Source organism: Pseudomonas leptonychotis (assembly GCF_004920405.1).
In the GTDB taxonomy this organism is placed as follows: Bacteria; Pseudomonadota; Gammaproteobacteria; order Pseudomonadales; family Pseudomonadaceae; genus Aquipseudomonas; species Aquipseudomonas leptonychotis.
This window is the reverse complement of record NZ_RFLV01000003.1, coordinates 450,723-496,239: the sequence shown is the minus strand read 5'-3', so window position 1 is coordinate 496,239 and position 45,517 is coordinate 450,723. Positions and strand designations below refer to the sequence as shown.

Annotated in this window: 54 protein-coding genes, 4 tRNA genes and 1 rRNA gene (1 of these 59 running past the window's edge); 57 read left to right on the top strand and 2 right to left on the bottom strand. The window is 56.0% G+C overall.

Annotated features, from left to right (window positions below):
* From rrf to bfr, 50 genes are all read left to right on the top strand, one after another.
* Window positions 1-79 (top strand): 5S ribosomal RNA (gene rrf, locus D8779_RS21230); the annotation flags it as partial.
* Window positions 80-222: 143 nt separating this feature from the next.
* Window positions 223-1,188, top strand: a complete 966-nt coding sequence (gene birA / locus D8779_RS16700) for a bifunctional biotin--[acetyl-CoA-carboxylase] ligase/biotin operon repressor BirA (protein WP_136665595.1) — start codon at window positions 223-225, stop codon at window positions 1,186-1,188.
* The gene (locus D8779_RS16695) at window positions 1,178-1,924 is read left to right on the top strand and encodes a pantothenate kinase (protein WP_136665594.1); all 747 of its coding nucleotides are present in this window, start codon (window positions 1,178-1,180) and stop codon (window positions 1,922-1,924) included. The genes birA and D8779_RS16695 overlap by 11 nt, the downstream gene beginning before the upstream one ends.
* 7 nt (window positions 1,925-1,931) lie before the next feature.
* The gene (locus D8779_RS16690) at window positions 1,932-2,603 is read left to right on the top strand and encodes an SPOR domain-containing protein (protein WP_136665593.1); all 672 of its coding nucleotides are present in this window, start codon (window positions 1,932-1,934) and stop codon (window positions 2,601-2,603) included.
* Between the two features lie 141 nt (window positions 2,604-2,744).
* Window positions 2,745-2,829 (top strand) — tRNA-Tyr (locus tag D8779_RS16685).
* Between the two features lie 24 nt (window positions 2,830-2,853).
* Window positions 2,854-2,927: transfer RNA gene (locus tag D8779_RS16680), tRNA-Gly, on the top strand.
* A 26-nt stretch (window positions 2,928-2,953) separates the two neighbouring features.
* Window positions 2,954-3,029 (top strand) — tRNA-Thr (locus D8779_RS16675).
* An 83-nt stretch (window positions 3,030-3,112) separates the two neighbouring features.
* Entirely contained in the window at window positions 3,113-4,306 is a 1,194-nt protein-coding gene (gene tuf, locus D8779_RS16670; protein WP_136665592.1) for an elongation factor Tu, read from the top strand.
* 54 nt (window positions 4,307-4,360) lie between these two features.
* Window positions 4,361-4,436, top strand: a tRNA-Trp gene (locus D8779_RS16665).
* Between the two features lie 42 nt (window positions 4,437-4,478).
* Window positions 4,479-4,847 carry a preprotein translocase subunit SecE gene (gene secE / locus D8779_RS16660; RefSeq protein WP_136665591.1) on the top strand — a complete coding sequence of 123 codons (369 nt, stop codon included), beginning with the start codon at window positions 4,479-4,481 and terminating at the stop codon, window positions 4,845-4,847.
* Between the two features lie 9 nt (window positions 4,848-4,856).
* Entirely contained in the window at window positions 4,857-5,390 is a 534-nt protein-coding gene (nusG, locus tag D8779_RS16655) for a transcription termination/antitermination protein NusG (protein WP_090256278.1), read from the top strand.
* A gap of 116 nt (window positions 5,391-5,506) precedes the next feature.
* Window positions 5,507-5,938 carry a 50S ribosomal protein L11 gene (gene rplK / locus D8779_RS16650; RefSeq protein WP_136665590.1) on the top strand — a complete coding sequence of 144 codons (432 nt, stop codon included), beginning with the start codon at window positions 5,507-5,509 and terminating at the stop codon, window positions 5,936-5,938.
* Window positions 5,938-6,633: a 50S ribosomal protein L1 gene (gene rplA / locus D8779_RS16645; RefSeq protein WP_136665589.1), complete on the top strand. Its 696-nt coding sequence runs from the start codon at window positions 5,938-5,940 to the stop codon at window positions 6,631-6,633. Before rplK ends, rplA begins: the two co-directional genes overlap by 1 nt.
* Window positions 6,634-6,833: 200 nt before the next feature.
* On the top strand, window positions 6,834-7,334 hold the full coding sequence (gene rplJ / locus D8779_RS16640) for a 50S ribosomal protein L10 (protein ID WP_136665588.1): 501 nt from the start codon (window positions 6,834-6,836) through the stop codon (window positions 7,332-7,334).
* Between the two features lie 78 nt (window positions 7,335-7,412).
* Entirely contained in the window at window positions 7,413-7,778 is a 366-nt protein-coding gene (gene rplL / locus D8779_RS16635) for a 50S ribosomal protein L7/L12 (protein WP_136665587.1), read from the top strand.
* 220 nt (window positions 7,779-7,998) lie between these two features.
* Complete coding sequence (gene rpoB, locus D8779_RS16630) at window positions 7,999-12,072, top strand: DNA-directed RNA polymerase subunit beta (protein ID WP_136665586.1); 4,074 nt, start codon at window positions 7,999-8,001, stop codon at window positions 12,070-12,072.
* Between the two features lie 64 nt (window positions 12,073-12,136).
* Complete coding sequence (gene rpoC, locus D8779_RS16625; protein WP_136665585.1) at window positions 12,137-16,336, top strand: DNA-directed RNA polymerase subunit beta'; 4,200 nt, start codon at window positions 12,137-12,139, stop codon at window positions 16,334-16,336.
* Window positions 16,337-16,487: 151 nt separating this feature from the next.
* Complete coding sequence (gene rpsL / locus D8779_RS16620) at window positions 16,488-16,859, top strand: 30S ribosomal protein S12 (protein WP_003463319.1); 372 nt, start codon at window positions 16,488-16,490, stop codon at window positions 16,857-16,859.
* A gap of 110 nt (window positions 16,860-16,969) precedes the next feature.
* On the top strand, window positions 16,970-17,440 hold the full coding sequence (gene rpsG / locus D8779_RS16615) for a 30S ribosomal protein S7 (protein ID WP_136665584.1): 471 nt from the start codon (window positions 16,970-16,972) through the stop codon (window positions 17,438-17,440).
* A gap of 30 nt (window positions 17,441-17,470) precedes the next feature.
* The gene (gene fusA, locus D8779_RS16610; protein WP_136665583.1) at window positions 17,471-19,576 is read left to right on the top strand and encodes an elongation factor G; all 2,106 of its coding nucleotides are present in this window, start codon (window positions 17,471-17,473) and stop codon (window positions 19,574-19,576) included.
* A 30-nt stretch (window positions 19,577-19,606) separates the two neighbouring features.
* On the top strand, window positions 19,607-20,800 hold the full coding sequence (gene tuf, locus D8779_RS16605) for an elongation factor Tu (protein WP_136665582.1): 1,194 nt from the start codon (window positions 19,607-19,609) through the stop codon (window positions 20,798-20,800).
* Window positions 20,801-20,942: 142 nt separating this feature from the next.
* Window positions 20,943-21,254: a 30S ribosomal protein S10 gene (gene rpsJ / locus D8779_RS16600; RefSeq protein ID WP_010486970.1), complete on the top strand. Its 312-nt coding sequence runs from the start codon at window positions 20,943-20,945 to the stop codon at window positions 21,252-21,254.
* A gap of 83 nt (window positions 21,255-21,337) precedes the next feature.
* Window positions 21,338-21,973 (top strand): 50S ribosomal protein L3, encoded by a 636-nt coding sequence (gene rplC / locus D8779_RS16595; protein ID WP_136665581.1) that lies wholly within the window; start codon window positions 21,338-21,340, stop codon window positions 21,971-21,973.
* 12 nt (window positions 21,974-21,985) lie between these two features.
* Complete coding sequence (rplD, locus tag D8779_RS16590) at window positions 21,986-22,588, top strand: 50S ribosomal protein L4 (protein WP_136665580.1); 603 nt, start codon at window positions 21,986-21,988, stop codon at window positions 22,586-22,588.
* Complete coding sequence (gene rplW / locus D8779_RS16585) at window positions 22,585-22,884, top strand: 50S ribosomal protein L23 (RefSeq protein ID WP_136665579.1); 300 nt, start codon at window positions 22,585-22,587, stop codon at window positions 22,882-22,884. The genes rplD and rplW overlap by 4 nt, the downstream gene beginning before the upstream one ends.
* Window positions 22,885-22,898: 14 nt before the next feature.
* The gene (rplB, locus tag D8779_RS16580) at window positions 22,899-23,723 is read left to right on the top strand and encodes a 50S ribosomal protein L2 (RefSeq protein WP_136665578.1); all 825 of its coding nucleotides are present in this window, start codon (window positions 22,899-22,901) and stop codon (window positions 23,721-23,723) included.
* Between the two features lie 16 nt (window positions 23,724-23,739).
* Window positions 23,740-24,015 (top strand): 30S ribosomal protein S19, encoded by a 276-nt coding sequence (gene rpsS / locus D8779_RS16575; RefSeq protein ID WP_010486981.1) that lies wholly within the window; start codon window positions 23,740-23,742, stop codon window positions 24,013-24,015.
* An 11-nt stretch (window positions 24,016-24,026) separates the two neighbouring features.
* Complete coding sequence (gene rplV, locus D8779_RS16570; protein WP_003210077.1) at window positions 24,027-24,359, top strand: 50S ribosomal protein L22; 333 nt, start codon at window positions 24,027-24,029, stop codon at window positions 24,357-24,359.
* A 13-nt stretch (window positions 24,360-24,372) separates the two neighbouring features.
* Complete coding sequence (gene rpsC, locus D8779_RS16565) at window positions 24,373-25,059, top strand: 30S ribosomal protein S3 (protein WP_069519907.1); 687 nt, start codon at window positions 24,373-24,375, stop codon at window positions 25,057-25,059.
* 12 nt (window positions 25,060-25,071) lie between these two features.
* A complete protein-coding gene (rplP, locus tag D8779_RS16560) occupies window positions 25,072-25,485 on the top strand; it encodes a 50S ribosomal protein L16 (RefSeq protein ID WP_042552939.1) in 414 nt (137 codons plus the stop codon).
* Entirely contained in the window at window positions 25,485-25,676 is a 192-nt protein-coding gene (gene rpmC / locus D8779_RS16555) for a 50S ribosomal protein L29 (RefSeq protein WP_002555481.1), read from the top strand. The genes rplP and rpmC overlap by 1 nt, the downstream gene beginning before the upstream one ends.
* A gap of 2 nt (window positions 25,677-25,678) precedes the next feature.
* A complete protein-coding gene (gene rpsQ, locus D8779_RS16550) occupies window positions 25,679-25,945 on the top strand; it encodes a 30S ribosomal protein S17 (RefSeq protein ID WP_090255823.1) in 267 nt (88 codons plus the stop codon).
* 23 nt (window positions 25,946-25,968) lie between these two features.
* Entirely contained in the window at window positions 25,969-26,337 is a 369-nt protein-coding gene (gene rplN / locus D8779_RS16545) for a 50S ribosomal protein L14 (RefSeq protein ID WP_003281831.1), read from the top strand.
* A gap of 11 nt (window positions 26,338-26,348) precedes the next feature.
* A complete protein-coding gene (rplX, locus tag D8779_RS16540; RefSeq protein WP_007896770.1) occupies window positions 26,349-26,663 on the top strand; it encodes a 50S ribosomal protein L24 in 315 nt (104 codons plus the stop codon).
* Window positions 26,664-26,683: 20 nt separating this feature from the next.
* The gene (rplE, locus tag D8779_RS16535) at window positions 26,684-27,223 is read left to right on the top strand and encodes a 50S ribosomal protein L5 (RefSeq protein WP_090243100.1); all 540 of its coding nucleotides are present in this window, start codon (window positions 26,684-26,686) and stop codon (window positions 27,221-27,223) included.
* A gap of 13 nt (window positions 27,224-27,236) precedes the next feature.
* Entirely contained in the window at window positions 27,237-27,542 is a 306-nt protein-coding gene (gene rpsN / locus D8779_RS16530; RefSeq protein WP_090243102.1) for a 30S ribosomal protein S14, read from the top strand.
* Window positions 27,543-27,724: 182 nt separating this feature from the next.
* A complete protein-coding gene (gene rpsH / locus D8779_RS16525) occupies window positions 27,725-28,117 on the top strand; it encodes a 30S ribosomal protein S8 (protein ID WP_090243103.1) in 393 nt (130 codons plus the stop codon).
* Between the two features lie 13 nt (window positions 28,118-28,130).
* The gene (gene rplF / locus D8779_RS16520; RefSeq protein WP_136665577.1) at window positions 28,131-28,664 is read left to right on the top strand and encodes a 50S ribosomal protein L6; all 534 of its coding nucleotides are present in this window, start codon (window positions 28,131-28,133) and stop codon (window positions 28,662-28,664) included.
* Between the two features lie 10 nt (window positions 28,665-28,674).
* Entirely contained in the window at window positions 28,675-29,025 is a 351-nt protein-coding gene (gene rplR, locus D8779_RS16515) for a 50S ribosomal protein L18 (RefSeq protein WP_079204532.1), read from the top strand.
* Between the two features lie 3 nt (window positions 29,026-29,028).
* Window positions 29,029-29,529 carry a 30S ribosomal protein S5 gene (rpsE, locus tag D8779_RS16510; protein WP_090243105.1) on the top strand — a complete coding sequence of 167 codons (501 nt, stop codon included), beginning with the start codon at window positions 29,029-29,031 and terminating at the stop codon, window positions 29,527-29,529.
* Between the two features lie 2 nt (window positions 29,530-29,531).
* The gene (gene rpmD, locus D8779_RS16505; protein ID WP_079204534.1) at window positions 29,532-29,711 is read left to right on the top strand and encodes a 50S ribosomal protein L30; all 180 of its coding nucleotides are present in this window, start codon (window positions 29,532-29,534) and stop codon (window positions 29,709-29,711) included.
* Between the two features lie 3 nt (window positions 29,712-29,714).
* Window positions 29,715-30,149: a 50S ribosomal protein L15 gene (rplO, locus tag D8779_RS16500; RefSeq protein WP_136665576.1), complete on the top strand. Its 435-nt coding sequence runs from the start codon at window positions 29,715-29,717 to the stop codon at window positions 30,147-30,149.
* Window positions 30,150-31,478, top strand: coding sequence for a preprotein translocase subunit SecY (gene secY, locus D8779_RS16495; protein ID WP_136665575.1), 1,329 nt, complete (start codon window positions 30,150-30,152; stop codon window positions 31,476-31,478).
* Window positions 31,479-31,504: 26 nt separating this feature from the next.
* Window positions 31,505-31,621, top strand: coding sequence for a 50S ribosomal protein L36 (gene rpmJ / locus D8779_RS16490; protein WP_045215308.1), 117 nt, complete (start codon window positions 31,505-31,507; stop codon window positions 31,619-31,621).
* Between the two features lie 131 nt (window positions 31,622-31,752).
* A complete protein-coding gene (gene rpsM, locus D8779_RS16485) occupies window positions 31,753-32,109 on the top strand; it encodes a 30S ribosomal protein S13 (protein ID WP_090255786.1) in 357 nt (118 codons plus the stop codon).
* Window positions 32,110-32,139: 30 nt separating this feature from the next.
* Complete coding sequence (rpsK, locus tag D8779_RS16480) at window positions 32,140-32,529, top strand: 30S ribosomal protein S11 (RefSeq protein ID WP_013789773.1); 390 nt, start codon at window positions 32,140-32,142, stop codon at window positions 32,527-32,529.
* A gap of 17 nt (window positions 32,530-32,546) precedes the next feature.
* Window positions 32,547-33,167 (top strand): 30S ribosomal protein S4, encoded by a 621-nt coding sequence (rpsD, locus tag D8779_RS16475; RefSeq protein ID WP_136665574.1) that lies wholly within the window; start codon window positions 32,547-32,549, stop codon window positions 33,165-33,167.
* A 22-nt stretch (window positions 33,168-33,189) separates the two neighbouring features.
* A complete protein-coding gene (locus D8779_RS16470) occupies window positions 33,190-34,191 on the top strand; it encodes a DNA-directed RNA polymerase subunit alpha (RefSeq protein WP_136665573.1) in 1,002 nt (333 codons plus the stop codon).
* A 42-nt stretch (window positions 34,192-34,233) separates the two neighbouring features.
* Window positions 34,234-34,620, top strand: coding sequence for a 50S ribosomal protein L17 (rplQ, locus tag D8779_RS16465; protein ID WP_069519894.1), 387 nt, complete (start codon window positions 34,234-34,236; stop codon window positions 34,618-34,620).
* Between the two features lie 186 nt (window positions 34,621-34,806).
* The gene (bfr, locus tag D8779_RS16460) at window positions 34,807-35,271 is read left to right on the top strand and encodes a bacterioferritin (protein WP_136665572.1); all 465 of its coding nucleotides are present in this window, start codon (window positions 34,807-34,809) and stop codon (window positions 35,269-35,271) included.
* A 58-nt stretch (window positions 35,272-35,329) separates the two neighbouring features.
* Here bfr and uvrA read toward each other — a convergent pair whose 3' ends face one another.
* Window positions 35,330-38,185, bottom strand: coding sequence for an excinuclease ABC subunit UvrA (gene uvrA, locus D8779_RS16455; RefSeq protein ID WP_136665571.1), 2,856 nt, complete (start codon window positions 38,183-38,185; stop codon window positions 35,330-35,332).
* 134 nt (window positions 38,186-38,319) lie between these two features.
* Here uvrA and D8779_RS16450 point away from each other — a divergent pair, with 134 nt between their 5' ends.
* Genes D8779_RS16450 through D8779_RS16435 form a run of 4 tightly spaced genes read left to right on the top strand, consistent with a single transcriptional unit; the run spans window position 38,320 to window position 42,058 of the window.
* A complete protein-coding gene (locus D8779_RS16450) occupies window positions 38,320-39,708 on the top strand; it encodes an MFS transporter (RefSeq protein WP_136665570.1) in 1,389 nt (462 codons plus the stop codon).
* A gap of 17 nt (window positions 39,709-39,725) precedes the next feature.
* Window positions 39,726-40,223 (top strand): single-stranded DNA-binding protein, encoded by a 498-nt coding sequence (locus tag D8779_RS16445; protein ID WP_136665569.1) that lies wholly within the window; start codon window positions 39,726-39,728, stop codon window positions 40,221-40,223.
* A 22-nt stretch (window positions 40,224-40,245) separates the two neighbouring features.
* Window positions 40,246-41,130 (top strand): sugar nucleotide-binding protein, encoded by an 885-nt coding sequence (locus D8779_RS16440; RefSeq protein WP_136665568.1) that lies wholly within the window; start codon window positions 40,246-40,248, stop codon window positions 41,128-41,130.
* A complete protein-coding gene (locus D8779_RS16435; protein ID WP_205895832.1) occupies window positions 41,123-42,058 on the top strand; it encodes an NAD-dependent epimerase/dehydratase family protein in 936 nt (311 codons plus the stop codon). The genes D8779_RS16440 and D8779_RS16435 overlap by 8 nt, the downstream gene beginning before the upstream one ends.
* A 133-nt stretch (window positions 42,059-42,191) precedes the next feature.
* Here D8779_RS16435 and D8779_RS16430 read toward each other — a convergent pair whose 3' ends face one another.
* Complete coding sequence (locus tag D8779_RS16430; RefSeq protein WP_136665567.1) at window positions 42,192-42,878, bottom strand: OmpW/AlkL family protein; 687 nt, start codon at window positions 42,876-42,878, stop codon at window positions 42,192-42,194.
* Window positions 42,879-43,118: 240 nt separating this feature from the next.
* Here D8779_RS16430 and D8779_RS16425 point away from each other — a divergent pair, with 240 nt between their 5' ends.
* The 3 genes in view from D8779_RS16425 to D8779_RS16415 are tightly spaced (each overlapping or abutting the next) and all read left to right on the top strand, a layout consistent with a single transcriptional unit that may run on beyond the window.
* Entirely contained in the window at window positions 43,119-43,889 is a 771-nt protein-coding gene (locus tag D8779_RS16425) for a DUF3450 domain-containing protein (protein WP_136665566.1), read from the top strand.
* Window positions 43,886-45,232 carry a MotA/TolQ/ExbB proton channel family protein gene (locus D8779_RS16420; protein WP_136665565.1) on the top strand — a complete coding sequence of 449 codons (1,347 nt, stop codon included), beginning with the start codon at window positions 43,886-43,888 and terminating at the stop codon, window positions 45,230-45,232. The genes D8779_RS16425 and D8779_RS16420 overlap by 4 nt, the downstream gene beginning before the upstream one ends.
* Window positions 45,225-45,517 carry the 5' portion of a MotA/TolQ/ExbB proton channel family protein gene (locus D8779_RS16415; protein ID WP_136665564.1) on the top strand. Its footprint extends 256 nt past the window's final position, so only the first 293 of its 549 coding nucleotides appear in the window; the start codon lies at window positions 45,225-45,227; its stop codon lies beyond the right edge, outside the window. The genes D8779_RS16420 and D8779_RS16415 overlap by 8 nt, the downstream gene beginning before the upstream one ends.

Genomic DNA, 45,517 nt, shown 5'->3' with positions numbered 1-45,517 from the left:
TCCCGAACTCAGTAGTGAAACGATGCATCGCCGATGGTAGTGTGGGGTTTCCCCATGTGAGAGTAGGTCATCGTCAAGCACCTACACCAAAACCCCCGATCAGGAAACTGGTCGGGGGTTTTACTTTGTGCGACGAAAAACAAACCACCCACGGGCGAGCCTTTGATAGGCAACTAAACAGTGCGTCGTTATCATGCCTGCCTACTGCGTAGCGGGGATCTCATGCTTGCATTGTTAAGGCTTCTTCAAGACGGACGGTTTCACTCGGGTGAGGCGCTTGGTGCCGCTTTAGGCGTCAGTCGTTCAGCGGTATGGAAGCAGCTTCAGGCTTTGCAAGCGGAGTTGTCGCTGCCGCTGCATAAGGTTCGCGGGCGCGGCTATAGATTGGTGACGCCGTTGCAATTGTTGGATGCGGACTGGCTGAATGCTCAAATGGGTGTTCCGCATTGGCGCGCTTGCGTCATGCCAAGTGTCGACTCGACCAATGCTGAAGCATTGCGACTTTTGCCGGCGGCGCAAGCTCTGCCGTTCTACGTGCTAGCTGAGCGACAAACCAGTGGGCGTGGGCGGCGAGGGCGTACCTGGGTAAGTCCTTTCGGTGAAAATCTGTATTACAGCTTGGTGGTGCGTATCGAGGGAGGCATGCGTCAGCTTGAGGGTATGAGCCTGGCTGTTGGCTTGGCCCTGCTCCGGGTTGTCCGTGGCTTTGGTGTGGTCGATGCGGGGCTGAAATGGCCCAATGATGTGCTGGTCGGTGAGCGTAAGTTGGCGGGCATTCTGTTGGAGCTGTCAGGTGACCCGGCCGATGTTTGCCATGTGGTCATCGGTATTGGCTTGAATGTGAACATGCTTGCGGCTGAGCCCGGAGTTATTGGGCAGCCGTGGACCTCTATGCGCGCTGAGTTAGGGGTGCTTTTAAACCGCAATGAACTTGTGGGTGAGTTGAATCGGCATTTGTCGCGCTACTTGGATATACAGCTGCGTGAAGGGTTCGCCGCTTTGCAGAATGAGTGGGAAGCTGATCATCTTTGGCAGGGGCGCGTCGTTGCGCTAACGGCAGGGGGTGAGCCTGTCGAGGGGGTTGTGTTAGGTGTGGATCTTTCCGGAGCCATTCGTCTTCGTGTTGATGGGGTTGAGCGAAGCTTTAGTGGTGGCGAGCTCAGCCTGAGGTTGCGTGATGATTCTTGAGCTCGACTGCGGTAATACCTTAATAAAGTGGCGTTTGCTGTGTGGTGAAAGCGCTACTGCGCGTTCAGGTGGTGTCGTTGAGTCTGATCAGGCGCTCATAGATGCTGTGCATGAGCAAGGTGTTCGCTTGCGTGGCTGTCGCTTGGTAAGCGTACGCAGTGATGAAGAAACAATGCAGTTGATCTCGCTGCTTGAGCGAGTCTTTGCTGTCGAGTGCCAGGTTGCGCAGTCTGCTGTCTTGTTGGCGGGTGTGCGCAATGGCTATGAGGAGTATCAGCGTCTTGGGCTTGATCGGTGGCTTGCGGTAGTCGGGGCTTATCAGGTGTCGCATAAGGCAGCCTTGGTTATTGATCTCGGCACGGCTATTACTTCTGATTTTGTATCGGCGGATGGTCAGCATTTGGGTGGGTTTATATGCCCTGGCGTGCCATTGATGCGCACGCAGTTGCGTACGCATACCCGGCGAACGCGTTATGACAATGATGAAGCAGCTGAAGCGCTTGAAAACTTAGTGCCTGGACGCGCAACTGCTGAGGCTGTTGAGCGGGGATGTTGGCTGATGCTGCGTGGGTTTGTCAGTGGTCAGGCGGCTATGGCTGTCGAGCTTCTTGGTGGCGAGTTTGATGTTTTCCTTACTGGAGGGGATGCTCCTTTGGTGATGGATGTTATTCCGGGGGCGCGGGTCGTGCCTGATTTGGTATTTATCGGCTTGGCGATCGCTTGCCCTATCGATTGAGGTCGTGATGCGCTGGATGTTTTTGTGGTTAATTGTGCTGAACTTGTTTTATTACGTTTGGCATCAACAGCAGGCTCCTTTGCGGGTTACCGAAATTGCGCCGCTCAATATGGCGCAAGACAGTAAGCGGGATATTCGCTTGCTTAGTGAGTCCGGTGGTGCGCCTAGGCGAGAGGTGGTCGAGGTTCAGGCTGTGGAAGCAGTTTGCTTGTATCTCGGTAGCTTTGAGTTGGTGGCGGATGCGTCTGCTGTCGAGCAGCGGTTATTGAGCTTGGATATCCAGTCTCGGGTGCAAAGCATGGATGCGGCGGCCGGAGTCGATTATTGGGTCTATCTGCCTCCCTTGGCTTCACGGCAAGCCTCGTTGCGCCAATTGCGTGAGCTGCAGGCGCGTAAGATAGATAGTTACATTATTACCCAGGGCGATTTGGCCAACGGCATCTCCTTGGGTATCTTCCCGCGCAGCGATTCAGCGCAGAGTGTCATGCGGCGTTTGCGTGATGCGGGCTACGAGCCATCGCTGCGAGAGCTGACCCGTGCACACCGTAGTTTTTGGGTGCGCGTCTCTCCGCAAAGTCGGAGGTTGGCGGATGATTCCTTGCTTCAGCGTTTGGCTTTTGACTTCAAGGGGTTGGAGCAGCAATTAATGCCGTGCGAGGGGGTTGCAAGCCCTCAGTAGAATGCATAGAATGGCGCCCGCTTCGCAGGCTGGCGCTAACATGTGTTCTGCGAAGTTGCTGTCAATGTAGCTAACCTCAGGTTTTTTAATGAGAAATTGCTTGACAGTAGGTCGGCCTCGAATGAGAATGCCGCCCCGTTTGGAGGGATTCCCGAGTGGCCAAAGGGATCAGACTGTAAATCTGACGTCTACGACTTCGAAGGTTCGAATCCTTCTCCCTCCACCAGATTTAGCGAGAGCTGCAGGCTCCGCGGGTATAGTTTAATGGTAGAACCTCAGCCTTCCAAGCTGATGATGCGGGTTCGATTCCCGCTACCCGCTCCAGCATTGTTGTTCTTGCAATGTGTTTTGCTCATGTAGCTCAGTTGGTAGAGCACACCCTTGGTAAGGGTGAGGTCAGCGGTTCGAGTCCGCTCATGAGCTCCATATAATAAAGGCAGATATGCAAGTATCTGCCTTTGTTTTATGGCGGTGATACTGGGTCAATTCTTCCCTCGGAGGCAGTCAAAATGGCTAAAGAAAAGTTTGAGCGTAGCAAGCCCCACGTAAACGTTGGCACCATCGGTCACGTTGACCATGGTAAAACCACGCTGACCGCTGCTCTGACTCGCGTTTGCTCCGAGGTTTTCGGTAGCGCTGTAGTTGCTTTCGACAAGATCGACAGCGCTCCGGAAGAGAAGGCTCGTGGTATCACCATCAATACTGCGCACGTTGAGTACAACTCTTCGATTCGTCACTACGCACACGTTGACTGCCCAGGTCACGCTGACTATGTGAAGAACATGATCACTGGTGCTGCGCAGATGGACGGCGCTATCCTGGTTTGTTCGGCTGCTGACGGCCCGATGCCGCAGACTCGCGAGCACATCCTGTTGTCCCGTCAGGTAGGTGTTCCGTACATCGTGGTCTTCCTGAACAAGGCTGACATGGTTGATGACGCTGAGCTGTTGGAGCTGGTTGAAATGGAGGTGCGTGACCTGCTCAGCACTTACGATTTCCCGGGCGACGATACGCCGATCATCATTGGTTCCGCTCTGATGGCGCTGAACGGTCAAGACGACAACGAGATGGGCACCACTGCCGTTCGTAAGCTCGTTGAGACTCTGGATACCTACATTCCAGATCCAGTGCGCGCAATCGACAAGCCGTTCCTGATGCCAATCGAAGACGTGTTCTCTATCTCTGGTCGTGGCACCGTGGTTACCGGTCGTATCGAGCGCGGCATCATCAAGATCCAGGAAGAACTGGAAATTGTTGGTCTGCGTGATACCACCAAGACTACATGTACTGGTGTTGAGATGTTCCGCAAGCTCCTCGACGAAGGTCGTGCTGGTGAGAACTGTGGCGTTCTGCTGCGCGGCACCAAGCGTGACGACGTAGAGCGTGGTCAGGTTCTGGTTAAGCCGGGTTCGGTTAAGCCGCACACCACCTTCACTGCAGAAGTGTATGTGTTGAGCAAAGAAGAAGGGGGTCGTCACACTCCGTTCTTCAAAGGCTACCGTCCTCAGTTCTACTTCCGTACAACTGACGTAACTGGTAACTGCGAGCTGCCAGAAGGCGTTGAGATGGTAATGCCGGGTGATAACATTCAAATGACTGTTACCCTGATTAAGACCATTGCAATGGAAGAAGGCCTGCGTTTCGCTATTCGTGAAGGCGGTCGTACCGTCGGCGCTGGCGTCGTAGCTAAGATCATCGCGTAATCGATTGATCTGTTTTAATCGGGCCGGCATAATGGTCGGCCTGGTTCAGTTTTTAGGTCAGTAGCTCAATTGGCAGAGCGACGGTCTCCAAAACCGTAGGTTGGGGGTTCGATTCCCTCCTGACCTGCCATTTTCTCTAGAACTTGGCGCGTCTTTTACAGGATATTAGTAGATGAATGTTAAGGCTGAAGCCAAAGACTCTCGCTTCGATTTTCTGAAGTGGCTCATTGTGGCTGCTCTGGTAATTGCAGGTGTGGTTGGTAATCAGTATTTCTCTGCTGAGCCTATCTTGTATCGTGTTCTGGCTTTGCTGGTTGTTGCGGCGCTAGCCGGCGTAATTGCTTTGCAAACATCGAAAGGTCAGTCCTTTTGGGTGCTGGCAAAAGAAGCGCGCGTTGAGATTCGTAAGGTCGTTTGGCCAACTCGCCAGGAAACCACGCAGACAACTCTAATCGTTGTGGCTGTTGTTTTGGTTATGGCGCTGTTGTTGTGGGGGCTTGATTCCCTGCTTGGTTGGCTTGTTTCGTTGATTGTAGGTTAAAGGTGTCCCGTGGCTAAGCGTTGGTACGTTGTGCATGCTTACTCGGGTTACGAGAAGCATGTTATGCGCTCGTTAGTCGAGCGTGTGAAGCTCGCTGGTATGGAAGATGTTTTTGGCGAAATTCTGGTCCCTACCGAAGAAGTGGTAGAGATGCGTAATGGTCAAAAGCGCAAAAGTGAGCGTAAGTTCTTTCCAGGCTATGTTCTGGTGCAAATGGAAATGAGCGAGGCGACTTGGCATTTGATCAAGAATACGCCGCGCGTCATGGGCTTTATTGGTGGTACTGCAGATAAACCTGCACCTATCACTGAAAAAGAAGCTGACGCTATTTTGCGTCGAGTTGCCGATAGTGGTGACAAGCCTAAGCCTAAGACATTGTTTGAGCCAGGTGAAATGGTGCGCGTGACTGATGGTCCGTTTGCTGATTTCAGTGGTGTAGTCGAAGAAGTAAATTACGAGAAGAGCCGAATCCAGGTGGCAGTGACTATTTTTGGTCGCTCTACACCGGTCGAGCTGGAGTTCAGTCAGGTCGAAAAGGCATAACTGACATAAGCATCCCTTACCCCGCAGCCTTGGGCTGCGGGGTTTTGTCGTCACTGGGATAAACAGGTAATAACTGGGGAGCCGAAAGGCGCTAGAACCCAAAATTGGAGTAGCTCATGGCTAAGAAAATCACGGCTTATATCAAGCTGCAAGTAAAGGCTGCACAAGCCAACCCGTCGCCACCTGTCGGCCCAGCCCTGGGTCAGCACGGCGTCAATATCATGGAATTCTGTAAAGCGTTCAATGCCCGTACTCAAGGCATGGAGCCTGGTCTGCCGACTCCAGTGATCATCACTGTTTACAGCGACCGTAGCTTTACTTTTGAAACCAAAAGCACCCCGGCTTCGGTTCTGCTGAAGAAGGCTGCTGGTCTGACCAGTGGTTCGGCCCGTCCGAACACCGTAAAGGTTGGCACTGTGACTCGTGCTCAGCTGGAAGAGATCGCCAAAACTAAAGAGGCTGATCTGACTGCCGCTGATATGGATGCAGCTGTGCGTACCATCGCCGGCTCCGCTCGTAGCATGGGCCTCAACGTGGAGGGTGTGTAATGGCTAAGTTGACCAAGCGTCAAAAGGCAATCGCTGAGAAAGTTGAAGCCGGCAAGGCATACAACTTTGTTGAAGCGGCCGCTCTGCTGGCTGAAATCTCGGCAGTCAAGTTCTCTGAATCGGTAGATATCGCCGTCAACCTCGGTGTTGACCCGCGTAAATCCGACCAGGTTGTGCGTGGCGCCACTGTTCTGCCAAACGGCTCGGGCAAAAGCGTTCGCGTTGCCGTGTTCACTCAGGGCCCAGCTGCTGAAGCTGCTCTGGCTGCCGGCGCTGACCGTGTAGGCATGGACGATCTGGCTGCTGAAATGAAAGGCGGCGACCTGAACTATGACGTCGTTATTGCTTCCCCGGATGCAATGCGCGTTGTTGGTCAGTTGGGTCAAGTGCTCGGCCCGCGCGGCCTGATGCCTAACCCTAAAGTCGGTACCGTTACCCCGGACGTAGCTACTGCTGTGAAGAATGCCAAGGCTGGTCAGATACGTTTCCGTACTGACAAGAACGGCATCATCCACGGTTCTGTCGGCAAGGTTGGTTTTGACGCCGAGAAGTTGAAGCAGAACGTTGAAGCGCTGATTTCTGACCTCAAGCGTCTGAAGCCATCGACTTCGAAAGGTATTTACGTCAAGCGCGTGACCCTGAGCACCACCATGGGTCCAGGTCTGATCATTGATCAAGGCTCGCTCGACGCGTAACACATAGAAATGACGTAAGTAATTACGTCGTTTCGACATTTTGGGGTCCCTGCCTGGCGGGGGCTATCCAAGACCGTAGGTGACGCAAGTCTTAAATTAACCGCCTACGCAGATGGTGCTCCCGGTTCCTTACCGAATCAGACACCAAAACGACATCCAGCTTCGGCTAGATGAAACGGTAACAAGCAGGAGTTAAACCCGTGGCAATTAAACTCGAAGACAAGAAGGCCATCGTCGCTGAAGTCAACGAGGCTGCCAAAAGCGCTCTGTCTGCTGTTGTGGCTGATGCCCGCGGCGTGACTGTAGGCGCTATGACCGGACTCCGTAAAGAGGCTCGTGAAGCTGGTGTTTACGTACGTGTTGTACGCAATACCCTGCTCAAGCGCGCTGTTGCTGACACTGATTACAGTGTTCTCAACGACGTGTTCACTGGCCCGACCTTGATTGCATTCTCCAAGGAACATCCGGGCGCTGCCGCTCGTATCTTCAAAGAGTTCGCAAAAGGTCAGGATAAGTTCGAGATTAAGGCGGCTGCGTTTGAGGGCAAGTTCCTCGCAGCAAACGAGATCGACGTGTTGGCTTCGCTGCCGACTCGCGACGAAGCTATTGCAAAGCTGATGAGCGTGATCCAAGGCGCTACCAGCAAGCTGGCTCGTACTCTGGCGGCCATTCGCGACCAGAAAGAAGCTACCGCTGCTTAAGGCACCGTAAGCGCTTTCAAAATCATATGTTTAATTTGATGGCTGCGTAGCTGTCACCCCAATACAGGATTTAAAGTCATGTCTCTGACTAACGAGCAAATCATCGAAGCAATCGGCCAGAAAACTGTTCTGGAAGTTGTTGAGCTGATCAAAGCAATGGAAGAAACCTTCGGCGTTACCGCTGCTGTTGCCTCTTCTGGCCCAGCTGCTGCTGCCGCTGTTGTTGAAGAGCAAACTGAATTCAACGTCATGCTGCTTGAAGCTGGCGAGAAGAAAGTTAACGTGATCAAGGCAGTTCGTGAACTGACCGGTCTGGGCCTGAAAGAAGCCAAGGCTGTAGTTGACGGCGCTCCTGCCATGGTTCTGGAAGCTGTTGCGAAAGACGCAGCTGACAAAGCTAAAGCTGCTTTGGAAGAAGCTGGCGCCAAAGTCGAGCTTAAGTAAGCGACGACCTTGCGTCTACAGCCGAAGCGACTCGCGTAAGGCTGATGGCTGGTGGCTTTTGCCACCGGCCTTTTTCCGTTCTAGGTCGGCTGATCGTAGGCTGACCTGGGGCGTGAAAGTCCCGCCCGATGTGGCGGCGCAAACTTAGGGTTTGCAAGAGTTTCTGGCAACTCCCGTCGGGAGGGGCCAAATAAGCAGGTGACCAAGCTGGGGAACGCTGATGGCTTACTCATATACTGAGAAAAAACGTATCCGCAAGGACTTTAGCAAGTTGCCGGATGTCATGGATGTGCCTTATCTCCTGGCCATCCAGCTGGATTCGTATCGCGAATTCCTGCAGGCAGGGGCGACCAAGGACCAGTTCCGCGACATTGGCCTGCATGCGGCCTTCAAGTCTGTTTTCCCGATTATCAGCTATTCCGGCAATGCTGCTCTGGAGTATGTCGGTTATCGCCTGGGCGAGCCGGCTTTTGATGTCAAGGAATGTACGCTGCGTGGCGTGACTTACGCCGTGCCGTTGCGGGTAAAAGTCCGTCTGATCATTTTCGACAAAGAATCGTCGAACAAAGCGATCAAGGACATCAAAGAGCAAGAAGTGTACATGGGTGAAATTCCACTCATGACCGAGAACGGTACCTTTGTTATCAATGGTACCGAGCGCGTTATCGTCTCCCAGCTGCACCGTTCCCCTGGTGTGTTCTTCGACCACGACCGTGGCAAGACGCACAGCTCGGGCAAGTTGCTGTATTCGGCGCGGATCATTCCTTACCGTGGCTCGTGGTTGGACTTCGAGTTCGATCCGAAGGACGCCGTATTCGTTCGTATCGACCGTCGTCGTAAGCTGCCAGCTTCTGTGCTGTTGCGTGCGCTGGGTTACAGCACTGAAGAAGTGCTGGACGCGTTCTATGCGACCAACGTATTCCATGTGAAGGGTGAAACCCTCAACCTGGAACTGGTGCCGCAGCGTCTGCGTGGTGAGATTGCCGTTCTCGATATCTTGGACGACAAGGGCAAGGTCATTGTTGAGCAAGGCCGCCGGATTACCGCGCGCCATATCAATCAGCTCGACAAGGCCGGTATTAAAGAGCTGGAAGTGCCAATCGATTACCTGATCGGCCGCACCTCGGCCAAGGTTATCGTGCACCCGGCTACTGGCGAAATCATCGCTGAGTGCAACACCGAGCTGAACCCAGAGATCCTGGCCAATGTGGTCAAGGCTCAGGTTGTGCGCATCGAAACGTTGTACACCAACGACATCGATTGCGGTCCGTTCATCTCCGACACGCTGAAGATCGACAGCACCACCAATCAGTTGGAAGCGCTGGTCGAGATCTACCGCATGATGCGTCCTGGCGAGCCGCCAACCAAGGATGCTGCCGAGACGCTGTTCAACAACCTGTTCTTCAGTCCTGAGCGTTACGACCTGTCGGCCGTAGGCCGGATGAAGTTCAACCGTCGTATCGGTCGCACCGAGATCGAAGGTTCGGGCGTGCTGAGCAAAGAAGATATCGTTGCGGTCCTCAAGACCCTGGTTGATATCCGTAACGGTAAAGGCATCGTCGATGACATCGACCACCTGGGTAACCGTCGTGTTCGCTGCGTAGGCGAAATGGCCGAGAACCAGTTCCGCGTTGGCCTGGTACGTGTAGAGCGTGCGGTCAAAGAGCGTCTGTCGATGGCTGAAAGCGAAGGCCTGATGCCGCAAGACTTGATTAACGCCAAGCCGGTTGCGGCTGCCGTTAAAGAGTTCTTCGGCTCCAGCCAGCTCTCGCAGTTTATGGACCAGAACAACCCGCTCTCCGAAATCACCCACAAGCGCCGTGTTTCGGCTCTTGGCCCGGGCGGTTTGACCCGTGAGCGTGCAGGCTTCGAAGTCCGCGACGTACACCCGACCCATTACGGCCGTGTGTGCCCGATCGAAACGCCGGAAGGTCCGAACATTGGTCTGATCAACTCGTTGGCAGCCTATGCGCGTACTAACCAGTACGGCTTCCTAGAAAGCCCGTACCGTGTGGTGAAAGACACCCTGGTTACCGACGAAATCGTGTTCCTGTCCGCCATCGAAGAGGCCGATCACGTGATCGCCCAGGCTTCGGCGACCATGAACAACAAAGGTCAGCTGGTTGATGAGTTGGTGGCCGTACGTCACCTCAACGAATTCACCGTTAAAGCGCCTGAAGACGTCACCCTGATGGACGTATCGCCTAAGCAGGTAGTTTCGGTTGCCGCTTCGCTGATCCCGTTCCTCGAGCACGACGACGCCAACCGCGCGTTGATGGGTTCGAACATGCAGCGTCAGGCTGTACCCACTCTGCGTGCTGATAAGCCGCTGGTAGGTACCGGCATGGAGCGCAACGTGGCGCGCGACTCCGGCGTTTGCGTCGTGGCGCGTCGTGGCGGTGTGATTGATTCGGTTGATGCCAGCCGTGTTGTGGTTCGGGTTAATGACGATGAAGTTGAAACTGGCGAAGCCGGTGTCGACATCTACAACCTGACTAAATACACCCGCTCCAACCAGAACACCTGCATTAACCAGCGTCCGCTGGTAAGTAAAGGTGACAAGGTTGAGCGCAGCGACATCCTGGCCGACGGTCCGTCCACCGATATGGGTGAGCTGGCTCTGGGGCAGAACATGCGCGTCGCGTTCATGCCGTGGAACGGTTACAACTTCGAAGACTCCATCTGCCTCTCCGAGCGCGTGGTGCAAGAAGATCGTTTCACCACCATCCACATTCAGGAACTGACCTGTGTGGCGCGTGACACCAAGCTCGGCTCGGAAGAAATCACTTCCGACATCCCGAACGTTGGCGAGTCTGCACTGAACAAGCTGGACGAGGCGGGCATCGTGTATGTCGGCGCTGAAGTCGGCCCTGGCGACATTCTGGTAGGTAAAGTGACGCCAAAAGGCGAAACCCAACTGACTCCAGAAGAGAAGCTGCTGCGTGCGATCTTCGGTGAGAAGGCGTCTGACGTTAAAGACACCTCCCTGCGTGTGCCAACTGGCACCAAAGGTACCGTTATCGACGTGCAGGTCTTCACTCGTGATGGCGTTGAGCGTGATGCTCGTGCGCTGTCGATCGAGAAGAGCCAGCTCGACGAGATCCGCAAGGATCTCAACGAAGAGTTCCGTATCGTTGAAGGCGCAACCTTCGAACGTCTGCGTTCCGCTCTGGTTGGCAAGAAAGCCGAAGGCGGCGCTGGCCTGAAGAAGGGCGCAGAAGTCACCGACGAGTTCCTTGACGGTCTCGAGCGCGGCCAGTGGTTCAAGCTGCGTATGGCTGACGATGCACTGAACGAGCAGTTGGAAAAGGCTCAGGCCTACATTTCCGACCGCCGTCAGCTGCTCGACGACAAGTTCGAAGACAAGAAGCGCAAGCTGCAGCAGGGCGATGACCTGGCTCCAGGCGTGCTGAAGATCGTCAAGGTTTACCTGGCTATCCGTCGTCGCATCCAGCCGGGTGACAAGATGGCTGGTCGTCACGGTAACAAGGGTGTTGTCTCGGTGATCATGCCGGTTGAAGACATGCCGCACGACGTCAACGGTACTCCGGTCGACATCGTTCTCAACCCGCTGGGCGTACCGTCGCGTATGAACGTTGGGCAGATCCTCGAAACCCACCTGGGCCTCGCGGCCAAAGGTCTGGGCGAGAAGATCAACCGCATGCTCGAAGAGCAGCGCAAGGTCGCCGAGCTGCGTAAGTTTATGCAGCAGATCTACAACGAGATCGGCGGTCGTCAGGAAAGCTTGGATGAGCTGAGCGATCAGGAAATCCTTAAGTTGGCGCACAACCTTAAAGGTGGCGTGCCAATGGCGACTCCGGTGTTCGATGGCGCCAAGGAAACTGAGATCAAGGCCATGCTCAAGCTGGCAGATCTGCCAGAGAGCGGTCAGATGCAGTTGGTTGACGGTCGTACCGGCAACCTGTTCGAGCGTCCGACCACCGTTGGCTACATGTACATGCTGAAACTGAACCACCTGGTGGACGACAAGATGCACGCGCGTTCCACGGGTTCCTACAGCCTGGTTACTCAGCAGCCGCTGGGTGGTAAGGCGCAGTTCGGTGGTCAGCGCTTCGGGGAGATGGAGGTCTGGGCATTGGAAGCTTACGGCGCCGCCTACACCCTGCAGGAAATGCTGACCGTGAAGTCGGACGATGTGAACGGCCGTACCAAGATGTACAAAAACATCGTGGACGGTGATCACCGTATGGAGCCGGGCATGCCCGAGTCCTTCAACGTACTGATCAAAGAAATCCGTTCGCTGGGTATCGACATCGATCTGGAAACCGAATAACACGTGACGCGAATCGGCGGTGGAGCGCTTTGCTCCATCGCCAGCTCCGCCGGGAGGAAAGGCCTTGAAAGACCTACTGAATTTGCTGAAAAACCAGGGTCAAGTCGAAGAGTTCGATGCCATTCGCATCGGCCTTGCTTCGCCTGAGATGATCCGTTCGTGGTCGTTCGGTGAAGTTAAAAAACCGGAAACCATCAACTACCGCACGTTCAAGCCTGAGCGTGACGGCCTGTTCTGCGCCAAGATCTTTGGCCCGGTAAAGGATTACGAGTGCCTGTGCGGTAAGTACAAGCGCTTGAAGCATCGCGGCGTGATCTGCGAGAAGTGCGGCGTTGAAGTTGCACTGGCCAAGGTTCGTCGTGAGCGCATGGCGCACATCGAACTGGCTTCGCCGGTTGCCCACATCTGGTTCTTGAAATCACTGCCAAGCCGTATCGGTTTGCTGATGGACATGACCCTGCGTGATATCGAACGTGTTCTCTATTTCGAGAGCTATGTCGTTATCGATCCAGGCATGACCACCCTTGAAAAAGGCCAGCTGCTGAACGATGAGCAGTACTTCGAAGCCCTCGAAGAGTTCGGTGATGACTTCGACGCCCGTATGGGTGCTGAGGCCGTTCGCGAGCTGCTGCACGCCATTGACCTGGAGCACGAGATTGGCCGTCTGCGCGAAGAAATTCCGCAAACCAACTCGGAAACCAAGATCAAGAAGCTGTCCAAGCGTCTGAAGTTGATGGAAGCCTTCTTGGGTTCCGGCAACCTGCCTGAGTGGATGGTGTTGACCGTTCTGCCGGTTCTGCCGCCAGATCTGCGTCCACTGGTTCCGCTCGACGGTGGCCGCTTCGCGACTTCGGATCTGAACGATCTGTATCGCCGCGTAATCAACCGTAACAACCGCCTCAAGCGCCTGCTCGATCTGTCCGCGCCGGATATCATCGTGCGCAACGAAAAGCGCATGCTGCAAGAAGCGGTCGACGCCTTGCTCGACAACGGCCGTCGCGGTCGCGCCATCACTGGCTCGAACAAGCGTCCATTGAAGTCCTTGGCTGACATGATCAAGGGTAAGCAGGGTCGTTTCCGTCAGAACTTGCTCGGTAAGCGTGTGGACTACTCCGGTCGTTCCGTTATTACCGTGGGTCCAACTCTGCGTCTGCACCAGTGCGGTCTGCCGAAGAAGATGGCCCTCGAGCTGTTCAAGCCGTTCATTTTCGGCAAGCTGGAAATGCGTGGTCTCGCCACCACCATCAAAGCCGCGAAGAAGATGGTTGAGCGTGAGCTGCCAGAGGTGTGGGACGTTCTCGCCGAAGTGATTCGCGAACACCCAGTGCTGCTTAACCGTGCACCAACCCTTCACCGTCTGGGCATCCAGGCGTTTGAACCGGTTCTGATCGAAGGTAAAGCCATCCAGCTGCACCCGCTGGTCTGCGCCGCGTACAACGCCGACTTCGACGGTGACCAGATGGCTGTGCACGTACCGCTGACGCTGGAAGCCCAGCTGGAAGCGCGCGCACTGATGATGTCGACCAACAACATCCTGTCGCCTGCTAACGGTGAGCCAATCATCGTTCCTTCGCAGGACGTGGTACTGGGTCTGTATTACATGACCCGCGAAGCGATCAACGCCAAAGGCGAAGGTCGTGTATTCGCTGATCTGCAGGAAGTTGACCGGGTTTTCCGTGGTGGCCAGGCCTCGCTGCATGCCCGTGTAAAAGTGCGCATCAACGAAGTGATCAAAGATCGCGACGGCACCATCACCAAGAACACCCGCATCGTCGACACCACTGTTGGCCGTGCACTGCTGTTCCAAATCGTTCCGGATGGCCTGTCGTATGACGTGGTCAACCACTCGATGAAGAAGAAGGCGATCTCCAAGCTGATCAACCAGTGCTACCGCACCGTTGGCTTGAAAGACACCGTGATCTTCGCTGACCAGTTGATGTATACCGGTTTCGCGTACTCGACCATCTCCGGTGTGTCGATCGGTGTGAACGACTTTGTGATCCCGGATGAGAAGGCGCGCATCATTGACGCCGCCACCGAGGAAGTTAAAGAGATCGAATCGCAGTACGCCTCCGGCCTGGTAACCCAGGGCGAGAAGTACAACAAAGTGATCGACCTTTGGTCCAAGGCCAACGACGAAGTGTCCAAGGCGATGATGGCCAACCTCTCGAAAGAGAAGGTCATTGACCGTGACGGCAACGAAGTCGAGCAAGAATCGTTCAACTCGATGTACATGATGGCCGACTCCGGTGCGCGGGGTTCTGCTGCGCAGATCCGTCAGCTCGCCGGTATGCGTGGTCTGATGGCCAAGCCAGACGGCTCGATCATCGAAACGCCGATCACCGCGAACTTCCGCGAAGGTCTGTCGGTTCTGCAGTACTTCATCTCGACGCACGGTGCTCGTAAGGGTCTTGCGGATACCGCGTTGAAAACAGCTAACTCCGGTTACCTGACCCGTCGTCTGGTTGACGTGGCGCAGGATCTGGTGGTGACCGCGATCGATTGCGGCACCGAGCATGGCTTGCTGATGACGCCGCACATTGAAGGCGGTGACGTAGTTGAGCCGCTGGGTGAGCGCGTTCTGGGTCGTGTAATCGCCAAAGACGTATTCAAGCCGGGTACTGACGAAGTCATCGTGCCTGCCGGTACGCTGGTTGACGAGCAGTGGGTTGAATTCATTGAGCTGAACAGCATCGACGAAGTGATCGTGCGTTCGCCAATCAGCTGCGAAACGCGTTACGGTATCTGCGCCAAGTGCTACGGTCGCGACCTGGCTCGTGGTCACCAGATCAACATCGGTGAAGCGGTCGGTGTTATCGCTGCTCAGTCGATCGGTGAGCCGGGTACCCAGCTGACCATGCGTACGTTCCACATCGGTGGTGCGGCTAGCCGGACCTCGGCTGCTGACAGCGTACAGGTGAAGAACGGCGGTGCGATTCGTCTGCACAACCTCAAGCACGTTGAGCGTCTCGACGGCAACCTGGTAGCGGTTTCCCGCTCCGGTGAGCTGGCGATTGCTGACGAGTTCGGTCGTGAGCGCGAGCGCTACAAGTTGCCGTACGGTGCTGTTATCTCCGTGAAGGAAGGTGACAAGGTCGACGCTGGCGCCATCGTCGCCAAGTGGGACCCGCACACCCACCCGATCGTTACCGAAATGAAAGGTACCGTGACCTACGTGGGCATGGAGGAAGGCATCACCATCAAGCGTCAGACCGACGAATTGACCGGTTTGACCAACATCGAAGTCCTCGATCCGAAAGATCGTCCGGCTGCCGGCAAAGACATCCGTCCTGCCGTGAAGATGGTGGGTGAAGATGGTAAGGATCTATTGTTGCCAGGTACTGACGTACCGGCTCAGTACTTCCTGCCAGCTAACGCCCTGGTAGGTGTGGCGAACGGTGCTCAGGTGGGCGTGGGTGATGTAATCGCTCGTATCCCGCAAGAGACCTCCAAGACCCGTGACATCACCGGTGGTCTGCCGCGTGTTGCTGACTTGTTCGAAGCACGTCGTCCGAAAGAAGCCTCGATTTTGGCTGAAATCAGCGGCACCATCGCCTTCGGTAAAGAGACCAAGGGCAAGCGCCGCCTGGTTATTACGCCGAACGATGGTAGCGATCCGTACGAAGAGCTGATTCCGAAGTGGCGTCACCTGAACGTGTTCGAAGGTGAACAGGTTAACAAGGGTGAAGTGATCTCCGATGGTCCAAGCGATCCGCACGATATCCTGCGTTTGCTGGGTGTTAGCGCGCTGGCCAAGTACATCGTCAACGAGATTCAGGACGTGTACCGCCTGCAAGGCGTGAAGATCAACGACAAGCACATCGAAACCATCCTGCGTCAGATGTTGCGCAAGGTTGAAGTGGCTGAGTCGGGCGATTCCACCTTCATCAAGGGCGACCAGATGGAGCTGACCGCGGTACTGGGTGCAAACGAGCGTCTGGCAGCAGACGACAAGTTCATTGCCAAGTACACCCGCGTGTTGCTGGGTATCACCAAGGCATCGCTGTCGACCGAGTCGTTTATTTCGGCGGCCTCTTTCCAGGAAACCACTCGCGTTCTTACCGAGGCTGCGGTTACTGGCAAGCGCGACTACTTGCGTGGCCTGAAGGAAAACGTGGTTGTGGGTCGTCTGATCCCGGCCGGTACCGGTTTGGCTTATCACGCTGAGCGCAAGCGCAAGCGTGACGCCGACAAACCAGTACGGGTTAGCGCCAGTGAAGTGGAAGCCGCACTGACCGAAGCGCTGAACTCCAGCGGTAATTAAGTGCAAGGCCCTGCTACTTCGGTGGCGGGGCTTTGTCTTGACTGGGGCAGTGAGTCTCATTAGACTCATGCACCCCTAAATTTGGCAGGGCACGTGCTCTGCCATTTTGTTTGTAGGGCAATAGCGTCGCAAGACAACAGTGGAGCTTAAGATGGCAACTATTAACCAGCTGGTACGTCAGCCGCGTAAGCGTATCGTCGAGAAATCCGACGTGCCTGCGCTGCAGAACTGCCCGCAGCGTCGTGGTGTGTGCACTCGCGTGTATACCACTACGCCGAAAAAACCTAACTCGGCACTGCGTAAAGTATGCCGTGTGCGTCTGACCAACGGTTTCGAGGTTTCCTCGTACATCGGCGGTGAAGGCCACAACCTGCAAGAGCACAGCGTCGTACTGATTCGTGGCGGTCGTGTAAAAGACTTGCCAGGTGTTCGTTACCACACCGTGCGCGGTTCGCTGGATACCTCCGGCGTTAAAGACCGTAAGCAGGGTCGTTCGAAGTACGGTACCAAGCGTCCGAAGTAATCGGCGCCGTGTATTGAATTGCAAGTTTCTATTTTTCTGAGTCGATAAGAGTAAGGTCGGGCGCCAATGCGATCCCGAGCTAACCTGAAGACCGTTTGAGGGCTTATCAAATGCCAAGACGTCGTGTAGCAGCCAAGCGCGAAGTGCTTGACGATCCAAAATACGGTAGCCAAATCCTGGCCAAGTTCATGAACCACGTAATGGAGAGCGGCAAGAAAGCCGTTGCCGAGCGTATCGTTTATGGCGCCCTGGATAAGGTTAAAGAGCGTAAGAACACCGATCCCCTGGAAATCTTCGAGAAAGCTCTCGACGCCATCGCTCCGCTGGTCGAAGTGAAGTCGCGCCGTGTAGGCGGTGCTACTTACCAGGTTCCGGTCGAAGTTCGTCCGTCCCGTCGTAACGCTCTTGCCATGCGCTGGCTGGTAGATTTCGCCCGTAAGCGTGGCGAGAAATCTATGGCTCTGCGTTTAGCTGGTGAGCTGATGGATGCCGCTGAAGGCAAAGGTGCTGCAGTTAAGAAGCGTGAAGACGTGCACCGCATGGCCGAAGCCAACAAGGCCTTCTCGCACTACCGCTTCTAATTCTAGCGTCACTCAACTTGCGAGGGCTTTATGGCTCGTATTACCCCGATTAGCCGCTACCGTAACATTGGTATCGTGGCTCACGTGGATGCTGGTAAAACCACCACCACTGAGCGCGTCCTTTTTTACACGGGCAAAAGTCACAAAATGGGCGAGGTGCATGACGGCGCCGCGACCACAGACTGGATGGTGCAGGAGCAGGAGCGTGGTATTACCATCACTTCCGCTGCTATCACCGCCTTCTGGAAAGGTTCTGAGAAGCAATACAAAGACGAGCATCGCTTCAACGTAATCGATACCCCTGGGCACGTTGACTTCACCATTGAAGTTGAGCGCTCCTTGCGCGTACTCGATGGTGCGGTCGTTGTGTTCTGCGGTACCTCGGGCGTTGAACCTCAGTCGGAAACCGTATGGCGTCAGGCCAACAAGTACGGCGTTCCGCGTCTTGTTTACGTCAACAAGATGGACCGTGCTGGCGCTGACTTCCTGCGTGTAGTTGCTCAAATCAAACAGCGTCTGGGTCACACTCCGGTGCCGATTCAGTTGGCCATTGGTGCTGAAGACAACTTCCAGGGTCAGATCGATCTGATCAACATGCAAGCTGTCTACTGGAATGACTCGGACAAGGGCATGGTTCCTGTTCGTAAAGACATTCCGGCAGAGCTGTTGGAAGAAGCCGAGAAGTGGCGCGGCAACATGGTTGAGGCTGCGGCCGAAGCCAACGAAGAGCTGATGAACAAATACCTTGAGGGTGAAGAGCTCACCAACGAGGAAATCAAAGCAGCTCTGCGTCAGCGCACCGTTGCTGGTGAGATCGTTCTGGCTGTTTGCGGTTCTTCGTTCAAGAACAAGGGTGTGCCCCTGGTTCTCGACGCCGTTATCGACTTCCTGCCTGCACCAACCGATATTCCTGCTATCAAGGGTACTGACCCGGATAACGAGGAAATCGAGCTGGAGCGTCATGCGGACGACAGCGAGCCGTTCTCGGCTCTGGCGTTCAAGATCGCAACCGACCCATTCGTGGGTACTTTGACCTTCGTCCGTGTTTACTCGGGCGTGTTGAACTCCGGTGACGGCGTGATCAACTCGGTTAAAGGCAAGAAAGAGCGCGTGGGTCGTATGGTGCAAATGCACGCTAACGCCCGTGAAGAAATCAAGGAAGTACGCGCTGGTGACATCGCGGCCTTGATCGGCATGAAGGACGTCACCACTGGTGAAACTTTGTGCAACGCTGACAAGCCAATTATCCTGGTTCGCATGGACTTCCCGGAGCCGGTTATTTCGGTTGCCGTAGAGCCTAAGACCAAGGATGACCAGGAAAAAATGGGTATCGCTCTGGGCAAGCTTGCTCAGGAAGATCCATCTTTCCGCGTCAAAACTGATGAAGAGACGGGTCAGACGATCATCTCTGGCATGGGCGAGCTGCACCTGGACATCCTGGTTGACCGGATGCGCCGTGAGTTCAACGTCGAAGCCAACATTGGTAAGCCTCAGGTTTCCTATCGTGAGCGCATCACGAAGAACTGCGAAATCGAAGGCAAGTTCGTTCGTCAGTCCGGTGGTCGTGGCCAGTTTGGTCATTGCTGGATTCGCTTTGCACCTGCTGACGAAGGTCAGGAAGGTCTGCAATTTGTGAACGAAGTTGTTGGTGGTGTGATTCCTAAGGAATACATCCCGGCTATCCAGAAAGGTATCGAAGAGCAGATGAAGAACGGCGTTGTTGCCGGTTATCCGCTAATCGGCCTGAAGGCTACCGTGTTCGACGGCTCTTACCATGACGTCGACTCCAACGAGATGGCGTTTAAGGTGGCTGCCTCCATGGCAACCAAGCAACTGGCCCAGAAGGGTGGTGGTGAGTTGCTTGAGCCGATCATGGCAGTGGAAGTTGTTACCCCGGAAGACTATATGGGTGACGTGATGGGCGACCTTAACCGCCGTCGCGGCATGATTTTGGGTATGGAAGACACGGTCTCCGGCAAAGTGATTCGCGCCGAAGTTCCGCTGGGTGAGATGTTCGGTTATGCAACCGACGTCCGCTCCATGTCCCAGGGTCGCGCAAGCTACTCTATGGAATTCAAAAAATACAATACAGCTCCGTCGCACATCGTCGAATCTGTAACCAAAAAACAAGGCTGATTCAGCCCTTTAGGCAAGGAGTTAATTGTCGTGGCTAAAGAAAAATTTGAACGTAGCAAACCACACGTCAACGTTGGCACCATCGGTCACGTTGACCATGGTAAAACCACGCTGACCGCCGCTCTGACTCGCGTTTGCTCCGAAGTATTCGGTAGCGCCGTAGTTGCTTTCGACAAGATCGACAGCGCTCCGGAAGAGAAGGCCCGTGGTATCACCATCAACACCGCGCACGTTGAGTACAACTCTTCGATTCGTCACTACGCGCACGTTGACTGCCCAGGTCACGCTGACTATGTGAAGAACATGATCACCGGTGCTGCGCAGATGGACGGCGCTATCCTGGTTTGTTCGGCTGCTGACGGCCCGATGCCGCAGACTCGCGAGCACATCCTGCTGTCCCGTCAGGTAGGTGTTCCGTACATCGTGGTCTTCCTGAACAAGGCTGACATGGTTGACGACGCTGAGCTGTTGGAGCTGGTTGAAATGGAAGTGCGTGACCTGCTCAGCACTTACGATTTCCCAGGCGACGATACGCCGATCATCATCGGTTCTGCTCTGATGGCGCTGAACGGTCAAGACGACAACGAAATGGGCACCACTGCCGTTCGTAAGCTCGTTGAGACTCTGGATACCTACATTCCAGATCCAGTGCGCGCAATCGACAAGCCGTTCCTGATGCCAATCGAAGACGTGTTCTCGATCTCCGGTCGCGGTACTGTTGTTACTGGTCGTATCGAGCGCGGCATCATCAAGATCCAGGAAGAGCTGGAAATTGTTGGTCTGCGTGACACCGTTAAGACTACTTGCACCGGTGTTGAAATGTTCCGCAAGCTTCTCGACGAAGGTCGTGCTGGTGAGAACTGTGGCGTTCTGCTGCGTGGCACCAAGCGTGACGACGTAGAGCGTGGTCAGGTTCTGGTTAAGCCGGGTTCGGTTAAGCCGCACACCACCTTCACTGCAGAAGTGTATGTGTTGAGCAAAGAAGAAGGCGGTCGTCACACTCCGTTCTTCAAAGGCTACCGTCCTCAGTTCTACTTCCGTACAACTGACGTAACCGGTAACTGCGAGCTGCCAGAAGGCGTTGAGATGGTAATGCCAGGTGATAACATTCAAATGACTGTTACCCTGATCAAGACCATCGCAATGGAAGAAGGCCTGCGTTTCGCTATTCGTGAAGGCGGTCGTACCGTCGGCGCTGGCGTCGTAGCCAAAATCATCGCGTAAGTGATGATTTAAGAAAAAGCCTCCGCTTGCGGGGGCTTTTTTTATTGGGTTGACACCTGCTAGGGGCGTCTATAGAATCACGCCTCCTTTTAACGGGCGTATTGCGTCCGTTGGGAATAGCAGCTTGGAATCTGAGGTCAAAATGCAAAACCAACAAATCCGTATTCGGTTGAAGGCTTTTGACCATCGCCTGATCGATCAATCAACCCAGGAAATCGTGGAAACCGCGAAACGTACTGGTGCTCAGGTGCGTGGTCCTATTCCTCTGCCTACCCGCAAAGAGCGGTTCACCGTACTGACTTCACCGCACGTCAACAAAGACGCGCGCGATCAGTTCGAGATCCGTACTCATAAGCGTGTTCTGGACATCGTCCAGCCAACGGATAAAACCGTTGACGCGCTGATGAAGCTTGATCTTGCGGCCGGTGTGGAAGTGCAGATCAGCCTCGGCTAAGACCGCTTAGGTTTTAGTCGTGTAACGCTCTGAAATGGGCGGCCATAGCGGGTGAAAGCCCCGTACACTCATGAGGTTACAACATGACTATTGGTGTAGTCGGTCGTAAGTGCGGGATGACCCGTATTTTCACCGAAGAAGGTGTCTCCATTCCGGTTACGGTCATTGAGATCGAACCGAATCGCGTCACCCAGTTTAAAACTGAAGAGTCCGATGGCTATCGTGCAGTGCAAGTCACTGTCGGCGAGCGTCGTGCTTCCCGTGTGACCAAGGCGCAAGCCGGTCACTTCGCTAAGGCGAATGTCGCGGCGGGTCGTACTGTTATGGAGTTCCGTCTTGAAGAAGGCGAGTACCAGGCAGGCGATCTGATCAACGCTGAAATATTCCAAGCTGGTCAACTGGTGGATGTCACTGGTCAGTCCAAGGGTAAAGGCTTTGCCGGTACCATCAAGCGTTGGAACTTCCGCGGCCAAGACAACACTCACGGTAACTCCGTGTCCCACCGTGTTCCGGGTTCCATTGGCCAGTGCCAGACTCCGGGTCGCGTATTCAAGGGCAAAAAAATGTCCGGTCATATGGGCGCTGAGCGCGTGACCGTGCAGTCCCTGGAAGTGGTGCGGGTCGATGCTGAACGCAATCTGTTGCTGGTCAAGGGTGCTGTTCCTGGCGCTACTGGCGGCAACCTGGTTGTCCGTCCGGCAGCCAAGGCTCGCGGTTAAGGGGAAGCTGACATGCAATTAAATGTAAATGGCGCTCAAGCGATCGAAGTATCCGAAGCCACTTTTGGCGGCGCATACAACGAGACCCTGGTTCACCAAGCTGTTGTGGCCTACATGGCCGGCGGTCGTCAGGGCAGCAAGCAGCAAAAGACTCGTTCTGATGTATCCGGTGGCGGTAAGCGTCCGTGGCGTCAGAAAGGCACTGGTCGTGCTCGTGCTGGTACCACTCGTGGTCCAATCTGGCGTGGCGGTGGTGTGACTTTCGCAGCTCGCCCACAAGATCACTCGCAGAAGCTGAACAAGAAGATGTATCGCGCGGCTATCCGCTCGATTCTTGCTGAGCTGGTGCGTACTGATCGTCTGGTTGTGGTTGAAGACTTCAACGTTGACGCGCCGAAGACTAAAGACCTGCTGAACAAGTTGAATGGCATGGGTCTGACCGACGTTCTGATCGTGTCTGATTCGGTCGATGAGAATCTGTACCTGGCTGCCCGTAACCTGCCACACGTTGATGTTCGTGACGTGCAGGGTTCCGATCCGGTCAGTCTGATCGCGTATGAGAAGGTGTTGGTCACCGTATCTGCCGTGAAGAAATTCGAGGAGCTGCTGGGATGAACCAGGAACGCGTATTTAAAGTGCTGCTTGGCCCGCACATCTCCGAGAAGGCAACACTTCTGGCTGATAAAAAAAGCCAATTCGTTTTCAAGGTTGCAATTGATGCAACCAAGCTGGAAATCAAGAAGGCCGTCGAAAGCCTGTTCAGTGTGAATGTTGCTGCTGTCAATACCGTGAATGTTCTCGGTAAGACCAAGCGCAATGCTCGCGGCCTGGGCAAGCGTAACGACTGGAAGAAAGCGATCATCTCGCTTCAGCCAGGCCAAGATCTCGATTTCGCCAGCAGTGCTGAGTAAGGAAGGGGTGCATCATGGCAATCGTTAAATGCAAACCGACTTCCCCTGGCCGCCGTTTTGTGGTCAAGGTGGTCAATCAGGAGCTGCATAAAGGCGCTCCTTACGCTCCGCTGCTTGAGAAGAAGTCGAAGACTGGCGGTCGTAACAACAATGGTCGTATCACCACCCGTCATATCGGTGGTGGCCACAAGCAGCATTATCGCTTGGTCGATTTCCGTCGCAACGACAAAGATGGCATTCCAGCCACTGTTGAGCGTATTGAATACGATCCAAACCGTACCGCGCACATCGCTTTGATGTTGTACGCAGACGGTGAGCGTCGCTACATAATCGCCCCTAAAGGCGTGAGTGCTGGCGACCAGCTAATCGCTGGCATCATGGCTCCGATCAAGCCGGGCAACAGTCTGCAACTGCGCAACATTCCAGTTGGTAGCACTGTTCACGGTATCGAACTGAAGCCGGGTAAAGGTGCTCAGATCGCTCGTTCCGCTGGCGCTTCGGCTCAGTTGATTGCGCGTGAAGGTGTCTACGTGACCCTGCGTCTGCGTTCCGGTGAAATGCGTAAAGTACTGGCCGAGTGCCGTGCGACCCTGGGTGAAGTCTCGAACTCCGAGCACAGCCTGCGTTCGCTGGGTAAAGCTGGTGCCAAGCGCTGGCGTGGCGTTCGCCCAACCGTTCGTGGTGTTGCCATGAACCCGGTTGACCACCCACACGGTGGTGGTGAAGGTCGTACCTCTGGTGGTCGTCATCCGGTGTCTCCATGGGGCTTCCCGACTAAGGGCGCGAAGACTCGTGGTAACAAACGCACCGACAACATGATCGTCCGTCGTCGCAAGTAAATAGAGGGATACGACAGTGCCACGTTCTCTGAAAAAAGGTCCTTTTATCGATCTTCACCTACTGAAGAAGATTGAAGTGGCGGTGGAAAAGAATGATCGCAAGCCAGTGAAAACCTGGTCGCGCCGTTCGATGATCCTGCCACAAATGGTCGGTTTGACCATCGCTGTACATAACGGTCGTCAACATGTCCCAGTTCTTGTGAACGAAGACATGGTCGGTCACAAACTGGGCGAATTTGCCGGCACTCGTACCTATCGTGGGCACGTGGCTGACAAGAAAGCCAAGCGTTAAGGGGTTAGGAAATGGAAGTAGCCGCTAAGTTGTCGGGCGCTCGAATCTCCGCCCAGAAAGCCCGCTTGGTCGCCGACCAGATCCGCGGGAAGAAGGTGGGCGAAGCGCTCAACCTGCTGGCTTTTAGCAGTAAGAAAGCCGCGGAAATCATCAAGAAAGTGCTGGAGTCGGCTGTAGCCAACGCCGAGCACAACGAAGGCGCAGACGTTGATGACCTGAAGGTCAGCACTGTTTTCGTCAACGAAGGGCGTTCGCTGAAGCGAATCATGCCGCGTGCCAAAGGCCGCGCTGATCGCATCGTCAAGCGGTCTTGCCATATCACTGTCAAGGTTGCGGACAAGTAACGGAGTCGATCAGATGGGTCAGAAAGTACATCCCATTGGCATTCGCCTGGGAATCGTCAAGGAGCACACCTCCGTCTGGTACGCCAGCGGTCGGACTTATGCGGACTATTTGTTCGCTGATCTGAAGGTGCGCGAGTATCTCCAAGACAAATTAAAAAGCGCGTCCGTAAGCCGTATCGACATTGCTCGCCCGGCTCAAACTGCACGTATCACCATCCACACTGCTCGTCCCGGTATCGTTATCGGTAAGAAAGGTGAAGATGTTGAGAAACTGCGTCAGGACCTGACCAAGCAAATGGGTGTGCCTGTGCACATCAATATCGAAGAGATCCGCAAGCCGGAGCTCGACGGTATGCTGGTTGCGCAGAGCGTAGCTCAGCAGCTGGAGCGTCGTGTGATGTTCCGTCGCGCTATGAAGCGCGCTGTACAGAACGCCATGCGTATTGGTGCCAAGGGCATCAAAATCCAAGTGAGCGGTCGTCTTGGTGGTGCGGAAATCGCACGTACCGAATGGTATCGCGAAGGTCGTGTGCCGTTGCACACCCTGCGTGCCGATATCGACTATGCCACGTACGAAGCGCACACCACTTATGGTGTGATCGGTGTCAAGGTTTGGATCTTCAAAGGCGAAGTAATTGGTGGCCTTAAAGAAGAACTGAAACCGCAAGCACCTGCGCCTCGTAAAAAAGCTGCTAAGTAAGGGGTACGCCAAATGTTGCAACCAAAGCGTACGAAGTTCCGTAAGCAGATGACCGGCCACAACCGTGGTCTGGCTCAGCGCGGTAGCAAAGTCAGCTTCGGCGAATTCGCCTTGAAGTCTGTTGCCCGCGGTCGTCTCACCGCCCGTCAGATTGAGTCCGCTCGTCGTGCTCTGACTCGTCACGTTAAGCGTGGCGGGAAAATCTGGATTCGCGTTTTCCCGGATAAGCCGGTTACCAAGAAGCCTCTCGAAGTGCGGATGGGTAAAGGTAAGGGTAGCGTTGAGTATTGGGTAGCCCAGATCCAGCCAGGCAAAGTCCTGTACGAGATCGAAGGCGTTTCCGAAGAGTTGGCGCGTGAGGCTTTTGCCCTGGCTGCTGCAAAGCTGCCGCTCGCCACCACTTTTGTTAAGCGGACGGTGATGTGATGAAGGCGAATGAACTTCGTGAAAAATCAGCACAGCAGCTGAACGAGCAACTGCTCGGCCTGCTGCGCGACCAGTTCAATCTGCGTATGCAGAAAGCAACTGGCCAGTTGGGGCAGTCTCACCTGCTCTCGCAAGTTAAGCGCGATATCGCTCGTGTGAAAACTGTGCTCAACCAGCAGGCAGGTAAGTGATCATGGCTGAAGCCGAAAAAACCGTCCGTACGCTGACCGGCCGTGTCGTCAGCGACAAGATGGACAAGACCATCACCGTATTGATCGAGCGCCGTGTTAAGCACCCGATCTACGGCAAATATGTCAAGCGTTCGACCAAGCTGCACGCACACGACGAAACCAACCAGAGCAAGATCGGCGACAAAGTTTCCATTCGTGAAACCCGTCCCGTAGCCAAGACCAAGTCTTGGGCGCTGGTTGAGATCCTCGAACGCGCAGTGGACGTCTAAGGGCTAAGGGTCGGAGAAATTATATGATTCAGACTCAATCCATGCTCGACGTCGCTGACAACAGCGGTGCTCGTCGCGTTATGTGTATCAAGGTGCTGGGCGGTTCTCACCGTCGTTATGCTGGCATCGGCGACATCATCAAAGTAACCGTTAAGGAAGCAATTCCGCGCGGTAAAGTGAAGAAAGGCCAAGTGATGACTGCTGTTGTAGTCCGCACGCGTCACGGCGTTCGTCGCCCTGATGGCTCGATCATTCGCTTTGATGGCAACGCTGCTGTTCTGCTGAACAACAAGCAAGAGCCAATTGGCACTCGTATTTTTGGGCCAGTGACTCGTGAACTTCGTACTGAGAAGTTCATGAAGATCGTCTCGCTCGCCCCTGAAGTGCTCTAAGGAGATCCGACATGCAAAAGATTCGTCGTGACGACGAGATCATCGTGATCGCCGGTAAAGACAAAGGTAAGCGTGGCAAGGTGCTTAAGGTTCTCGCTGACGACCGTTTGGTTGTCGGTGGGCTTAACCTGGTTAAGCGCCATACCAAGCCGAACCCGATGTCGGGCGTTCAGGGCGGTATCGTCGAGAAAGAAGCGCCTCTGCACGCTTCTAACGTGGCCATCTTCAATGGCGAAACTAACAAGGCTGATCGCGTTGGTTTCAAAGTTGAAGACGGTAAGAAAATTCGTGTCTTCAAGTCGACCCAAAAAGCGGTTGATGCTTGAACACTGCTAGGTAGAAGACCATGGCACGACTAAAAGAGATTTACCGGAAAGAAATCGCGCCGAAGCTTAAGGAAGAACTTAAGCTCGGTAACGTGATGGAAGTTCCGCGCATCACCAAGATCACCCTGAATATGGGCCTGGGCGAAGCAATCGGTGACAAGAAAATCATCGAGCACGCTGTTGCCGACCTGGAAAAGATTACCGGTCAGAAAGTCATCGTGACTTATGCCCGCAAGTCGATTGCAGGTTTCAAAGTTCGTGAGGGCTGGCCGATTGGCGTTAAAGTAACTCTGCGCCGCGAGCGTATGTACGAGTTCTTGGATCGTCTGCTGTCTATCTCCCTGCCGCGCGTGCGTGACTTCCGCGGCCTGAATGCCAAGTCCTTCGATGGTCGTGGCAACTACAGCATGGGCGTTAAAGAGCAGATCATTTTCCCGGAAATCGACTACGACAAGATCGATGCTCTGCGTGGTCTGGATATTACTTTGACCACCACCGCCCGTTCGGATGATGAAGGTCGCGCCTTGTTGCGTGCGTTCAAATTCCCGTTCCGTAACTGATTGGAGTCCGATCATGGCCAAAACCAGCATGAAAAACCGCGAGCTGAAGCGTCAGCAAACGGTAGCCAAGTACGCTAAGAAGCGTGCCGAGCTGAAAGCTACCATCGCCGATCTGAACGCCAGTCCGGAAGCGCGTTGGGAAGCACAAGTAGCGCTGCAGAAGCAGCCGCGTGACGCCAGCGCTTCGCGCCTGCGTAATCGCTGCCGCATTACCGGTCGTCCGCACGGCGTTTATCGCAAGTTCGGTCTGTCGCGTATCAAGCTGCGTGAAGCTGCAATGCGTGGTGATGTACCCGGTCTGGTTAAAGCCAGCTGGTAAAAAACAAAGCCGGCCTAGTGCCGGCTTTGTCTTATCTGTGAATCAAGCCCCTTTGGGGCTTGATTCATTTTTGATCAGTCTCTAGAATGCTCGGCTCGCCTGAGCCTGGGTTGTACATTTCCAGAATTCTCAGCGACTGTAGCCGCAAGGCTAATTCTTTTTGTATCAGGAGCGTCTAGCCCATGAGTATGCAGGACCCGTTAGCGGACATGCTAACTCGTATCCGTAATGCCCAGATGGCTGAAAAGTCCGTCGTAAGCATGCCGTCTTCCACGTTGAAGGTGGCTGTAGCCAAAGTTTTGAAAGACGAAGGTTATATTGCGGGTTATCAGATCAGTGGTGAAGTTAAGCCACAGCTGTCCATCGAGCTGAAGTACTTCGAAGGCCGTCCGGTTATCGAAGAAGTTAAGCGCGTAAGCCGTCCAGGCCTTCGCCAATATAAATCCTCTGATGATCTGCCGAAAGTTCGTGGCGGTCTCGGGGTTTCCATCGTCTCCACCAATAAAGGTGTGATGACGGACCGCGCTGCGCGCGCTGCCGGTGTCGGCGGCGAAGTGCTTTGCACAGTGTTCTAAGGGGGGAATAAGCATGTCTCGCGTTGCTAAGAACCCCGTTACGCTGCCCGCTGGTGTTGAGGTCAAACTCGCCGGCCAACAGCTTTCGGTAAAGGGTGCCAAGGGTACTCTCGAACTGAATGTTCACTCGTCCGTTGAAGTTCTGCATGAAGCCGGTGAGTTGCGTTTCGCTGCTCGCAATGGTGATCAGCAGACTCGCGCCATGGCCGGCACTACTCGTGCTCTGGTCAATAACATGGTGATCGGTGTTAGTGCTGGCTTTGAGCGCAAGCTACAGCTGGTCGGCGTTGGTTACAAAGCGCAAGCCAAAGGTCAGGTGCTGAACCTCGCTCTCGGCTACTCCCATCCGATCGACTATGAGTTGCCGGACGGTGTGGTTGCTGAAACCCCGAACCAGACCGAGATCCTGATCAAGGGTGTCGACAAGCAACTGGTTGGTCAGGTCGCTGCGGAGATTCGTGACTTCCGTCGTCCTGAACCTTATAAGGGCAAAGGTGTTCGTTACGCTGACGAAGTCGTCCGCCGTAAAGAAGCCAAGAAGAAGTAGGGCATAGCAAATGACCGACAAAAAAGTTACTCGACTGCGTCGCGCTCGCAAAGCACGCCTGAAAATGCACGAGCTCGAAGCCGTGCGTCTCTGCGTGTATCGCTCTTCGCAGCACATCTATGCCCAGGTCATTTCGGCCGACGGCAGCAAGGTTTTGGCCAGCGCCTCTACCTTGGACAAAGCACTGCGTGACGGCGCCACTGGCAACGTCGACGCGGCCAAGAAAGTTGGCGAGCTGGTTGCCGAGCGTGCGAAAGCCGCTGGTGTAACTCAGGTTGCATTCGACCGTTCTGGCTTCAAGTACCACGGCCGCGTTCAGGCGCTGGCTGATGCTGCTCGTGAAGGCGGGCTGGAGTTCTAAGTTATGTCAAATAACGACCAAAAGCGCGACGAAGGCTACATCGAGAAGCTGGTACAGGTTAACCGCGTTGCCAAAACCGTTAAGGGTGGCCGTATCTTCACTTTCACCGCGTTGACCGTGGTGGGTGATGGTAAGGGTCGCGTCGGTTTCGGCCGTGGCAAGTCCCGTGAAGTGCCTGCTGCTATCCAGAAAGCGATGGAAGCTGCTCGTCGCAACATGATCCAGGTAGACCTGAACGGTACCACCCTGCAGTACGCCATTAAGTCCAATCATGGCGCTTCTAAGGTGTACATGCAGCCTGCTTCTGAAGGTACCGGCATCATCGCCGGTGGCGCTATGCGTGCCGTTCTGGAAGTGGCTGGCGTGCAAAACGTTCTGGCTAAATGCTACGGCTCGACTAACCAAGTGAACGTGGTATACGCCACATTCAAAGGTTTGAAAGCTATGCAGTCGCCGGGTTCTATTGCGGCCAAGCGTGGCAAGAGCGTCGAGGAGATTCTCTAATCATGGCTAATACCGTAAAAGTCACGCTGATCAAAAGCATGACCGGCCGTATCCCCAACCATAAACTCTGCGTTAAGGGTCTGGGGCTGCGTCGCATTGGTCACACCGTAGAAGTACTTGATACTCCCGAGAATCGCGGGATGATCAACAAGGCTTACTACATGCTGCGAGTCGAGGGTTAACACATGTACCTGAACGATTTGAGTCCTGCGCCGGGTTCCCGTCGCGAGAAGCACCGTCCGGGCCGTGGTATCGGTAGCGGTTTGGGTAAGACTGGTGGCCGCGGCCACAAAGGTCAAACCTCCCGCTCCGGTGGCACCATTGCTCCGGGTTTTGAAGGCGGCCAGCAGCCTCTGCACCGCCGTCTGCCTAAGTTCGGCTTCGTTTCTTTGAAGGCTATGGACCGCGCACAAGTGCGTACGTCCGAGCTGAATAAAATCGAAGGCGGCATTGTTACTCTTCAGTCGCTGAAGGATGCCAACCTGATCAACCAACATGTACGGCGTGTGAAAGTCATGCTGTCCGGTGAAGTTACTCAGGCAGTCACCCTTAAAGGTATCGCCGCCACCAAAGGTGCGCGCGCGGCTATCGAAGCAGCTGGCGGTAAGTTCGAGGAATAAATGGCTAAGCAAGGTGCTCTCTCAGCGCTCAGCAATGGCGGGTTGTCCGAACTCTGGGCTCGTTTGCGCTTTCTGTTAATGGCGATCATCGTCTATCGGATAGGTGCACACATTCCCGTTCCAGGCATCAATCCGGACCGGCTGGCGGACCTGTTTCGACAGAATGAGGGGACCATTCTTAGCTTGTTCAACATGTTTTCCGGCGGCGCGCTGGAGCGAATGAGCATTTTTGCGTTGGGGATCATGCCGTATATTTCGGCGTCGATCATCATGCAGCTCATGACCGCTGTCAGCCCGCAGCTGGAGCAGTTGAAGAAGGAAGGTGAGGCTGGCCGTCGCAAGATTAGCCAGTACACCCGCTACGGCACCCTCGTCCTGGCAATTGTTCAAGCAGTCGGCATGTCCGTCGGCCTGGCCAGTCAGGGCGTAGCGTTTTCGGTCGATTTCGGCTTCCACTTCGTTGCGGTCACCACGTTTGTGGCGGGCGCGATGTTTATGATGTGGTTGGGCGAGCAAATCACTGAGCGCGGTGTTGGCAACGGTATCTCGATGCTGATTTTTGCAGGCATCGTGGCCGGTCTGCCGTCGGCAATAGGGCAGTCTTTCGAGTCTGCGCGTCAGGGTGACATCAATATCTTTGCCCTGATTGCCATCGGTTTGCTGGCAGTAGCGATTATCGGTTTCGTGGTGTTCATTGAGCGTGGTCAGCGTCGCATTGCGGTGCACTACGCCAAGCGTCAGCAGGGCCGTAAGGTCTTCGCTGCGCAAACCAGCCACTTGCCGTTGAAGGTGAACATGGCGGGGGTTATCCCGGCTATTTTTGCCAGCAGCCTTCTGTTATTCCCGGCTTCGCTGGGTGCCTGGTTTGGTCAGTCCGAGGGTATGGGCTGGCTGCAGGATATTTCACAGGCTATCGCTCCTGGTCAGCCGTTGAACATTTTGCTGTTTAGTGCAGGGATTGTGTTCTTCTGCTTCTTCTATACAGCGCTGATGTTCAACCCGAAAGACGTAGCGGAAAACCTTAAAAAGTCCGGTGCCTTTATTCCGGGTATCCGTCCCGGTGAGCAATCGGCGCGCTATATCGATGGCGTGTTGACTCGCTTGACCATGTTCGGTGCTCTGTACATGACGGCCGTATGCTTGTTGCCCCAGTTTCTGGTGGTGGCTGCCAACGTACCGTTCTATCTTGGCGGGACTTCGCTGCTGATCGTGGTAGTGGTTGTGATGGACTTTATGTCGCAAGTACAATCGCACCTCGTTTCGCACCAGTACGAATCCCTGATGAAGAAAGCTAACCTGAAGGGCTACGGCAGCGGCATGCTGCGCTGAGGCCCATAAGGTTCGAGGAGTTGGTGATGAAAGTTCGTGCATCAGTGAAAAAGCTGTGCCGTAACTGCAAGATTGTTCGTCGCGAAGGTGTTGTTCGCGTGATTTGCAGCTCGGAACCGCGTCACAAGCAGCGCCAAGGCTGAGTGTGAGAGAAGTGACAAGCCCGGCAGCTAGTGCGCTGCCGGGTTGATTATTTGTTTCTACAGCGTTAGTATCTCGCGCCCTATTTCTTGGCTTCCGGGGCGTAGGTAGCTGTCAATTGGAGTTCCACTGAATGGCCCGTATTGCAGGCGTTAACATTCCGGATAACAAGCACACTGTTATCTCGTTGACCTACATCTATGGTGTTGGTCGCACAACTGCACAGAAAGTCTGTGCTGCCGCCGGCGTTAATCCGGCTGCAAAAATCAAAGATCTCTCTGACGAGCAGATCGAGCAGCTGCGTGGCGAAGTAGCCAAGGTTAATACCGAAGGCGACCTGCGTCGTGAAGTGAACATGAAAATCAAGCGCTTGATGGACCTGGGTTGCTACCGCGGCCTGCGTCATCGTCGTGGTCTTCCGGCTCGCGGTCAGCGTACCAAGACCAACGCGCGTACCCGTAAGGGCCCGCGTAAGCCGATCCGCAAGTAATCGCATTCGCGCATCGACAGGAATTTAGTCATGGCAAAACCTGCTGCTCGTACTCGTAAGAAAGTCAAAAAGACGGTGGTTGATGGCATCGCCCACATCCACGCTTCTTTCAACAACACAATCGTGACCATTACTGACCGTCAGGGCAACGCTCTGTCTTGGGCTACCTCAGGTGGTTCAGGTTTCCGCGGTTCGCGTAAAAGCACCCCGTTTGCTGCCCAGGTGGCCGCTGAACGTGCTGGTCAAGCTGCGCTGGAATACGGTCTGAAGAACCTCGACGTTAACGTTAAGGGTCCCGGTCCGGGTCGTGAGTCCGCTGTCCGTGCTTTGAACGGTTGTGGCTATAAGATCGCCAGCATCACCGATGTGACGCCCATTCCGCATAACGGATGCCGTCCTTCGAAGAAGCGTCGCGTGTAATCAGGAGACAGTGAGAAATGGCTCGTTACATTGGTCCCAAATGCAAACTGTCTCGTCGTGAAGGCACAGATCTTTTCCTGAAAAGCGGTGTACGCGCTCTGGAATCGAAGTGCAACATCGAAGCAGCCCCAGGTATTCACGGTCAGCGCCGTGGTCGTCAGTCTGACTACGGCACCCAGCTGCGTGAGAAGCAAAAAGTTCGTCGTATCTACGGTGTACTTGAGCGTCAATTCAGCGGTTATTACAAAGCAGCTGCCGGCAAGAAAGGCGCTACTGGTGAGAACCTTCTGCAATTGCTCGAGTGTCGTCTGGATAACGTGGTTTATCGCATGGGCTTCGGCTCAACTCGCGCTGAATCCCGTCAGCTGGTCTCGCACAAGTCGATCAGCGTAAACGGCAATACTGTAAACGTTCCGTCTTACCAGGTTAAAGCTGGCGACGTCGTTGCAATTCGCGAGAAGGCGAAGAATCAGCTGCGCATTGTTCAAGCTCTCGAGCTGTGTGCCCAGCGTGGCCGCGTTGAATGGGTAGAAGTAGACACTGAGAAGAAGTCTGGCGTGTTCAAAAGCGTCCCGGCGCGCAGTGATCTCTCCGCTGACATCAACGAAAGCCTGATTGTCGAGCTCTACTCCAAGTAAGGGCTAGAAAATAGGTGCATCCATGCAGATTTCGGTAAATGAGTTCCTGACCCCCCGTCACATTGATGTGCAGGTGGTCAGTCCGACCCGCGCCAAGATCACGCTCGAGCCTCTCGAGCGCGGCTTTGGCCACACCCTGGGCAACGCGCTGCGCCGCATCCTGTTGTCCTCCATGCCTGGCTGTGCAGTAGTTGAGGCCGAGATTGACGGTGTACTCCATGAGTACAGCGCCATAGAAGGTGTTCAGGAAGATGTCATTGAAATCCTGCTCAACCTGAAAGGTCTGGCTGTCAAACTGCATGGTCGTGACGAAGTGACGTTGACTCTGGCGAAGAAGGGCTCGGGTGTAGTTACCGCTGCCGATATTCAGCTGGATCACGATGTTGAAATCGTCAATGGCGACCACGTAATCGCCAACATGGCTTCCACTGGCGCGCTGAACATGAAGCTCACCATAGCTCGTGGTCGCGGCTATGAGCCGGCTGATGCTCGTCAGAGCGATGAAGATGAAAGCCGCAGCATTGGTCGCTTGCAGCTGGATGCTTCGTTCAGCCCGGTACGCCGTGTGTCGTACGTGGTGGAAAACGCTCGTGTTGAGCAGCGTACTAACCTGGACAAGCTGGTTATTGACCTGGAGACCAACGGTACTCTGGACCCTGAAGAGGCTATTCGCCGCGCTGCAACCATTCTGCAACAGCAGTTGGCTGCGTTCGTCGACCTCAAAGGTGACAGTGAGCCTGTTGTTATCGAGCAGGAAGACGAGATCGATCCGATCCTTCTGCGTCCGGTTGATGACTTGGAACTGACTGTACGTTCGGCAAACTGCCTCAAGGCAGAGAACATTTACTACATTGGTGATCTGATTCAGCGCACCGAAGTGGAACTGTTGAAAACGCCGAACTTGGGCAAGAAATCCCTGACTGAAATCAAGGATGTTCTGGCTTCTCGCGGTCTGTCCCTCGGTATGCGCCTCGACAATTGGCCGCCGGCAAGTCTGAAGAAAGACGATAAGGCGACTGCCTGATCGTCATCATCACCGAACGTGAGTTTGGTAAGGAATTGAACCATGCGTCATCGTAAAAGTGGCCGTCACCTCAGCCGCACCAGCGCACACCGCAAGGCCATGTTTCAGAACATGGCGGTATCGCTGTTCGAGCATGAGCTGATCAAAACTACTCTTCCGAAAGCCAAAGAGCTGCGCCGCGTTGCCGAGCCGCTGATCACTCTGGCTAAAGAAGACAGCGTTGCAAACCGCCGTCTGGCCTTCGACCGTACTCGTTCGAAAGCCATCGTTGGTAAGCTGTTTAACGACCTGGGCAAGCGCTACGCCACCCGTCAGGGCGGTTACCTGCGTATCCTCAAGTGCGGCTTCCGCACTGGTGACAATGCTCCAATGGCCTACGTTGAGCTGGTTGACCGTCCGGTCGCTGGTGCAGCTGTAGACGCTGAGTAAGTCGCTGGTTGTATAAAAAACCGGGCCTTGGCCCGGTTTTTTTATGGGCGAGAAAAAGCGCCTAAGGTATGGCTCTGCAGTGGCTGATGGTTGTTGGATGGCGGATGCGCGGGTGTGCCACTTGACCTATCGTCGGCGCGCGCCCAGCATTAATGCCTGTATGTTGTTTGGTTAAGGAACTGCCCCATGAAAGGCCATGTTGAAGTCATCGATTATCTGAAAATGCTGCTCAAGGGCGAGCTGGCCGCCCGTGATCAGTATTTCGTGCACTCGCGCCTGTATGAGGATTGGGGGTTCACCAAGCTGTACGAGCGTATTAATCATGAGATGGAAGAAGAGACTCAGCACGCTGATGCCATCCTCAAGCGCATTCTGTTTCTTGAGGGCACGCCGGACATGGTGCCTGACAGCTTCCACTTTGGGCAGACGGTGCCGGAGATGCTCAAGCTCGATCTGGCGCTGGAGTATCAGGTGCGCGCTGCGCTGAGCAAAGGTATCGCGTTGTGCGAACAACATCAGGATTACCACACCCGCGATATTCTGTTGGTCCAGCTCAAGGACACTGAAGAAGATCACGCCTACTGGCTAGAAATTCAACTGGGGCTGATTAGCAGTCTCGGCCTGGAGAACTATTTGCAGTCGCAAATGTAGGTTCCCATCGACACAAAAAAGCCCCGAATGATCGGGGCTTTTTTGTCTTTGCGCGAGGTTAGTCGCGGTCACGTTCCAGCAGTGGTTTGAGGAAGTAACCGGTATGCGACTGCGGCATCTCTGCGACTTCTTCTGGGGTGCCGAAAGCAATGATCTGACCGCCCTTGGAGCCGCCTTCTGGGCCGAGATCGACTAGCCAGTCGGCCGTCTTGATCACGTCCAGGTTGTGCTCGATCACCACCACGGTGTTGCCGTGGTCCCGCAGGCGATGCAGCACGTCGAGCAGTTGCTGGATATCAGCGAAGTGCAGGCCCGTGGTCGGCTCATCAAGGATATACAGGGTTTTGCCGGTGTCGCGCTTGCTTAGCTCGCGGCTCAGCTTGACCCGTTGTGCTTCACCGCCGGAAAGGGTGGTCGCCGACTGGCCCAGCTTGATATACGACAGCCCCACATCCATCAGAGTTTGTAGCTTGCGCGCCAATGCAGGTACGGCATCGAAGAACACTCGCGCTTCCTCGATGGTCATGTCCAGCACTTCGGTGATGCTCTTGCCCTTGTATTTCACTTCCAGGGTTTCACGGTTGTAGCGTTTACTTTTGCACACGTCGCAAGGCACGTAGATGTCCGGCAGGAAGTGCATTTCCACTTTGATCAGGCCGTCGCCTTGGCAGGCTTCACAGCGTCCGCCTTTGACGTTGAAGCTGAAGCGTCCTGGGCCGTAACCGCGTGAGCGCGATTCCGGCACGCCGGCGAACAGTTCACGGATCGGAGTGAACAGGCCGGTGTAGGTCGCAGGGTTCGAGCGTGGTGTGCGGCCGATTGGGCTTTGGTCGATGTCCACCACCTTATCCAGGTGTTGCAGGCCGTCGATGCTGTCGTGGGCGGCAGCTTCTAAAGTGGTGGCGCCGTTGAGTGCGGTGGCGCTCAGCGGGTACAAGGTGTTGTTGATCAGCGTCGACTTGCCTGAGCCGGATACACCCGTCACGCAGGTCAGCAGGCCAATCGGAATATCCAGATCGACATTGCGCAGGTTATTGCCGCGCGCGCCTTTAATCTTCAACGAGAGTTTCTTGTCCCGTGGCGTACGCTTAGCCGGAACGGCGATCTTCACCCGGCCGGAGAGGTACTTGCCGGTGAGTGAGTCTGGATGCGCCATGACTTCGGCTGCGGTGCCTTGTGCGACGATCTGGCCGCCGTGTACGCCAGCCCCTGGGCCAATATCGACTACGTAGTCGGCCATGCGAATGGCGTCTTCGTCGTGCTCGACCACGATCACCGTATTACCGATATCGCGCAGGTGACGCAGGGTGCCGAGCAGGCGCTCGTTGTCACGCTGATGCAGGCCGATGGACGGCTCATCGAGGATGTACATGACTCCAACCAGCCCTGCGCCGATTTGACTGGCCAGGCGGATACGCTGTGCTTCCCCGCCCGACAGGGTGTCGGCGCTGCGGTCCAGGGTCAGGTAGTCGAGGCCAACGTTGACCAAAAACTGCAGGCGTTCGCGAATTTCTTTAAGGATCTTCTCGGCGATTTCGCCGCGCCGACCAGGCAGCGCCAGGCTGCCGAAATACTCGGTGGCGTCGCCAATCGGCATACCACTGACTGCCGGTAGGGTTTTCTCTCCAACCCACACGTGGCGGGCCTCCCGGCGCAGGCGAGTGCCACGGCAATCCTGGCAGGCCTGGGTGCTGAGGAACTTGGCCAGTTCCTCGCGCACGCTGGTGGATTCAGTTTCGCGGTAGCGCCGCTCCAGGTTGGGCACGATCCCTTCGAAAGGGTGCGAGCGCTTGACGATATCGCCACGGTCGTTGAGGTACTTGAAGTCGACGTTCTGCGTACCGCTACCAAATAAGATGCACTTCTGGTGCTCGGCGCTGAGCTCGTCGAACGGTACTTCCAGGCTAAAGCCGTAGTGCGCGGCGAGGGAGCCGAGCATCTGGAAGTAATACACGTTGCGCCGGTCCCAGCCACGGATTGCGCCTTCGGCCAGGGTCATCTCGCCATTAACCAGGCGCTTGATGTCAAAGAACTGCTTCACGCCCAGGCCGTCGCAGGTCGGGCAGGCGCCGGCCGGGTTGTTGAAAGAAAACAGCTTGGGCTCTAGTTCGCTGATCGAGTGGCCGCAGGTTGGGCAGGCGAAGCGGGCGGAGAAGATGATTTCTTCGCCTTCTTCACCTTGCTCGTTGTTGCCTTCGGCGGGGAGGGGCGCGACCAGGGCCAGGCCGTCGGCCAGCTTGAGGGCGGTTTCGAAGGATTCGGCCAGGCGCTGCTGCAGATCGCCGCGCGCCTTGAAACGGTCAACCACGGCATCGATGCTGTGCTTCTTCTGTTTATCGAGTTTCGGCAGTTCATCCAACTCGTAAATCTTGCCGTTGACTCGCACGCGCACGAAGCCTTGGGCACGCAGCTCGTCGAAGATCGCCAGGTGTTCGCCTTTACGTTCGCGAATCACCGGCGCCAACAACATCAGCTTGCTGCCTTCGGGCAGGGCTAATACCTGGTCGACCATTTGGCTGACGGTCTGCGCTTCCAGCGGCAGATCGTGGTCCGGGCAGCGCGGAATACCGGCGCGGGCATAGAGCAGGCGCAGGTAGTCGTAAATCTCGGTAATGGTGCCGACGGTGGAGCGTGGGTTGTGTGAAGTGGACTTCTGCTCGATGGAGATCGCCGGCGACAGGCCTTCGATGGTGTCGACGTCAGGCTTTTCCATCATCGACAGGAACTGGCGGGCGTAGGCCGACAGGGATTCCACATAGCGGCGCTGACCCTCGGCGTAGAGGGTGTCAAACGCCAGTGACGACTTGCCAGAGCCGGACAGGCCGGTAATCACGATCAGCTTGTCGCGGGGCAGGGTCAGGTCGATGTTTTTCAGGTTATGGGTGCGCGCACCCCGGATCAGAATCTTGTCCACAAACAACGGCCTCGCATGGCGGGCGGAAAACCAACGAGTATACGGCCCCATAGGCGGGCGCGGCAAAGCGTCACTGCTGTGCCATGACCATTGAGGCTGCTAGAATCGCCGCCTATTTCGACAGAGCGTTTTCCATGCACGATCCGCACAGCGAGCGTATGAGTGGCAGCGAGACCCGCGCGGCCAGTGGCCTGGCGCTGGTGTTCGCGTTCCGTATGCTCGGTATGTTTATGGTGCTGCCGGTGCTGGCGACCTATGGCATGGACCTGGCGGGTTCGACCCCCGCACTGATTGGTTTGGCGATAGGTGCGTATGGCCTGACGCAGGCGTTCTTGCAAATCCCTTTTGGCATGCTCAGTGATCGCATCGGCAGGCGTCCGGTGATCTATGCGGGCTTGCTGATTTTTGCCGCCGGCAGCCTGCTGGCAGCCAATGCCGATTCGATTTGGGGGGTGATTGCTGGGCGCGTGCTGCAAGGCGCCGGGGCGATTTCAGCGGCGGTGATGGCGCTGCTCTCCGATCTCACTCGCGAGCAGCACCGGACTAAGGCGATGGCCATGATTGGCATGAGCATCGGCTTGTCGTTTGCGGTGGCAATGGTGGTCGGCCCGCTGCTGACGCGTGCCTTTGGTTTGTCGGGTCTGTTTCTCGCCACCGCAGCGATGGCGCTGCTGGGCATTGTGATCGTTGCCGGGCTAGTGCCCTCTTCTGCCGGGCCGCTGCAGCACCGTGAGTCGCGGGTGAGCAAGCAGGCACTGCTGCCGACACTCAAGCATCCTGACTTACTGCGTCTGGACTTCGGCATTCTGGTGTTGCATGCCATCCTGATGGCCAGCTTTATTGCCTTGCCGCTGGCGCTGGTAGAGCAGGGTGGGTTGGCCAAGGAAGAACACTGGTGGGTGTATCTGACCGCGTTACTGGTAGGTTTCTTCGGCATGGTGCCGTTCATCATTTATGGTGAGAAGAAGCGTCAGATGAAGCCTGTGCTGCTCGGCGCGGTGAGCGTGCTGCTGCTGTGTGAGCTGTTCTTTTGGTGGTTCGGTACCAGCTTGCGTGCGCTGGTGCTCGGCACAGTGGTGTTCTTTACCGCGTTCAATCTACTGGAGGCGTCATTGCCTTCGCTGATTAGCAAGGTCGCGCCAGCGGGTGGTAAGGGCACAGCGATGGGCGTTTATTCCACCAGCCAGTTTCTGGGTGCGGCCATCGGTGGCATCCTCGGTGGTTGGTTGTATCAGCACTACAGCCTGTCGGGTGTGTTTGCGGGCTGTGCCGTGCTGGCTCTTTTTTGGCTGGTTTTTGCTGTTACTATGCGCGAACCGCCGTATGTCACCAGCCTGCGCCTGCCACTTTCAGCTGTGGCCTTGCAAGAAACAGGGCTGGCCGAGCGTCTACAGGCATTGCCCGGTGTGGCGGATGCTGTAGTGGTGCATGAAGAAGCCGCCATCTATATCAAAGTGGATACCCAACAATTGGACCGCACGTCCCTCGAGCGCCTCATAGAGCCGGTGCCGGCGGCGTGCTGAAAGCCTAGGAGAACGTTATGGCCCGTGGGGTTAACAAAGTCATTCTGGTCGGTACCTGCGGACAGGACCCGGAAACCCGTTACCTGCCAAATGGCAACGCGGTCACCAACCTGAGCCTGGCCACCAGCGAGCAGTGGACCGACAAGCAAACCGGGCAGAAGGTCGAGAAGACCGAATGGCACCGTGTGTCGATGTTTGGCAAGGTTGCGGAAATTGCCGGTGAATATCTGCGTAAAGGTTCGCAGGTGTATATCGAAGGTAAGCTGCAAACCCGTGAGTGGGAAAAAGACGGTATCAAGCGTTATACCACCGAGATCGTTGTCGACATGCAAGGCACCATGCAGCTGTTGGGCGGCCGTCCGGATAACGCCGGTGGCGATTCTGCGCCACGGCAGCAACGTCCTGCTGCTGCACCGCAGCGCGCACCACAGCAATCCGCTCCGCGTCCGGCTCCGCAGCCAGCAGCTCAACCCGCTCCGGACTTCGACAGCTTCGACGATGACATCCCGTTTTGATCGCCTGAATTAGCGTTTTATCATGCGTATGCGGCTAATGCTGCTGGGTGGGGGCAATGCTCTTGGGCAAGCTCTGATTCGTCTCGGTGCTGAAGAGGACATCGGCTTCCTCGCGCCGCGTCCGCCTGAGTCTGGCTGGGACCCTGCCAGCCTGACTCAGCTGCTTGATGACACCCGTCCAGATGCCCTGATCAACCTTGCTTACTACTTCGACTGGTTCCAGGCTGAAGTAGTAAGTGAGGCGCATTTTGCTGCTCAGGAGCGCTCCGTCGAGCGTCTCGCCGAACTCTGCCAGCATCATCAAATTCGTCTGTTACAGCCGTCCAGCTACCGCGTGTTCGATGGCGTGCGCGCTACGGCGTACAGTGAAAAGGAAGAACCTCAGCCGCTTGGCCTGAGGGGGCAAGCCCTCTGGCGTTTTGAGCAGCGCGTGCGAGCAATTTGTCCGCGTCATGTGCTGTTGCGTTTTGGCTGGTTGCTGGATGACAGCGCCGCTGGCTTGCTCGGGCGCTTTCTAAGCCGCGCTGGGCAAAGTGAGCCGCTGTTGCTGGCCGATGATCGGCGAGGCAATCCGACCCCGGTTGATGATGCGGCGCGGGTAATTCTCGCCGTGCTTAAGCAGTTGGATTGCCAGACGCCCCTGTGGGGCACCTATCACTACGGCGGGCATGAGGCGACCACGTCGCTGGCGCTGGGGCAGGCAGTGCTGAGCGAGGCGCGCAGTTTTCGCAGCAATCTGGTTGAGGAGCTGGGCCCGCAAGCGCACAGCGCCCGTTCGGATGCCGCCGAAGAGCCGCAGCACGCGGTGTTGTCTTGCAAGAAAATTCTGCACACTTTCGGCATCAAACCTCGCGCCTGGCGCTCGGGCTTGCCGAGCCTACTGGATCGTTACTACCGCCATGTCTGATTTGCGTCCTGTCTTGGTTACCGGCGGTGCGGGTTTTATCGGCTCGCACTTGGTCGATGCGTTATTGGCCCAAGGGCATCGCGTGCGGGTGCTGGATAACCTGTCGATGGGCAAACGGTCCAATCTGCCGTTGGATAATCCTCTGCTGCAGTTTATCCAGGGCGATGTCGCCGATGCGGCCGTGGTAGCGCAGGCGGTTGCCGGGTGTGTGGCCGTGGCGCATCTGGCGGCGGTGGCCTCGGTGCAGGCCTCGGTGGATGATCCGGTGGCGACCCATCAGAGTAATTTCGTCGGCACCCTGAATGTCTGCGAGGCCATGCGCCTGCACGGCGTCAAACGCGTGTTGTTTGCCTCCAGTGCGGCGGTCTATGGCCATAACGGCGAAGGCATGGCCATTGATGAAAATACGCCGAAGGCGCCGCTGACACCTTATGCCGCGGACAAGCTGGCAAGCGAGCACTACCTGGATTTCTATCGCCGTCAGCATGGTTTGGAACCGGCGATTTTTCGCTTCTTTAATATCTTCGGACCGCGGCAGGACCCATCCTCGCCGTATTCCGGAGTAATCAGTATTTTCACCCAGCGCGCTCAGCAAGGTCTGCCGATCAGCGTGTTCGGTGATGGTGAGCAGACTCGCGATTTTTTCTACATCGCGGACTTGCTGGCGTTGTTGACCCAGGCGCTGACTGCGCCGCAAGTGGTGGAGGGCGCGGTCAATGTCGGCTGGAACCAGGCTGTCAGCCTAAATCAGCTGCTGGCTGATATTGGTGAGCTGTGTGGCGGTTTGCCTGCGATCACCTATCAAGCTCCGCGTGCTGGCGATATTCGTCACTCGCGTGCAGATAACCAACGGTTACAGGCGCATTATCAGTTGCCGCCAACAACCTCCATGCAAGAAGGCTTAAGGCATCTGCTGGCGCAATCCTGAGTAAAGAGTGAGTGAAAAAAACCGGCCATTTAGGTCGGTTTTTTTATGCTCTGCCATTTTTGCCGGGCATCTCTCGAATCGTCGCTGTGCGACGTTAAGAGTGGTCCTAGGCAATTCTTGATTGCAGTAGAACTTAGAACTTGTAGCCCAGGCCGACCATATAGACGAAAGGGTCCACGTCCACATCGACTTTCACCTTGTCGCCAAGGATGTGTGTGGTGCCGGTGGTGTCGATATCGATATAACGCACCTGGGCGTTGAGCATGATGCTGTCAGTCAGCATGTAGTCCATGCCCACCTGCGCCGCCAACCCCCAAGAGTCTTTCATGTCCAGGCCGCTAAAACCTTTGTCTTGCGCTTCGCTGCTCAGTTCGGTGTCGAAGAACCAGGTGTAATTGATGCCGGCGCCGACATAAGGCTGGAATGCTGAGCTCGAATCGAGCGGGTAATACACCACGCTCAGTGTCGGTGGCAGGTGTTTGAGTTCGCCGAGTTTGCCGTTGAGCCCGGCGAAGGCCCCTGGCATGCCTTTTACGCCTACGTCATGGCTGAACGGGGTGGCCGCCAGTAGTTCGATGCCAATGTTGTTGGTCAGCATGTAGGCAAAGTTCAAACCCAGCTGGGTGTCGCTGTTGAGTGTGGCCTTGGTGCCTGCCACGTTGGTGTCGAGGGCACCTACCCATATATCGCCGCTGCTTTCCTGTGGGTCAACGGTGATGGCACCGGCCCGCACGATAATATCGCCCGCTTGGTGTGCGTGTGCCATTGGCGCGGCAATCGCCAGGGTCAGCAGTGAGGCGGTTAAAAGAGATGTACGCATGCTGTGCTCCCATAAATCATCGGTTCGAATTGGCTGAGCACGATGTTAGAAGGGCTGAAAAAGACGCTGTTGATCCAGCTCAATAAAGTAGTGAGCTATCTAAATTTTCATGCGTGGGGCGTTTAGAAAGGCGGCAGCAGCTATCTGGCCTGCAGTGGTTGCCTAAGCGTGGTTGCTTGAGAGACGTAATGCAGTTGATAATAATTATCTTTATGCATGTCTCTTCACAAGGAATGCCCCATGACCCCTCTGCCGAAGCGCCTGCTGGCAGTCGCTCTGGTTCTGGCCAGTGCGCCGCTTGCCGCGACCCCTCTGGATGCCGCACTGGATGAAAGCCAAGCCTTGGCTGCCGATGCCAAGGCCTCGCAAGCTCGCGTCGAACAACTCGATGACGCCAGCCGGGAAATGCTCAGCGAATACCGCAATGCCCTGCAGCAGGCCGAAGCTCTGCAGGGTTACAACGCTCAGCTGCGTGAGCTGGTAACGGCGCAGCGCAAGGAACTGGCGGGCTATCAGCAGCAGTTGGACGGCATTGAGCGCACGCAGGAGGCGGTGACTCCGCAGATGCGCCGCATGGTTGAGGTGCTGGGGGAGTTTATCGGCGCTGACCTGCCGTTCCTTCCCGATGAGCGCAGTGACCGTTTGGCGCAGTTGCAGGATCTGCTGCCGCGTGCCGATGTCAGCCTGGCGGAAAAATACCGACGCATCCTTGAGGCCTACCAAGTGGAAAGCGATTACGGCCGCACCCTGGAAGCCTGGCGTGGCGAGTTGCCGAGTGAAGGCAGCTCGCGCAGTGTCGAGTTTCTGCGCCTGGGCCGGGTGATGCTGTATTTCCAAACCCTCGATGGCCATGAAAGTGGTTGGTGGAACCCGCAAACCCGTAGCTGGCAAATCCTCGATGGCAGTGCGCGTCGTCCATTGCGTCAGGCCATCGCGATTGCCCGTCAGGAGCAGGCCCCGGCCTTGCTTGACCTGCCTGTGAAAACCCTGGCGCTGGAGGCCAAGCCATGAACCGTCGCGTTCTTGCTCTAACCCTGGCCTTGCTGCCAGCGCTGGCCGTTGCGGCCGAACCCTTGAGCCCGGACCAACTGCTGCAACGCATTCGCAGTGAGCGTGCTGCCGAAGTCACGGCCATGCAGAGCCGTGAGCAGGCCTTCATTGCGGAGCGTGGCGAGCGCGCGCAGTTATTGGCGGGTGCGCGTAGCGCCTTGAGCACACAGAAGGCCGAAGCCGAACGGCTAAAGGCTGAGTTTGACCGTCAAGAAAGTCAGTTGGCCGAGCAAGAGAAACTGCTGACTCAACGTGTCGGTCATCTCGGTGAGTTATTTGGCGTGGTTCGCCAAAGCGCCGGTGATGTCGCTGGGCAGTGGCAGGACAGCCTGCTCAACGCTCAATACCCGCAGCGTCTGGCCAGCCTCAAGGCATTGGCTGAAAGCCGCACGCTGCCATCCGCCGCCGATCTCGATGGCTATTGGATGCTGCTGCTCGAAGACCTGACCGCCAGCGGCCGCGTAGAGCCGGTGCAGTTGCCGGTGGTTGCTGCTGATGGCACGCGTGCACCGCAAAGCGTGCTGCGCGTCGGCACGTTTTCCGCCTACGGCACCGATGATTTCTTGCGTTACGACGCCGATGCGGGCGAGCTGATTGCTCCGCCGCGTCAGCCGTCCGGGCTGGGTCAAGTGGGCGATTACCTGGGCAGCAACGAAACAGTTGCCAGCCTCCCGATCGACCCGAGCCGCGGCACCCTGCTGGCGCAGTTGCAGCGTCAGCCTGGGCTGTGGGATCGCGTGCAGCAGGGTGGGCTGGTCGGCTGGGTGATCCTCGCCCTGGGTCTGTTTGGTCTGCTGCTGGCGATCTGGCGCATGGTCTTTCTGACTCGTGCGGGGCGTGGCGTCAGCGCGCAGATGCATGACCTCAGCGCGCCGCGTGCGGACAACCCGCTGGGCCGGATCATCGGCGTGCTGGGGCCTAAACCGCAATTGTCGGATCTGGAAACCCTGGAGTTGAAGCTCGACGAAGCCATCCTGCTGGAAACCCCGCCGCTGGAAAAAGGCCAGGGCCTGCTCAAGCTGCTGTGCGCCGTAGCGCCGCTGCTGGGTCTGCTCGGTACCGTGACCGGGATGATCGTCACCTTCCAAGCGATTACCCAAGGCGGTGGCGGTGATTCACGGCTAATGGCCGATGGTATCTCGCAAGCACTGGTCACCACCGTGCTGGGGCTGGTGGTGGCGATTCCGCTGCTGTTCCTGCACACCCTGCTCGCTAGCCGCAGCAAAGGCCTGATCCAGCTGCTCGAACAGCAGAGCGCCGGGCTGATCGCCCTGCATCTGTCGGGAGCTCCGCGCCGTGACTGATTGGCTGGCGCTGTGGTTGCGCCTGGTTGACAGCAGCCATGCCTTGCTCGATTTCATGAGCGCCGGTGGCGTGGTGATGTGGGCGCTGGCGGGCCTGTGTGTGGTGTTCTGGACCTTGGTGTTTGAGCGCTTCTGGTACATGCGCCGGGTGTTTCCGGAGTGGGTGAAGGAGCGCCGTCAGGCCTGGCAACAGGTGCTAAATGATGATGCCGGTAACTGGCAACGCGCGGTGCGCAGCGCCTGGTTGGCGCAGGCGCAGCAGCATTTGCTCGGGCCGTTACGCCT

Excerpts from the sequence above, each read along its gene's own strand:
- birA (WP_136665595.1), top strand. The coding sequence starts at position 223 with ATGCTTGCATTGTTAAGGCTTCTTCAAGACGGACGGTTTCACTCGGGT.
- D8779_RS16695 (WP_136665594.1), top strand. The coding sequence starts at position 1,178 with ATGATTCTTGAGCTCGACTGCGGTAATACCTTAATAAAGTGGCGTTTG.
- D8779_RS16690 (WP_136665593.1), top strand. The coding sequence starts at position 1,932 with ATGCGCTGGATGTTTTTGTGGTTAATTGTGCTGAACTTGTTTTATTAC.
- tuf (WP_136665592.1), top strand. The coding sequence starts at position 3,113 with ATGGCTAAAGAAAAGTTTGAGCGTAGCAAGCCCCACGTAAACGTTGGC.
- secE (WP_136665591.1), top strand. The coding sequence starts at position 4,479 with ATGAATGTTAAGGCTGAAGCCAAAGACTCTCGCTTCGATTTTCTGAAG.
- rplK (WP_136665590.1), top strand. The coding sequence starts at position 5,507 with ATGGCTAAGAAAATCACGGCTTATATCAAGCTGCAAGTAAAGGCTGCA.
- rplA (WP_136665589.1), top strand. The coding sequence starts at position 5,938 with ATGGCTAAGTTGACCAAGCGTCAAAAGGCAATCGCTGAGAAAGTTGAA.
- rplL (WP_136665587.1), top strand. The coding sequence starts at position 7,413 with ATGTCTCTGACTAACGAGCAAATCATCGAAGCAATCGGCCAGAAAACT.
- rpoB (WP_136665586.1), top strand. The coding sequence starts at position 7,999 with ATGGCTTACTCATATACTGAGAAAAAACGTATCCGCAAGGACTTTAGC.
- rpsL (WP_003463319.1), top strand. The coding sequence starts at position 16,488 with ATGGCAACTATTAACCAGCTGGTACGTCAGCCGCGTAAGCGTATCGTC.
- rpsG (WP_136665584.1), top strand. The coding sequence starts at position 16,970 with ATGCCAAGACGTCGTGTAGCAGCCAAGCGCGAAGTGCTTGACGATCCA.
- fusA (WP_136665583.1), top strand. The coding sequence starts at position 17,471 with ATGGCTCGTATTACCCCGATTAGCCGCTACCGTAACATTGGTATCGTG.
- rpsJ (WP_010486970.1), top strand. The coding sequence starts at position 20,943 with ATGCAAAACCAACAAATCCGTATTCGGTTGAAGGCTTTTGACCATCGC.
- rplC (WP_136665581.1), top strand. The coding sequence starts at position 21,338 with ATGACTATTGGTGTAGTCGGTCGTAAGTGCGGGATGACCCGTATTTTC.
- rplD (WP_136665580.1), top strand. The coding sequence starts at position 21,986 with ATGCAATTAAATGTAAATGGCGCTCAAGCGATCGAAGTATCCGAAGCC.
- rplW (WP_136665579.1), top strand. The coding sequence starts at position 22,585 with ATGAACCAGGAACGCGTATTTAAAGTGCTGCTTGGCCCGCACATCTCC.
- rplB (WP_136665578.1), top strand. The coding sequence starts at position 22,899 with ATGGCAATCGTTAAATGCAAACCGACTTCCCCTGGCCGCCGTTTTGTG.
- rplV (WP_003210077.1), top strand. The coding sequence starts at position 24,027 with ATGGAAGTAGCCGCTAAGTTGTCGGGCGCTCGAATCTCCGCCCAGAAA.
- rpsC (WP_069519907.1), top strand. The coding sequence starts at position 24,373 with ATGGGTCAGAAAGTACATCCCATTGGCATTCGCCTGGGAATCGTCAAG.
- rplP (WP_042552939.1), top strand. The coding sequence starts at position 25,072 with ATGTTGCAACCAAAGCGTACGAAGTTCCGTAAGCAGATGACCGGCCAC.
- rpmC (WP_002555481.1), top strand. The coding sequence starts at position 25,485 with ATGAAGGCGAATGAACTTCGTGAAAAATCAGCACAGCAGCTGAACGAG.
- rpsQ (WP_090255823.1), top strand. The coding sequence starts at position 25,679 with ATGGCTGAAGCCGAAAAAACCGTCCGTACGCTGACCGGCCGTGTCGTC.
- rplN (WP_003281831.1), top strand. The coding sequence starts at position 25,969 with ATGATTCAGACTCAATCCATGCTCGACGTCGCTGACAACAGCGGTGCT.
- rplX (WP_007896770.1), top strand. The coding sequence starts at position 26,349 with ATGCAAAAGATTCGTCGTGACGACGAGATCATCGTGATCGCCGGTAAA.
- rplE (WP_090243100.1), top strand. The coding sequence starts at position 26,684 with ATGGCACGACTAAAAGAGATTTACCGGAAAGAAATCGCGCCGAAGCTT.
- rpsN (WP_090243102.1), top strand. The coding sequence starts at position 27,237 with ATGGCCAAAACCAGCATGAAAAACCGCGAGCTGAAGCGTCAGCAAACG.
- rpsH (WP_090243103.1), top strand. The coding sequence starts at position 27,725 with ATGAGTATGCAGGACCCGTTAGCGGACATGCTAACTCGTATCCGTAAT.
- rplF (WP_136665577.1), top strand. The coding sequence starts at position 28,131 with ATGTCTCGCGTTGCTAAGAACCCCGTTACGCTGCCCGCTGGTGTTGAG.
- rplR (WP_079204532.1), top strand. The coding sequence starts at position 28,675 with ATGACCGACAAAAAAGTTACTCGACTGCGTCGCGCTCGCAAAGCACGC.
- rpsE (WP_090243105.1), top strand. The coding sequence starts at position 29,029 with ATGTCAAATAACGACCAAAAGCGCGACGAAGGCTACATCGAGAAGCTG.
- rpmD (WP_079204534.1), top strand. The coding sequence starts at position 29,532 with ATGGCTAATACCGTAAAAGTCACGCTGATCAAAAGCATGACCGGCCGT.
- rplO (WP_136665576.1), top strand. The coding sequence starts at position 29,715 with ATGTACCTGAACGATTTGAGTCCTGCGCCGGGTTCCCGTCGCGAGAAG.
- secY (WP_136665575.1), top strand. The coding sequence starts at position 30,150 with ATGGCTAAGCAAGGTGCTCTCTCAGCGCTCAGCAATGGCGGGTTGTCC.
- rpmJ (WP_045215308.1), top strand. The coding sequence starts at position 31,505 with ATGAAAGTTCGTGCATCAGTGAAAAAGCTGTGCCGTAACTGCAAGATT.
- rpsM (WP_090255786.1), top strand. The coding sequence starts at position 31,753 with ATGGCCCGTATTGCAGGCGTTAACATTCCGGATAACAAGCACACTGTT.
- rpsK (WP_013789773.1), top strand. The coding sequence starts at position 32,140 with ATGGCAAAACCTGCTGCTCGTACTCGTAAGAAAGTCAAAAAGACGGTG.
- rpsD (WP_136665574.1), top strand. The coding sequence starts at position 32,547 with ATGGCTCGTTACATTGGTCCCAAATGCAAACTGTCTCGTCGTGAAGGC.
- D8779_RS16470 (WP_136665573.1), top strand. The coding sequence starts at position 33,190 with ATGCAGATTTCGGTAAATGAGTTCCTGACCCCCCGTCACATTGATGTG.
- rplQ (WP_069519894.1), top strand. The coding sequence starts at position 34,234 with ATGCGTCATCGTAAAAGTGGCCGTCACCTCAGCCGCACCAGCGCACAC.
- bfr (WP_136665572.1), top strand. The coding sequence starts at position 34,807 with ATGAAAGGCCATGTTGAAGTCATCGATTATCTGAAAATGCTGCTCAAG.
- D8779_RS16450 (WP_136665570.1), top strand. The coding sequence starts at position 38,320 with ATGCACGATCCGCACAGCGAGCGTATGAGTGGCAGCGAGACCCGCGCG.
- D8779_RS16445 (WP_136665569.1), top strand. The coding sequence starts at position 39,726 with ATGGCCCGTGGGGTTAACAAAGTCATTCTGGTCGGTACCTGCGGACAG.
- D8779_RS16440 (WP_136665568.1), top strand. The coding sequence starts at position 40,246 with ATGCGTATGCGGCTAATGCTGCTGGGTGGGGGCAATGCTCTTGGGCAA.
- D8779_RS16435 (WP_205895832.1), top strand. The coding sequence starts at position 41,123 with ATGTCTGATTTGCGTCCTGTCTTGGTTACCGGCGGTGCGGGTTTTATC.
- D8779_RS16430 (WP_136665567.1), bottom strand. The coding sequence starts at position 42,878 with ATGCGTACATCTCTTTTAACCGCCTCACTGCTGACCCTGGCGATTGCC.
- D8779_RS16425 (WP_136665566.1), top strand. The coding sequence starts at position 43,119 with ATGACCCCTCTGCCGAAGCGCCTGCTGGCAGTCGCTCTGGTTCTGGCC.
- D8779_RS16420 (WP_136665565.1), top strand. The coding sequence starts at position 43,886 with ATGAACCGTCGCGTTCTTGCTCTAACCCTGGCCTTGCTGCCAGCGCTG.